We start from the raw sequence: 50287 nt of genomic DNA, 5'->3' as shown, positions 1-50287 counted from the left end.
GAACACCAGCGGCAAGGGCGGTCCTACGGATCAGATCGGTACGCATGATGGCGTGCTCCTCTGGTCGGGGGACACGCGACAACACCCGCAAGAAAGCAACGTGTGCGCCGCGAAAGGGGGGAATCAGATCAAGGGGACAACCGCGGCGGCTCGGGGGGACCTGCTCACGTTGTCCGGGGGGTGTAACCATCCCGGCCGGGCCGGCATTCCGCCGGGGGCCCAGGGTTCCGGGGGCTGCCCCGGGCCGGTCTCGCCCGGGTGAACCATGTACAACGCCCCCGACCCCCCACCGATTCCACCCCCACGGTGACCCCGACCACCGGACACCCCACCCCAAACCACCCACCATCCCGTCGGCTTGGTCAAAAGGTTCACGTCAACGGCGCGGCGAATCCCAACGCGTCCGTCTGGGCTGTGGTGGCCTTGGCCGCGACGTTTGGGCGGGTCTGGGTGGGGAGGCGGGGTGCGCCGTGGGACTCCGCCGGCCAGGGGATCTCCGGGGCGCGGTGGAAGGTGATGCCCGCGATGCTCCAGCGCGGGCCGTGGCCGGCGAGGCGGTCGCGGAAGGCGGACCAGTCGTGGGTACGCCGGGGCGACCAGGCCAGCTCCGCCACGGCGGGGAGCCGGGGCAGCAGCATGAACTCGATCTCGGCCAGCGAGGTGACGAACTCGGTCCAGAGCGGGGCCTCCACGCCGAGCACCGCCTCGGCCGGCACGCCGTCCAGGTGTGTCCCCGGGTCCCAGTCGTACGCACGGGCCACGTCGATCAGCCCGGCCCAGTCGTGTCCGATCGGGGTGTCCGGGGCGTACCTCATGTCGAGGTAGGCGTGGTTGGCGGGGGAGAGGATCAGCCGGGCGCCGCGCCGGACGGCCTCGGCGGCCACCGGGTCGTTGCCCTGCGTGCCCCACCACTGGAGGATCCGCCCCTCGGCGTGCCCGGCCGGGGCGATCTGGTGCCAGCCGACCACGATCTTCCCGGTGTCGGCGACGATGCCCTGCAACCGCTCCACGAAGTGGGCGTACACGTCGGGTGGGACCTTGAACGCCTCGTCCCCGCCGATGTGCAAGTACGGGCCGGGGGTGTGGGCGGCGACCTCGCCGAGCACGTCGGCGACGAAGGCGTACGTGCGCTCGTCGACCGGGTCGAGGTAGCTGAAGCCGACCGCGGTGCCGGTGTACGGCGGCGGCGCGACCCTCTCGGGCGCAAGCTCCGGGTACGCGGTCAGCGCCGCGTTGGTGTGGCCGGGAAGGTCGATCTCCGGGACGACCGTGACGTGGCGGCGGGCGGCGTACCGGACGATGCGCCGGTAGTCGGCCGCGGTGTAGCAGCCGCCGGGGCCGCCGCCGACCTCAGTCGCCCCACCGACGGTGGCCAGCCGGGGCCGGGCATCGACGGCGATCCGCCAGCCCTGGTCGTCGGTCAGGTGCAGGTGCAGGTGGTTGAGCTTGTACCGGGCCAGGTGGTCGATGACCCGCAGCACGTCGGCGACGGCGAAGAAGTGCCGGGCGACGTCGAGCATCGCGCCCCGGTACGGGAACCTGGGCCGGTCGACGATCGTTCCGCCGGGCAGCGTCCAGCGTTCGGTCACCGGGGTGGGACTCTCGATTGCGGCCGGCAGGAGCTGGCGCAGGGTCTGTACGCCGTGGAACAGGCCGGCCGGGGTGGCAGCGGTGAGCCGTACCCCGTCGGATCGGACGTCGAGTCGGTACCCCTCCGCGCCGAGGGCTTCGGCCCCGACAGGTCCGGCGGTGTCGGGCCTGGCGGTGTCGGGCGGGTCGGTCGGTCCCGTGGCGTAGGGCCCGGCGCCGGACAGCGTGAGGGTCAGGCAGCCGGGCGGGTCCGCGACGGTGTCGGTGACCGGGACCGGGTAGCCGGTGGCCGGGCGGAGCAGGGCGGCGAGCTGCTCCGCGACGTCCCGGGCGGCCGGGTCCGGGTCGACCCGGACGACCGCGTCGGCCGGGAGCGTGAAGTCGGCGGCCGGGTCGGGCTCGACCCGTTCCGGCGCGGGCACCACGTCGCCCAGCCGGACCGGGGCCGGCGGCGCGAGCCGGTCGCCGGCCGCCCGGGCGGCGGCCCGGGCCAGTTCGCCGGCGGCCGGCCGGTGACCGGCCAGGTCGGCCGGGGCAAGCGGGTCGGGGCCGGTCTCGGGGGCGCGGGGCGGGACGGGCGGCACGGCGTCGACTCCCGGGTGTATTTGCGAGTGATATGGCAAAGATGAGGTTCGACAGAACCAGCGTCAAGAGTACGAGAGGAGCGGGAAAATGCGTGATAGTGCGCGTGGAAGCGGTTCCAAATACCGGTACGGACACGCATAGTCGGGATAGCTGTGCCGATTGTCACCGAACGGGCCCAGGTCAGGCGATGTTCGCTTAACCTTCGCCCACCGATCGGCGACGACATCGGATTGCCGGTGGCCGGCCCCGGGGTATGGAGGATCTGAACCTTCGTTAAGTGTCAGTCCCGGCGCACGTGGGAGGCTCTGGTGGCAGCGCAAGAGATGGTCGATCGCAAGTACGTCTACGACTTCTCCGAGGGCAACAAGGAGCTCAAGGAGCTTCTCGGTGGCAAGGGGGCCAACCTCGCCGAGATGACGAACCTCGGCCTGCCCGTGCCCCCCGGCTTCACGATCAGCACCGAGGCATGCAAGGCGTACCTCGCGACCGGCCGGGAGCCGGACGGGCTGGCCGGCCAGATCGAGGCGCACCTGGAGTCGCTGGAGCGCGGGATGGGCCGGCGGCTCGGCGACCCCGACGACCCGCTGCTGGTCTCCGTCCGCTCCGGCGCGAAGTTCTCCATGCCGGGCATGATGGAGACCGTCCTCAACGTCGGCCTCAACGACCGCAGCGTCGTCGGGCTCAGCGCCCAGGCGGGCGGCGGGGCGGGCCAGACCACCTCCGGCGGCGCGAACCGGTTCGCCTGGGACTCCTACCGCCGGCTGATCCAGATGTTCGGCAAGACCGTGTGCGAGGTGCCGGGCGAGGAGTTCGAGCAGGCCCTCGACGACGTCAAGCGCGCCCGGGGCACGCAGAACGACCTCGATCTGGACGCGGACGACCTGCGCGGGCTCGTCGACGCGTACAAGAAGATCTTCGCCAAGCACACCGGGCGGGAGTTCCCGCAGGAGCCGCGCGAGCAGCTCGACCTGGCCATCCGCGCGGTCTTCGAGTCGTGGAACGCCGAGCGCGCGGTGCTCTACCGTCGCCAGGAGCGCATCCCGGCCGACCTCGGCACCGCGGTCAACGTGGTGGCCATGGTCTTCGGCAACCTCGGCCCGGACTCGGGCACCGGCGTCGCGTTCACCCGCGACCCGGCCAGCGGCGCGCAGGGCATTTACGGCGACTACCTGGCCAACGCCCAGGGCGAGGACGTGGTCGCCGGGATCCGCAACACCGTGCCGTTGCAGGAGCTCGAGCGGCTGGACAAGAAGTCCTACGACGAACTGCTCGGCATCATGGCCCGGCTGGAGGAGCACTACCGGGACCTGTGTGACATCGAGTTCACCATCGAGCGCGGCAAGCTGTGGATGCTCCAGACCCGGGTCGGCAAGCGCACCGCCGCGGCGGCGTTCGTCATCGCCGGGCAGCTCGTCGACGAAGGGCTGATCGACCTGGACGAGGCGCTGCACCGGGTCAACGGCGCGCAGCTCGCCCAGCTCATGTTTCCCCGGTTCCAGCTGGACCACGAGTTCGAGCCGGTGGCCAAGGGCATCGGCGCGTCGCCGGGCGCGGCGTCCGGCAAGGTGGTCTTCACCTCTGCCCGGGCGGTCGAGCTGGCCGGCGCGGGGGAGGCGGTGATCCTGGTCCGCCGGGAGACCAACCCCGACGACCTGAACGGCATGATCGCCTCCCAGGGCATCCTCACCTCGCGGGGCGGCAAGACCAGCCACGCCGCCGTGGTGGCCCGGGGGATGGGCAAGACCTGCGTCTCCGGCGCCGACGAGATCGACGTCAACGTGCCGGCGAAGATCTTCACCGTCGGCGGGCACACCGTCGCCGAGGGTGATGTCGTTTCCATCGACGGCACCACCGGCAAGGTGTACCTCGGCGAGGTGCCGGTCATGCCGTCCGAGGTGGTGCAGTACTTCGAGGGCAGCCTCGACCCGGAACACATCGACAACGCGTTGGTCCGGGCCGTACACCGGATCATGACGCACGCCGACGGGCGGCGGCGGCTGGCGGTGCGGACGAACGCCGACACCGCCGCGGACGCCGCCCGGGCCCGGCGCTTCGGCGCGCAGGGCATCGGGCTGTGCCGCACCGAGCACATGTTCCTCGGCGACCGGCGGGAGTTGGTCGAGCGGCTGATCCTGGCCCGCACCGACACCGAGCGGCAGGACGCGCTGGCCGCGCTGCTGCCGTTGCAGCGCGACGACTTCGTGGAGATCTTCCGCGAGATGGACGGGCTGCCGGTCACCGTGCGGCTGATCGACCCGCCGCTGCACGAGTTCCTGCCCCCGCTGGAGCAGCTCGCCGTGGACGTCGCCGTCGCCCAGGAACGCGGCGAGGACGTCGCGAAGGAGGAGGCGCTGCTCGCCGCCGTCCGGCGGATGCACGAGGAGAACCCCATGCTGGGGCTGCGTGGGGTCCGGCTCGGCCTGGTCATCCCCGGCCTGTTCGCCATGCAGGTCCGGGCGATCACGGAGGCCGCGGTCCGGGTCACCCGCGAGGGCCGGGCGGCCTGCCCGGAGATCATGGTCCCGCTGGTCGGCGCGGTCCAGGAGCTCGAGACGGTACGCGCCGAGGCCGAGAAGATCATCGCCGAGGTGGTCGGGGACAGCGGGGTCGAGGTGCTGATCGGCACGATGATCGAGGTGCCCCGGGCGGCGCTGACCGCCGGCCAGATCGCCGAGGCGGCGCAGTTCTTCTCCTTCGGCACCAACGACCTGACCCAGATGGGCTGGGGCTTCTCCCGCGACGACGTCGAGGGCGCATTCTTCTGGCGCTACCTGGAACTGGGCATCTTCGGCATCTCTCCGTTCGAGTCGATCGACCGCGACGGCGTGGGCCGGCTGGTGCGGATCGCCGCCGAGGAGGGCCGGGCCGCCCGGCCGGAGCTGAAGCTCGGGGTCTGCGGCGAGCACGGCGGCGACCCGGAGTCGGTCCACTTCTTCCACGAGGTGGGGCTGGACTACGTCTCCTGCTCGCCGTTCCGCGTCCCGGTGGCCCGGCTGGAGGCGGGTCGCGCCGTGGTGGAGAGCGACGGCTCCGACAGCCGTTGACGACCGGCGTTGACGACAGCCGTTGACGACCGGCGTCGACCGACCGGCGTCGCCGACCCGCGGCGTCGGCCGATCGGCGCCGGTCCCGGTGGGTGAGCCGCACGCACCCCCACCGGGACCGACGGGCTCAGATCGGTGGGCGCCGCCAGCCGGTGACACGGGACGCGTTGGGGGCCCGGCCGGGCAGCGTCGCCATGGGGGTCCGCATGGCCAGCGGCGCGTGCGGGTCCGGCACCGGGACCGGGCCCGGGACGACCGCCGTGCGCTGCCGGTCGAAGACGGAACCCGCCCGGTCGGCCACCTCCCGGGCCTCCGTGTGCAGCGTCTCCAGGTCGGTGCCCGCCGTGGTGACCAGGGTGAGCAGGGCGTGCCGGCCGGCCGGGTAGGTCACCACGCAACCCCGGGCGGTGCGTACCACCGATTCCTGGAACTCGCCGTGCCGCACCGTGTCGGCGACCCGATTGCCGAGGCCGAAGCTGGCCGCGGCCAGGGCCGCCAGGTGGGTTGCGTCGGTCGTCGGCAGGTCGCTGGAGATGAGCAGGCCGTCAGTGCCGGCGAGCACCGTGCCGGCGACCTCCGGCCGGCGTCGGCGCAGCCCCCACAACTCCGTTCCCAGCACCGCGTCAGCGTCCACGAGCGTCACTTCCCGTCGTGCATTCAGATGTGCGGATCTTCGGTAACGTTCTGCTCCGGAAACGCTACCCGCCGCCACGGCGGCCCGCGACCCCCGCGACGGTCGGCGATCGGTCGACAACTCTCGACTGATCGGCTGTTGCAAAACCCTCACCTTGCCCGCTGAGCCGAGCGGGCCGCTCCGGCGTAACCTGAGCGCGCGAGTGTGTCGTATCGCCGGTGGAAGGTGGACCGCATGGCCAGCGTCTGGGAAAGTCTGACCGTCGACGCGCGGGATCCGGCCCGGCTCGCCCGCTGGTGGGCCGAGGTCCTGGGCTACCAGGTGGTCAACGACCAGCCCGACGAGGTGGAGATCCGGCAGTCCGTCGACCAGCTCCCCGGCATCGTCTTCCTGCCGGTCCCCGACGACCGGCAGGTCAAGAACCGGCTGCACCTCGACCTGCGCCCGGCCGACCAGGAGGCCGAGGTCGAGCGGCTGGTCGACATGGGCGCCCGGCACGTCGACGTCGGCCAGGGCGACGTCGGCTGGACGGTGCTGGCCGACCCGGAGGGCAACGAGTTCTGCGTGCTGCGGCAGCGCGGGTAGTACAGTGAGCGATCGGCAGGAGGGCGTCCCCGGCGGCGAGCCGGCCGACTCCGCGCGCTGGGTCGCCGAGCTGCCCAAGGACGCCGCGCACGGCCGCTCACCGTACGAGCGGGACCGGGCTCGGGTGCTGCACTCGGCGGCGTTCCGCCGGCTCGCCGCGAAGACCCAGGTGCACGTCGCCGGCACTGACGACTTCCTGCGTACCCGGCTGACCCACTCGCTGGAGGTGGCGCAGATCGCCAGGGAGATGGGTGCCCGGCTCGGCTGCGACCCCGACGTGGTGGACACCGCCGGGCTGGCTCACGACCTCGGGCACCCGCCGTTCGGGCACAACGGCGAGGCCGAGCTGGACCGGCTCGCCGCGGCCTGCGGCGGCTTCGAGGGCAACGCCCAGACGCTGCGGGTGCTCACCCGGCTGGAGGCCAAGGTGCTCGGCCCTGACGGGCGGTCCGTCGGGCTCAACCTGACCCGGGCGTCGCTCGACGCCACCGGCAAGTATCCCTGGCCGCGCCGCCCGAGCGAGCGCAAGTTCGGGGTGTACGCCGACGACCGACCGGTCTTCGACTGGCTGCGCGCCGGTGCCCCGGACGGCGGGCGGCGCTGCCTGGAGGCGCAGGTGATGGACTGGGCCGACGACGTGGCGTACTCGGTGCACGACGTCGAGGACGGCATCCACGGCGGGTACGTCGCCCTGCGCTCGCTGCTGGCCGACCCCGACGAGCGGGCCGCGCTCTGCGCCGACGTGGCCGCCGCGTACTCGGGGGAGTCCCCGGCCGATCTGGGGGAGGTGCTGGTCGAGCTGCTCGCCGACCCGGTGCTCGCCCCGCTCCTCGGGTACGACGGCAGCCACCGCGCCCAGGCCGCGCTGAAGGCCACCACCAGCGTGCTGACGGGCCGCTTCGTCTCGACCGTGCTGGCCGCCACCGGCGAGCGCCGCGGCCCCGGCCCGCTGCGCCGGTATGCCGCCGACCTGGTGGTGCCGCGCCTGGTCCGGGCGCAGTGCGCGCTGCTCAAGGGGATCGCACTGCGCTATGTGATGCGCCGGCCCGGGTCCCGGTGCCGGTACGAGCGGCAGCGGCAGATCCTCGCCGAGCTGGTCTCCGCCCTGACCCAACGGGCGCCGGAGGCGCTCGACGAGGTCTTCGCCCCGCTGTGGCGGGCCGCCCCGGACGACGGCGCGCGGCTGCGCGTGGTGATCGACCAGGTCGCCTCGCTCACCGACCCGGCCGCGCTGGCCTGGCACGAGCGGCTGCTCGCCGACTGAGCCGCCGGGGCGGCCGAGCGGCGACCGGGCTGGCCGGGCCGGCCGACGGGCCCGAGCGGCCGGTAGGAAGCCGGGGCGACTTAGGCTAGCCTAAGCACATGACGGATCGCCCGAACAAGGTCACCACCGCCCGGGTCCTACGGACCGAGCGGCCCACCCCGCACCTGGTCCGGCTGGTGCTCGGCGGCGAGGAGCTGACCGGACTGCCGGTGGGCGAGTACACCGACCACTACGTCAAGCTGGTCTTCGCGCCGCCCGGGGTGACCTACCCGGAGCCGGTCGACCTCGCCGCTATCCGCCGGGACCTGCCTTCGCAGCAGTGGCCCCGGCTGCGGGCGTACACCCTGCGGGCCTGGGACCCGCTGGCCGGCGAGCTGACCATCGACATCGTGCACCACGGCGACGTGGGGGTGGGCGGTCCGTGGGCGGCCGGGCTGCGCCCCGGCGACCCGGTGTCGTTCGTCGGCCCGGGCGGGGCGTACGCGCCGAGCCCGGACGCCGACTGGCACCTGCTGGTGGGCGACGAGAGCGCCCTGCCGGCGATCGCCGCCGCCCTGGCCCGGCTGCCGCTCGACGCCCCGGCGAAGGTCTTCGTCGAGGTGGCCGACGCCGCCGACGAGCAGCCGCTGCCCAGCCCGGGCGCGGTGGAGCTGACCTGGCTGCACCGGGGCGACCGGCCGGTCGGCGAGGCGCTGGTGGCGGCCGTGACGACGCTGGACTTCCCGCCCGGCGACGTGCACGCCTTCGTACACGGCGAGGCGACCTTCGTCCGCGAGCTGCGCCGGCTGCTGCGCGTCGAGCGCGCCGTGCCCCGGGAGCGGCTGTCGATCTCCGGCTACTGGCGGCGCGGCATGGACGACGAGGGCTGGCGCTCGACGAAGGCCGACTGGAAGCGCCAGGAGGAGGCGGAGGAGGCCACCGCCGCCTGAGCGACCCTGGCGCGGGGGGACGGGTCGGCCTGGTGGTGCTGCTGGACCGGGGCCGCCCGTGGCCAGGGTCGAACCCGTTCCGGCCCCGGACGGGCGGCGGCACGCGCCACAAGTCGTCCCCCCGACGCCGGATCGCCGTCCCCGGCAGGGCAGGATGTGGGGCCGAGGGGGTGGCGGATGGCTGGGCGGATCCGGGACGAGGACATCGCGCTGGTCCGGGAACGCACCTCGATCGCGGAGGTCATCTCGGACACGGTGACCCTCAAATCGGCCGGCGGCGGCAACCTCAAGGGGCTCTGCCCGTTCCACGACGAGAAGAGCCCCTCGTTCAACGTCTCGCCCGCCCGCAACGTCTGGTACTGCTTCGGCTGCGGGGCCGGCGGCGACGCGATCAAGTTCCTGATGGACGCCGAGCATCTCAGCTTCGTCGAGTCCGTCGAGCGGCTCGGCGCCCGCGCCGGCATCCAGCTCTGCTACGTCGAGAACGACCAGACCACCCCGCGCGCCCGCCCGCAGCAGGGACAGCGGCAGCGTCTGGTGGCCGCCCACGCCGCCGCCGTCGAGTTCTATCGGGCCCAGCTCGGCACCGCCGGCGCCCGGGCGGCCCGGGAGTTCCTGGCGCAGCGCGGCTTCGACCGGGCCGCCGCCGAGCGGTACGGCTGTGGCTTCGCCCCGGACGCCTGGGACCTGCTCACCAAGCACCTGCGCCAGCAGGGCTTCAGCCATGACGAGCTGGTCACCGCCGGGCTGTCGCGTCCGTCGCGGTCCGGCACGCTGATCGACCGGTTCCGCCGGCGGCTGATGTGGCCGATCCGGGAGATCACCGGCGACGTGATCGGCTTCGGGGCCCGAAAGCTGTTCGACGACGACGACGGCCCGAAGTACCTGAACACCCCCGAGACGCCGATCTACAAGAAGTCGCACGTGCTCTACGGCATCGACCAGGCCAAGCGGGAGATCGCCAAGCAGGGCAAGGTGGTCGTCGTCGAGGGCTACACCGACGTGATGGCCTGCCACCTCGCCGGCGTGCCGACGGCCGTGGCGACCTGCGGCACCGCGTTCGGCTCCGACCACATCGGGGTGCTGCGCCGGCTGCTGCTGGACACCGACGACGTCGCCGGCGAGGTCATCTTCACCTTCGACGGGGACGCCGCCGGGCAGAAGGCCGCGCTGCGTGCCTTCGAGGACGACCAGCGCTTCGTCGGGCGTACCTTCATCGCGGTCAGCCCCGACAACATGGACCCCTGCGAGCTGCGCCTGGCCAAGGGCGACCTGGCGGTCCGCGACCTGGTCGCCCGCCGCGAGCCGCTGGTCGACTTCGCGCTCCGCCACCTGATCAACCGGTACGACCTCGACACCGTCGACGGCCGGGTCGAGGCGATGCGCCGGGCCGCCCCCCTGGTGGCGAAGCTCAAGGACCGGGAGAAGCGCCCCGAGTACGTGCGCAAGCTCGCCGGTGACCTCGGCATGGAGATCGAGCCGGTGCAGCGGGCCGTGCTCGCCGCCGCCTCGGGCCAGCCCGCCGGGCAGGCGGCGCCCCCACAGGCCCGCGGGGCCCGGGGCGTGCCCGCCGTGGACAGCCCGCTGTCGCTGGTCGAGCGGGAGGCGTTGAAGCTCGCCGTCCAGGAGCCGGTGCTGGCCGGCCCGATGTTCGACGCGGTCGAGGCGTCGGAGTACCGCCACCCGCTGCACGTGGCCGTGCGGGAGGCGGTCGCGGCGGCCGGCGGTGCCGCCGGCGCCACCGGCGGGGCCGTCTGGGTCGAGGCCGTCCGCGACGCGTGCGCCGACCTTGCCGCTCAGGCCCTCGTCGGCGAGCTGGCCGTCGAGCCGCTGCGGATCGACGGTGAGCCCGACCCGCGGTACGTCTCGGTGACCATGGCGCGTTTGCAGTGGGGCTCGGTGACCGGCCGGATCAGGGACCTCAAGTCCAAGATCCAGCGGATCAACCCGGTCAGCGACAAGGACGAGTACTTCGCGCTGTTCGGTGAGCTGCTCTCGTTGGAGCAGCACGCACGGGCGCTGCGCGAGCAGGCCGCGGGAGGACTCTGATGGGACTGTTCAACCGTAGGCCGAAGCTGCCCCCGGCGGCCCGCCCGCCGCTCGCCGACGACGAGCGGGTGCTCGCCTGGGCCGCGGTCGGCGACGGCGACGGCGACGGCGTGGTGGTCGCCAGCAACCTCGGGCTCTGGCTCCCCGGGCGGGGCCACCGGCTGGGCTGGCACGACATCCTCAAGGCCGGCTGGTCGGGCCGGGAGCTGACCGTCACGCCCGCCGAGCGGGTCGCCGAGCGGGACGGCTACCTGGTGGTGGCCGACTGCCCGGCCGAGACGTACCTGCTGCTCGACCCGGGGGAGCTGCCGCACCAGGTACGTACACGGGTGACCAACTCGGTCGCGTACACCGAGCAGCACCCGGTGCCCGGCGGCGCCGGCCGGATCGCCGCCCGCCGGGTGCCCGGCGAGGACGGCCTGACCTGGACGGTCCGCTACGACCCCGGCACGCCGGCCGACGACGAGCCGGTGGTCGCCGAGACCGACCGCCTGGTCGCCACCGCCCGCGCCGCCACCACCCCCACCAACCTCTAGCTGCCCCGCCCCGCCCGTTTCATGATCGTCTGTCGGTGAGGGAGAACTGGCACGGTGTGTCGTGTCCGTTCTCAGCAGACGATCATGACTCTGCTTGTCTGCCCGTAGTTGGGCAATCTTCATCCCGAGATTGATCGTGCGGGGGGACCTGGCCACCTTCGGCCGCTGCGTCGGCAGCCCGCGCTCGGCCTCACCCCGGTTACCGTGCCGGTGCGGAGCGGCAGCCTGAGGAGACGTCTTCCTACAGCTCACCGGCCGCACCCTCGTCGACTGGCCCCTACCGGAAGCGAACCCCCTCGTGCTTACTGTCCCCCGGCGCCAGGCCGGACTCACCGCCCTCTACCTCGGCGTCTTCGCGACGATCTGGTTCAGCGTGCCGGCAGCCGACCAGCCACTACGAACGCTGCTGATTGTCGCGAGCGTCGCGGCCCTGGGCACGGCGGTGGTCGGTGCCGTGGTCGTCGCGCGCAGCCGTCCCGGGGCGGGTGCCGTCGGGGACCGGGCGTCGGACCGCCGGTACCTGCTCATCGTGGTGGCCGAGTTCGCCGCGGCGGGGCTCGGCGCGGCGCTGCTGGCGGTGCTCGGGCGCCCGGCGTACGCCCCGGTGCTGGTCTGCGCCGTCGTCGGCGCCCATTTCTTCCCGCTCACCCCGCTGCTGCGCGACCCCCGGCTGCGGCTGCTCGGCGTCGCGATGTGCCTGGTCGCGCTCGCCGGCCTGGTCACCGGGCTCGCCTCGGCCGTGGCACCGGGCCTGGTCGTCGGCGTCGGTGCCGGGCTGCTGCTCTGGGCGTACGCGGTGTGGACGCTGGCCACCGCGCCCCCGCCGGCTGGCTGACGCCGTCCTGGCCGCTGAACGTGACGCGCCTGCTGGTGGCGACCGTGCCGGGGCTGGTGGTGGCGGCCCGCCGGATGGAACGTCTGCTCCACCGTCAGCGGTTAGTGGCCTCCTTCCCGGGGCATGTCCGAGTGGACACCGCGACCATGAGGAGGGGCGATGGCCTCCGACGAGACTTCCGTCCGCGCCGGACGCGACCGGGACGGCGCCCGCACCGCGGGCGCGGCCCGGCCGGGCGCCGACAGCCGGATCGACGCTGATCAGGCGGGGACCGGCCGCAACCAGGCCCGGCCGGACGCGGCCCGGGACCGGCAGGACGCCGGCCGGGACCGGGCCCGGCGTGATGCGGGCCGGGACCGGAGCGGCTCGGACCGGGACCGGCGGGACGCGGACAGCGACCGGCGTGGCTCGGTCCGGGACCGGCCGGTCGGTCCGGACGAGGGGCCGGACAGCCCGACGGAGCTGTCGGGCACCGGCTGGCTGGCGACGCTGAAGCGCACCGTGCGGGAGTTCCAGGACGACAGCCTGACCGACTGGGCAGCGGCGTTGACCTACTACGGGGTGCTGTCGATCTTTCCCGGCGTGCTGGTGCTCATCTCGATCCTCGGCCTGCTCGGACCGAGCGCCACCGAGGGGGTCAGGGACACCGTCAACCAGGCGGTGCCGGAGGGCAACATCCGGCAGATCATCTCGGCCGCGATCGACCAGGCGTCCGGTGCCGGCGGGCTGGCCAGCGTCGCCGCCATCATCGGTCTGCTCGCCGCGTTCTGGTCCGCCTCCGGGTACGTCGCCGCGTTCATGCGCGCCTCCAACAGCATCTACGACGTCCCGGAGGGGCGGCCGATCTGGAAGACCCTGCCGATCCGGGTCGGGGTGACCGCCGTGATCGGCGTCCTGCTGCTGGCCAGCGCGGTGATCGTGGTCTTCACCGGCCGACTCGCCGAGGAGGCGGGCAGCGCCATCGGGATCGGCTCCACCGCGGTGACGGTGTGGAACATCGCGAAGTGGCCTGTGCTGCTGGTGCTGGTCAGCCTGATGTTCGCGATCCTCTACTGGGCGTCGCCGAACGCCCGGCACGGCGGGTTCCGCTGGGTCAGCCCCGGCGGGGTGCTGGCCGTGCTGATCTGGCTGCTGGTCTCCGGGCTGTTCGCCCTGTACGTCGGCAACTTCGGCTCGTACAACAAGACGTACGGGGCGCTGGCCGGTGTGATCATCTTCCTGGTCTGGTTGTGGCTGAGCAACATCGCGATCCTGCTGGGCGCGGAGTTCGACGCGGAGTTGGAGCGCAGCCGGGCGATCGCCGCCGGGCACCCGGCCGAGGTCGAGCCGTACGTCGAGCTGCGCGACGACCGTAAGTTGAAGAAGAAGCGCAACTCCGCCGGCCGACGCTGACCTTCCCCTCCCACCAGGGCCGTCGCCTGCCGCTTCGGAGCCCGCCGCCCCGTCTCGCCCCGCGAGGCGGGGCGGCTGCGTGAACCCGTCGGCCCTTCCAGATCACCTGCCGGCTTTTGTTTGAACGGACAAAAGTTGGATCCAGGCTGTCCGAAGCTCTGGACAGGCGGTACGGAAGCCTCCTACTGTGTCGGACACAACACATCGACGTGCTTGTCGATCCGAATCGAGGCGGAGGTGAGTGCCGGTGCGGACGGTGGAGCCCCTGCACCTGCGGCTGTTGCGGTTGCTCCGCGACGAGGGGGCCGTGTCCCGGGCGGAACTCGGGGACCGGTTGCAGATGCCGCGTCCCCGGTTGCTCGCCGAGCTGGAACGGCTGGTCGGCCTCGGCTACGTCGCCGAGGCCGGTCTCGCGGCCTCCCGGGGTGGGCGCCGGTCCACGCTGGTGGAGTTGCACCCCCAGCTGCGCTTCGCGGCGGTCGACCTCGGGGCCAGCTCGATCGACGTCGAGGTGGTCAACGGCAGGCTGGAGACGGTCGCCGCGTACGCGGAGCCGGCCGACATCCGCAGCGGCCCCAAGGTGATCCTGCACCGGGTCAACGAGCTGCTGCACAAGGCGCGGGTCGACGGGGCCTACGACCGGTTGCACGCGGTCGGCGTCGGGGTGCCCGGGCCGGTGAGCTTCCGCGACGGGGTGCCGGTCTCTCCGCCGATCATGCCCGGCTGGGACCGGTTCCCGGTCCGTGAGCTGCTGACCCGCGAGCACGGCTGCCCGGCGGTGGTCGACAACGACGTCAACATCATGGCGATCGGCGAGCGGCACGGCGGGGTCGCCCACTCGGTGGACGATTTCCTGTTCATCAAGATCGGCACCGGCATAGGGTGCGGGATCTACCTCGGCGGTGGCGTCTACCGGGGCACCGACGGCTGCGCCGGCGACATCGGGCACATCCAGGTCGACCCGCACGGTCCGATGTGTTCCTGCGGCAACGCCGGCTGCCTGGAGGCGCTGTTCAGTGGCGCCGCGCTGGCCCGGGAGGCGAACGTCGCCGCCCGCAGTGGGGTGTCCCCGGCCCTGGCCGACCGGCTCGCCAACCGCGGCGTGGTCACCGCCCGGGACGTCGCCGAGGGCGCCGTCGAGGGGGACGTGACCTGCATCCAGCTCATCCGCGAAGGCGGCCGGCGGGTCGGCGGCGTGCTGGCCGGCCTGGTCAGCTTCACCAACCCGTCGATGATCGTGATCGGTGGAGGGCTGGCCCAGCTCGGCCACATCCTGCTCGCCGAGATCCGCAGCGTGGTGTACCGCCGCTCGCTGCCGCTGGCCACCGGCAACCTGCCGGTGGTCCTGTCCGAGCTGGGCCCGCGCGCCGGGGTGGCCGGCGCGGCCGTGCTCGCCAGCGACGTGGCCTTCGGAGAGGCGTCATGACCACGCCCGCCGACGCCCCCGGCCCGGACGGCCCGCTGGTCGAGGAGGCGTCCGCCGGGCCGGCGGACGGCCCGCTGGTCGAGGCTCCCGCCGACACCGTTCCCGGCGAAGTGGTGCTGCGCCTCACCGACGTGGTGAAGACCTTCCCCGGCGTACGGGCGCTGGACGGGGTGCAGCTGGAGGTGCGGGCCGGCGAGGTGCACTGCCTGCTCGGGCAGAACGGGGCTGGCAAGTCCACCCTGATCAAGGTCCTCGCCGGGGTGCACCGCCCCGACTCCGGCCGGGTCGAGTGGCGCGGGCAGCCCGCCGAGTTCGCCAACCCGCAGGCCGCCATGCGGGCCGGAATCGCCACCATCTACCAGGAGCTCGACCTCGTCGAGGACCTGTCGGTGGCGGAGAACGCCTTCCTCGGCCACGAGCCCCGCCGGGCGGGCTTCGTCCGCCGCGGCCGGATGGCCCGCCGGACCCGGGAGATCCTCGGCCGGCTCGGCCACGGCGAGATCCCGCCGGGGCGGATGGTCCGGGCGCTGCCGGCGGCCGGCAAGCAGATCGTCAGCATGGCCCGCGCGCTGTCCCACGAGGCCCGGCTGATCATCATGGACGAGCCGAGCGCGGTGCTGGCCCACGACGAGGTGGGCAACCTGTTCCGGATCATCCGGGAGCTGACCGCGCAGGGCATCGCCGTCATCTACATCTCCCACCGGTTGGAGGAGATCCGGGAGATCGGCGACCGGGTCACCGTACTCAAGGACGGCCGGACCACCGCGGCGAACCTGCCGGCGCGCGACACCCCGACCCGCGACCTGGTCGCCCGGATGACCGGCCGCACCATCGAGTACGTCTTCCCGGACCGCCCGGCAGGCTCCGGCGCGGGCGCGGAGCTGCTCCGGGTCGACGGCCTGACCCGGTCCGGCGAGTTCGCCGACATCTCGCTCAGCGTGCGGGCCGGCGAGATCGTCGGCATCGCCGGGCTGGTCGGCTCCGGCCGGTCCGAGCTGCTGGAGACCATCTACGGGGCGCGTCGCGCGCACGCCGGTACGGTCCGGATGGGCGGGCGCGAGCTGCGCCCGGGCAGCGTCGGCGCGGCGGTACGCGCCGGCATGGGAATGGCACCCGAGGAGCGCAAGAGCCAGGCGTTGCTGCTCGGCGAGCCGATCCACCGCAACGTCACCCTGGCCACCTTCGGCCGGTACGCCCGCCTCGGCTTCACGAACGAAGGGCGGGAACGGGCCGAGGCCGACCGGATCGCGGACTCCCTGGAGTTGCGCCCCCGCGACGTGCGGCGGCCGGTGCGCACCCTGTCCGGGGGCAACCAGCAGAAGGTGGTGGTCGGGCGCTGGCTGCTCGGGGACACCCGGCTGCTGCTGCTCGACGAGCCCACCCGCGGGGTGGACGTCGGTGCCCGCGCCGAGCTGTACCAGGTGATCCGAGAACTGGCCGCCCGGGGCGTCGGGGTCCTGCTGGTCTCCAGCGAGGTGCCCGAGGTGCTGGGCCTGGCCGACCGGGTGCTGGTGCTGCGGGAGGGCCGGACGGTGCGCGAGGCGCCCGCCGACGAACTGGACGAGAACACGGTGCTCGACCTCGTCATGGCGGGGTCCCTGATGGAAGGCGCACCCGCATGAGCGACAGCGCACCCACCGCCACGCCGGACCGGCCGGGGGCGCTGCCGGCCCAGTCCCCGCCGGTGGACCCGGCCGTGACCGGGGCGGTCGGCAAGGGCCCCGGCCACGGGTCCGGCGGAACCGGCCGGCTCTCCTGGTGGCGCGGCGACGGCGGCGAGGGCGCCCGACGCAACCTGGCCCTGATCGGGGTCCTGGTGGTGCTGATCCTGATCGGCATCGCCACCCGGCCCGACCTGTACGGCGACTCCGGCTGGGTGTGGAACAACATCCTCACCATCCTCAAGCTCGCCTCGGTGGTCGGCGTGGTCACCGTCGGCATGACCTTCGTGATCATCGGCGGCGGCATCGACCTGTCGGTCGGCGCGATCGTGGCGCTCGCCGGCGTCTGGTCCACCACGCTCGCCACCCAGAGCTACGGCGCGGGCGGCATGATCTTCACCGCGCTCCTCGTGGGCCTGTGCGTGGGCCTGGTCAACGGCCTGCTCATCTCGTACGGGAAGCTGGTGCCGTTCATCGCCACGCTGGCCATGATGGTGGCCGCCCGGGGGCTGGCCGCCCAGATCTCCGGCAAGCAGACCCAGGTGTCGGACAACGCGACGATCAACGGCATCGCCAGCACCGACCTCCTCGGCATCCCGCTGCTGGTCTACATCCTCGCCGCCGTGGTGGTCGCCGGCTGGGTGCTGCTGAACCGGACGACGTTCGGCCGGCGCACCGTCGCCGTCGGCGGAAACCCGGAGGCCGCCCGGCTCGCCGGCATCAACGTCCGGTGGCACACCGTGCTGCTCTACGCGCTCTCCGGCCTCTGCTGCGGCATCGCCGCGGTCATGCTGACCGCGCAGGCCACCTCCGCCCAGGCGGCGATGGCGAACCTCTACGAACTGGACGCGATCGCCGCCGCGATCATCGGCGGCACGCTGCTCAGCGGCGGGCGGGGCACGATCGTCGGCTCCCTGCTCGGGGTGATCATCTTCTCCACGATCACCAACCTGTTCGCCATCAACGGCCTCTCCACCGAGGCCCAGAACATGGTCAAGGGCGGCATCATCGTCGCCGCCGTCCTGGTCCAGCAGTTCCAGTTCCGCAGCCTCACCCAGTTCCTGAGCCGCAACCGGCTCACCACCGGCTGATCCAACGACCGGGCACCACCACCGGATTCCACCCCCGCACCACAGCGGTCGCCGTCGCACCGACGGTGGCCGGGCCCCGCACACCCTCTTCCACCCACCACCACCCCTTCCCAGGAGGTCGTCATGACCCAGCACAGTCGGGACCTGTCGCGCCGCCGGCTGCTGTTCGGCGGGGCCGCCCTCGGCACCGGCGCACTGCTCGTCGGGTGCACCAGCAACGAGGCGGCACCCACGGCGGCGCAGACCAAGGCGGCCGACAACGCCGCCGGCGGCAACAGCACCCCCGGCAAGAAGGTGACCATCGGCTTCTCCGCCCCGGCCGCCGACCACGGCTGGCTCGCCGCCATCACCGCCAACGCCAAGGCCCAGGCCGGCGCGTACTCCGACGTGGACTTCAGAACCGTCGAGGCCGGTGCGGACGCGGCGGCCCAGCGGGCGGTGCTGTCCACGCTGATCGCGCAGAAGCCGGACGTGATCGTGCTGCTGCCGCACGACGGCAAGGAACTCAACGCCGCCGGCCTGGAGGCGATGAAGGCCGGCATCCCCGTGGTCAACCTGGACCGGGCGTTTCCGGACGCGCTGGCCTACCGGCTCCAGATCATGGGTGACAACTACGGCATGGGGGTGGCCGCGGCGAACTACGTCGTCGCGCAGCTCAAGGCCAAGGGGGTCAGCACCCCGGTCATCGGCGAGATCCCCGGCATCGACTCGCTGGAGCTGACCCAGCAACGCTCCAAGGGCTTCGCCGACACTCTCGCCGCCGCCGGGTTCAAGGTGGCCAACCGCCGCCCGGCCGAGTTCACCGCCGACTCCGGCCAGCAGGCGGCCACCGGCCTGCTCCAGGCCCTGCCCAAGATCGACGCAGTGTGGAACCACGACGACGACCAGGGCATCGGCGTGCTCGCCGCGGTCAACCAGACCGGCCGCAAGGAGTTCTTCATGGTCGGCGGTGCCGGCTCGAAGAAGGCGATGGAGGACATCCAGGCCGACAACACGGTCCTGAAGGCCACCGTCACCTACAGCCCGTCCATGGCGTCCTCCGCGATCTCGCTGGCCCGGCTCATCGGCCAGGGCAGGGGGATGTCCGACCTGGTGGAGCTCCAGGTACCCAAGGAGATCGTGCTGGCCTCCGAGACGATCACCAAGGAGAACGCGAGCAGCTACCTCAAGCTCGGGTTCTGATACACGGGGGGAGACCCACCTTGTCCACTCACCACAGTCACCTGCGGGTCGGCATGGTCGGCTACGCGTTCATGGGCGCCGCGCACTCACAGGCGTGGCGCACCGTGAACCGGGTGTACGACCTGCCGGCGCGGGTCCGGATGTCGCTGGTCTGCGGCCGGGACACCGCGAAGGTGGCCGCCGCCGCCGACCGGCTCGGCTGGGAGGCGCACACCACGGACTGGCGTCGCCTCGTCGAGTCTGACGAGATCGACGTGGTCGACATCTGCACACCGGGCGACAGCCACGCCGAGATCGCGCTCGCCGCCCTGGCCGCCGGCAAGCACGTGCTCTGCGAGAAGCCGCTGGCCAACACGGTGGCCGAGGCCCGGGCGATGGCCGCCGCAGCGGAGACCGCGCGGGCGTCGGGGGTACGGTCCATGTGCGGGTTCAACTACCGCCGGGTCCCCGCCGTGGCCATGATGCGGCGGCTGATCGCCGACGGCCGGCTCGGCACCATCCGGCACGTCCGGGCGGCGTACCTCCAGGACTGGATCGTGGACCCGCAGTTCCCGCTGGTCTGGCGGTTGCAGCGGGACAGGGCGGGCTCCGGCGCGCTGGGCGACATCGGCGCGCACATCATCGACCTGACCCAGTTCGTCACCGGTCAGCGGATCACCGGGGTCAGCGCGGTCACCGAGACGTTCGTCAAGGAGCGTCCGCTGTCGGCGGCGTCGAGCGGCCTGGCCGCACAGGCCGCCAACGGCACCGGTCCCCTCGACGGCCACGGCCCGGCCACCGGCACCGTGACCGTGGACGACGCGGCGGTCTTCGTCGCCCGGCTCGACGGCGGGGCACTGGCCACGTACGAGGCGAGCCGGTTCGCCACCGGGCGCAAGAACGCGCTCCGGGTGGAGATCAACGGCTCGCTCGGCACCGTGGCCTTCGACCTGGAACGCCTCAACGAGTTGGAGTTCTACGACGCCACCCGGCCGGCCGCCGAGCAGGGCTTCACGCGCATCCTGATGACGGAGGAGGACCACCCGTACATGTCGGCGTGGTGGCCGCCCGGCCACATCATCGGCTACGAGCACTCCTTCACCCACCAGATGCGGGACTTCGTCGAGGCGATCGCCACCGGCGTCGACCCGGCGCCCTCGTTCGCCGACGGTTTGCAGGTCCAGTTGGTGCTGGACGCGGTGATCCGCTCGGCGGAGCTGGGCTCCTCGTGGACCGGCGTGGAACCGACGCTGGAGGCGGTTCCCGCCTGAACGCGCCCCGGCGGAGGCGGCCCGAAGTCGCCACCGCCGGGCACACCGGCGACGACCGTCGGCCGGTGAAGGAACCGCGGTGGCGGCGCGTGCCGTCGCCACCGCCCGAGAGGTTCTCCGGACCGACCGGCGAGGGATCCGCCGCGGTTGCGCCCCGCGGCGGGGACGAGGTCGGCTCCGGAGGGCGTGCGACGACGGGCTGCGGCCCGCGCCGTACGAGAGCAGGACGGTCGTCCGGTGCGGCCGGACCGGGATTCCCCGGCCGCACCGGGAGCCCGCGCACCACGGCACCACGCACCAGGCACAGGCACCACGCACCACGGACGCGGGGGAGGCAGGGACGGGACGCCGACCGGCCCTGCCTGCCAGCCCCGCCCGTCCCGTCCGTCCCGGGTGCCGTCCGGTGGCGTCGTCGCCGCCTTCGTCGCCGGACGCGCCCTCGGGCGGGCGGTCGGGCGGGGCGTGCCCCGCATCGAACTCGGCCTCTGGCCGGGGCATCTGGTCATCGACGGGCCGGCGGCGTGCCGGGTACGCCTGAGTCGAGAGCAGGTTCGGAACGGCGCGCGGCCTTCTCCTCCTCGAATGCCTGGGCGCTCCCTTCGCCCTGTTGATTCCGTTGTCCACTCCCGGAGCCGGGCTCTCGCTGGTGGTTGTCGGCGGTGTGGGCGACGCCGCGACCTGCCGCTCGCGGTCGCGCCCGACGCCGCGGCGAACCCCCGCGACCCAGCGACCCCCGCGACCCAGGCGAACCCACGACGAAGGCGGCGCGGGCGGCGCGGGCGGAACTTTTGCCGGCGTGAGCGAAAGTTCAGGTTGAGTGGTCAGAAGGTATGGACACAGTTCATTCGCGGACATTAATGTCTGGGGCATCGCGATGGTGTTTCGTCGAGGTGAACCGGCGGCGCGGTTACCCATCGACTGGTGACCTCCGGGCCCGCACCCGTCCCGCCCGGAGGCCGCGGCGGTCGGGCAGGCACCCGACGGCCCGAGCGCATCCCCCGCTACGGCATCCGGCGCGACGGCGCGCGCCCGCCTGGCAGTCAGACGTCAGGAAGGGACCGCACAACCATGTCCATCAAGGACGCTCTCACCCGCCACCTCCGACGGTGGCCCACCGCCGCCGCGGCGCTGCTGCTCGTCGTCGCCGCCGGCGCGGTCGGCCTCGGCGCCGGCCCGGTCGCCCTCGGCGGCCCCACCCCGGCCGCCGCGCACGTGATCAGCGGCAGCGACTTCCAACAGGTCGAGCTGGCCCGGGGTGTCGCGGAGACCGGCGAGCCGATGTCCCTGGCCGTGCTGCCGGACCGGTCGGTCCTGCACACCGCCCGCAACGGCACGCTGCGCCGCACCGACGCCGCCGGCACCACCACGGTCATCGGAACCCTGCCCGTCTACAACCACGACGAGGAGGGGTTGCAGGGCGTCGGGGTCGACCCGAACTTCGCCACCAACCGGCACATCTACCTCTACTACGCGCCGCCGCTGTCCACCCCCGCAGGGGACGCCCCCGCCACCGGCACCGACTTCTCCGCCTGGCAGGGCGTCAACCGGCTGTCCCGGTTCGTCCTGAACGCCGACTTCACCGTCAACCAGGCCAGCAAGGTCGACGTGCTGGACGTCCCGGCCGACCGGGGCATGTGCTGCCACGTCGGCGGGGACATCGACTTCGACGCCGCCGGCAACCTGTACCTGTCGACCGGCGACGACACCAACCCGTTCGACTCCGCCGGGTACGCACCGATCGACGAGCGGACCAACCGCAACCCCGCGTACGACGCGCAGCGCAGCGCCGGCAACACCAACGACCTGCGCGGCAAGATCCTGCGGATCAAGGTCAACACGGACGGGTCGTACTCGATCCCCGCCGGGAACCTGTTCGCGTCCGGCACCGCGAAGACCCGCCCCGAGATCTACGCGATGGGCTTCCGCAACCCGTTCCGGCTCAGCGTCGACAAGGCCACGGGGATCGTCCACGTCGGCGACTACGGGCCGGACGCCGGCACCACCAGCGCCACCCGGGGCCCCAGCGGGCAGGTCGAGTTCGACCGGGTCACCGGACCCGGCAACTACGGCTGGCCGTACTGCACCGGCACCAACACCGCCACCGAGACGTACAACGAGTGGGACTTCGCCGCCGGCACCGGCGGGGCCAAGTACGACTGCGCGGGCGGGCCGACCAACAACTCGTTCCGCAACACCGGCCTGAGCAAGCTGCCGGCCGCGAAGCCGGCCTGGATCCGGTACGGCGGCGACGCCGGGACCCCGCCCGAGTTCGGCGGCGGCTCCGAGTCCCCGATGGGCGGCCCGGTCTACCGGTACAACGCCGCCTCCACCTCGACGACGAAGTTCCCGCAGTCCTTCGACGGGCAGTTCTTCGCCACCGAGTTCGGCCGCGGCTGGATCAAGCCGATCCACGTCAACGCCGACGGCTCGCCCGGCACCATCGACGCCTTCCCATGGACCGGCAAGCAGGTGATCGACTCGGCCTTCGGCCCGGACGGCGCGTACTACGTGCTCGACTACGGCACCGGCTACTTCAACGGTGACGCCAACTCCGCCCTCTACCGCTTCGATCACATCGGCAGCGGCAACCGGGCCCCGACGGCCCGGGCGGCGGCGGACCGCACCTCCGGGGCGGCCCCGTTGACAGTCAACTTCTCCTCGGCCGGGTCGGCCGATCCCGACGGCGGGGCGCTTACCTACTCGTGGGCGTTCGGTGACGGCAGCACCTCCACCGCCGCCAACCCGACGAAGACGTACGCGGCGAACGGCTCCTATACCGCCACGCTTACCGTGCGGGACCCGCAGGGGGCCACCGGCAACGCCAGCGTGACCGTCACGGTGGGCAACACCGCCCCGACGGTGACCGTGAACAGCCCCGGCAACGGCAAGCTCTTCTCCTTCGGCGACACCGTGCCGTTCAGCATCACCGTCACCGACCCCGAGGACGGCACGATCGACTGCACCAAGGTCAAGATGACCTACGTGCTCGGCCACGACCAGCACGGCCACCAGATCACCTCGGCGGTCGGCTGCTCCGGCTCGATCGCCATTCCGGTCGACGGCGAGCACGACGACGCGGCGAACATCTTCGCCATCTTCGACGCCGAGTACACCGACTCGGGCGGGCTGACCACGCACACCCAGCACACCCTCCAGCCCCGGCACCGGCAGGCGGAGCACTTCAAGTCCTCGGCCGGCATCGCCGTGTTCGACAAGGGCACCGCCGAGGGCGGCAAGACCGTCGGCAACATCGAGAACGGGGACTGGATCGCCTTCCAGCCGTACCAGCTCGGCAACGTGACCTCGTTCAGCGCCCGGGTCTCCTCGGCGGGGACGGGCGGCACCCTCCAGGTGCGGGCCGGCTCGGCGACCGGGACGGTGCTCGGCTCGGCCACCGTGCCGGTCACCGGGGCGTGGGACACGTTCACCACGGTCACCGGCGCGGTCTCCGGCGCGCCAACCGGCACCACCACCCTGTACCTCACCTTCGCGGGCGGGGCCGGGGCGCTCTACGACCTGGACGCGTTCACCCTGGACACCACCACCGTCACCACCCGGACCGGCCCGGTCAGGGGCCTGGGTGGCAAGTGTCTCGACGTGCGTGGCGGCGCGTCCGCCGACGGCACCCAGGTCCAGATCTACACCTGCAACGGCAGTGCCGCGCAGGTGTGGGCGGTGTCGTCGAACAGCACCGTCAAGGCCCTGGGCAGGTGTCTGGACGTCTCCGGGGCGGGCACCGCCGACGGTACGAAGATCCAGCTCTGGACGTGCAACGGCACGGGGGCGCAGAACTGGTCGGCGCAGGCCGACGGCACGCTGCGCAACGCCGGGTCGGGCAAGTGCCTGGACGTCTCCGGCAACACCTCCACCGACAGCACCCCCGTGCACCTGTGGACCTGCCACACCAACGCGAACCAGAAGTGGACCCTGCCCTAGCCGGGTGCGAGGAAGGGTCCCCTGCCGAGAAATCCCGTCGCGCAGAGGGCCCGGTCGACCCCACCCTCCCGCAGCGCGAAGCCCCAGGAGAGCGACATGCGCAGACTCCTCCGTCCCGTCCTCGGCGCGGCCAGCACGGCCCTCGCCGTCCTCGCCTGCACCACTCCCGCCACCCCGGCCTCGGCCGCCGACGCCCCCTACGACGTGCTGGTCTTCTCCAAGACCGCAGGCTTCCGGCACGACTCCATCGCGGTCGGCACCCAGGCCGTCCGCGACCTCGGCGCGGCCAACAGCTTCACCGTCACCGCCACCGAGGACGCCGCCGCGTTCAGCACCGCCAACCTGGCGAGGTACGAGGCGGTGCTCTTCCTCAACACCACCGGCGACGTGCTCGACGCGAACCAGCAGGCCGCCTTCGAGTCGTACATCGGCGCCGGCGGCGGCTACGTCGGCGTGCACGCCGCCGCCGACACCGAGTACGACTGGCCGTTCTACGGCAACCTCGTCGGCGCCTGGTTCGCCTCCCACCCGGCCATCCAGCAGGCCACCGTCAAGGTGGAGGACCGGGCGCACGCCGCCACCGCCGCGCTGGCGCAGTCCTGGCCGCGCACCGACGAGTGGTACAACTACCGCACCAACGCCCGCTCCACCGCGCACGTGCTGGCGACCCTCGACGAGTCGACGTACTCCGGCGGGTCGATGGGCGGCGACCACCCGCACGCCTGGTGCAAGACGTACAACGGTGGCCGGTCCTTCTACACCGGCGGCGGGCACACCCAGGCGTCGTACGCCGAGCCGGCCTTCCGCTCCCACCTGCTCGGCGGCATCCGGTACGCGGCCGGCCGGGCGAAGGCCGACTGCCGGCCCGAGACCGGCTACACCCCCCTCTACAACGGCGCCACCGCCGGCTGGTCCCAGGCCGGGCCGGGGAGCTTCACCAACGCCGACGCCACCCTCACCTCCGTCGGCGGGATGGGCCTGTACTGGTACAGCGCCAAGCAGTTCACCAACTACTCGCTCAAGCTGGACTGGAAGCTGGCCGGGGACGACAACTCCGGCGTGTTCGTCGGATTCCCGCCGTCGACCGACCCGAACTCCGCCGTGAACAACGGCTACGAGGTACAGATCGACGCCACCGACGCCGCCGACCGCACCACCGGGGCGGTCTACACCTTCAAGTCCGCCGACCTGGCCGCCCGGGACGCGGCGCTCAACCCGCCGGGGGAGTGGAACACCTACGAGCTGCTGGTCGAGGGGGAGCGGCTCCAGGTCCTCCTCAACGGGGTGAGGATCAACGACTTCACCAACACCGACCCGGCCCGCTCGCTCGCCGGCCACATCGGCATCCAGAACCACGGCACCGGCGACGACGCCGCGTTCCGCAACATCCGGATCAGGGAGCTGGGCGGCCCGCCGGCCGGGAACACCACCTTCCAGGCCGAGACGTACAGCGCCGCCAGCGGCGTCAGCGCGTACCCCAAGGCCGGGGCCAACGGCGGCCAGACCCTGGGGTACGTCGACCCGGGCGACTGGGCCGGCTACCACGGCCTGGACCTGACCGGGGTGACCTCGGTGCGGGCCCGGGTGGTCTCCGGCGGCCCCGGCGGGACCATCCAGTTCCGCGCCGGATCGGCCACCGGCGCCGTGCTCGGCCAGGTGGCGGTGCCCAACACCGGGAGCTGGACGACGTACGCCGACGTCAGCGCCCCGCTGACCGGGGTGCCGGCCGGCACCCAGAACCTGTACCTCACCTTCGCCGGCACCGGGGCGGGCCTGTTCGACGTCGACGACGTGACCCTGGTCCGGTCGGCGGCCCCCACGAACGGCACCGGCCCGGTCAGGGGTCTGGGTGGCAAGTGTCTCGACGTGCGCGGTGGCGCGTCCGCCGACGGCACCCAGGTCCAGATCTACACCTGCAACGGCAGTGCCGCGCAGGTGTGGGCGGTGTCGTCGAACAGCACCGTCAAGGCCCTGGGCAAGTGTCTGGACGTCTCCGGGGCGGGCACCGCCGACGGTACGAAGATCCAGCTCTGGACGTGCAACGGCACCGGGGCGCAGAACTGGTCGGCGCAGGCCGACGGCACGCTGCGCAACGCCGGGTCGGGCAAGTGCCTGGACGTCTCCGGCAACACCTCCACCGACAGCACCCCCGTGCACCTGTGGACCTGCCACACCAACGCGAACCAGAAGTGGACCCTGCCCTAGCCGGAGTGAGCTGGTAGGAGGGGCCCCGGCCGTCGGCTGAGGCCCCTCCCCGTGCCGGGAGCGCCGCCGGCCCCGCCCCGGCGGGGATTCGCGGTCCGCGCCGAGTTGCCCACCCCCTGAGGAGGAGGGCGGATGACGGCAGGTGGTCCCTTCCTAACCGGTCGGGGCCGTCCTAGAGTGGGAGCGGCGACCGTGCGCGGTGGCCGGTGACCCGGCGGGAGGCGCAACCCGCTGGGCCCAGGCGCTCCTTCACGCGCCCACCGGCGCCCCGCCACGTCCGCCACGCACCGGCCCGGCCGGTCACCCTCGCCCCGGTCCGCACGCGGAATCCCCCATCACCTCAAGGGGAGTAGGACAATGGCGCGACCCATCACGCTCTTCACCGGCCAGTGGGCCGATCTTCCGTTCGACGAGGTCTGCCGGCTCGCCTCCGAGTGGGGCTACGACGGGCTGGAGATCGCCTGCTGGGGCGACCACTTCGAGGTCGACAGGGCGCTCGCCGACGACTCGTACGTCGACCGGAAGCGGGAGACCCTGGCGAAGCACAACCTGAAGGTCTTCGCCATCTCCAACCACCTGGTCGGCCAGGCCGTCTGCGACCACCCGATCGACGAGCGGCACCAGGGCATCCTGCCCGCCCGGATCTGGGGCGACGGCGAACCAGAGGGGGTCCGCCGGCGGGCCGCCGAGGAGATCAAGGACACCGCCCGGGCGGCGGCGAGGCTGGGCGTGGACACGGTCGTCGGGTTCACCGGCTCGTCCATCTGGCACACCCTGGCGATGTTCCCGCCGGTGCCCCCGGCCATGATCGAGCGTGGTTACCAGGACTTCGCCGACCGGTGGAACCCGATCCTCGACGTCTTCGACGAGATGGGGGTCCGGTTCGCCCACGAGGTCCACCCCAGCGAGATCGCGTACGACTACTGGACGACCAAGCGGGCCCTGGAGGCGATCGGGCACCGGCCCGCGTTCGGGCTGAACTGGGACCCGTCGCACTTCGTCTGGCAGGAACTGGACCCGGTGAACTTCATCCTCGAGTTCGCCGACCGGATCTACCACGTCGACTGCAAGGACGCGAAGGTGCGTACCGGTGACGGCCGGCGCGGCCGGCTCGCCTCCCACCTGCCCTGGGCGGACCTGCGCCGGGGTTGGGACTTCGTCTCCACCGGCCACGGCGACGTGCCGTGGGAGGACTGCTTCCGCGCGCTGAACGCCATCGGGTACGCCGGCCCCATCTCCATCGAGTGGGAGGACGCCGGGATGGACCGTCTCGTCGGGGCGCCCGAGGCGCTCCAGTTCGTCCGCCGGCTGGCCTTCGACGCCCCGGCCGCCGCGTTCGACGCGGCGTTCAGCAGCAGCCGGGACTGAGCCGTCCACCCGTCATCCGGGCCGCGCCCGGCTGACGGGGCGGGGCGTCACGGGGCGGGGTGGACGGCGTCGCTCATCAGCCGGGCCGAGCCCACCACGCCGGCGGCCCCTGAGCCGGCGGCCCCTGAGCCGGCGGACAGCAGACGGGCCGGTCGCCCGAAGGCGGCCGGCCCGTCTGTCGTCGTACGGTCGGTCAGAGCGTGCTGCCGTTGGTCCCCGTGCCGGACGGCTTGGGGCGGGCGGCGGTGCTCGGGGTCGGCCCCGTCGAGGTGGTGCCGGACGAGTTGTTGCCCGCCTTGGCACCGACTGCGGCCGGCGTGCCGGCGAACGGCTTGTCGGCGGCGGTCAGATCCTGCGTGCCGTTACCGTTGCCGCTGGTGCTCAGCTTCTCACCCAGCCTGGACTGGCTGATCTTGTCCTTGCCCTCGCTGTAGAGCCGGTTGGCCTGGGCCTGCGCGACCCCGGCCGCCTCCTGGACGGTCGGGTGGTCGAGCACCTTGCGGCCCCGGACGACGAGCTCCTCGTACTTTTCCCGACCGGCACGGGCGCCCAGGACGAATCCCGCAGCCAGCCCGCCAAGAAACATGATCTTTCCGCGCATGGCGGCTCCTTCCGTACCTGACGCGCCATCGTCTCCCCGGGGCGGACCCCGTGGCGATCATCTCGCGCCTATCTTCTCTGTCGACAGCTAACTACCCATCCTCCTCCGTGCTCATACCTGGTTGTGCCAGGATGACGAATTGTCTGGTTTCCTGTTGCCGCCGCAGGCCCCCGCCCGGTCGGGCCGGGTCGGTAACCCCCTGGACCAAACCCCCCGGCAGTCCTGTATTCTTGTGCCGTCACCGGGCACCGGAGGATTCCGGTCCAGGCGACAGCGGTCCCCCGTAGCTCAATTGGCAGAGCAGCCGGCTGTTAACCGGCAGGTTTTTGGTTCGAGTCCAAACGGGGGAGCCAAGCTCCACACCAACGCCCGCCGCCCCCGGCGGGCGTTCCTTTTCCCCCACCTGCCCACCGTTCAGCGCGGTGATCAAGAGGTTTGCGTCGGCTTCGTAGACCGTCGGACCATTCCCGGCGTTGATCGGCTGCGGCGCGTATGCGCCCTCACCGACGTACGTGCCGGACGGGCGGCACCTGGTAGCCACCTCGGTGGTCGGCCCGACGGCCACGGTCGAGCCGGCGGCCCGCCGAGCCTTCATCCAGGGTGCGCCGGCCAACGGGTGGCGTACCGCCGGGTCGGTCCTCGCCGAGCTGCGCGCCCCGGGCCGAGCCCTTCATCGACGGCTTCGTGCTGTTATCCTCGCGTAGCCCATCGTGCTGGATCACCGATGAGCCGTCCGGTGAGCGGATGGATGGGGCTGTTTCGCGGTGGTCAGTGATCCGCCACGCGGGTTACGATCCGGCGCGGTAGCGGGGCGGTAGCTCAGCGGGTTAGAGCAGGGGACTCATAATCCCTCGGTCGCGGGTTCGAGCCCCGCCCGCCCCACCAGGCGAAAACACTAGATCAGTGGCCTTCCCGTGGTGCTGCTCGTGGTGCGAGGCGAGTTGCGGCCTGTCCTCATGGGGACAGCGAACGGGCGCGAAGCGTCAGCGCGGCGAGATCGCGGAACTGCCCAGCGGCTCACTCAGGGTGAAGGTCAACGCGGGCATCGACCCCATCACCAAGGAAGCGGCACTACCTGACCGAGGCGATCCCGCCCGGCCCGGCGGCCCGGAAGGAAGCTGAGAAGGCGCGTACGCGCTTGGTCCTTGCACACCGGGCAGTCCGGCTGTGGGGCGCCCGCGTACCTGTCCTCCAGCAGTCGCTCCACCCCCTGCGCCACCTCCAACACGTCACCCACCTTGAGGTCGTAGTTGGCGAGGGTGACCGTGGTGGCCTCCCCCCACGCCAGAATCCAGCATGGACGACAGGTCGACGCAATAGTTCACCATGAGCGCGTGACCGAGCCGCAACCCGCAGCAGCCGCCCGACGAAAGTTAGCCCGGGACGTCGGAGTCAACGTGTTGGCGAACCTCATCGCGGCGGCGATCATCTTCCTGCTGGCTGTCGCCGGTGACTTCCTCGCAGCCAACCCGCTCATCGTGGTGGGTGTCGCCGTCCTGCTGCTGGCAACCGCAGGAGTCGGACTTTACGTATGGTTCGACCAGCGCGATCTTCAGGCGGTTTTGGGCGGGATGACACTCTATTTGATGCTTGTTGGTCTCGTGGTGCTGGTTGGTGGGCTTGTCACAGTCGTTGGGCTCCTGGGGAGGCAATCACCATGACCAGCTCGATCAGAGGCGGGGCCATCATGTTCCACCAGCGCACGTAGGCCGGTTTCGTCGACCCGGTTGACGGCCGCGGCGGCAGCCTCACGCTGTCGGTCGATCATGCAGAGGGGTGAGGGTCTTCCAGGTGCCGTACTTCCAGGCGATCAGCATGGCGGCGTCGAGGTCGCGGGTGTCGGTCATCGGGTCACCAACTTCACCAGCCGGCCCGGCGGGTGGGCGCGGCACGCCGGCGACGACGCTGGAGCCGAGGATGGACAGGGCGATGGTGGGGGCGGGCGTCTGCCCGGGTGTCAAGTCCGTACTGCTCGGTGTGTCACGGCATCGGACGTCGCTTCGCCACACTCAACGGTCGCTGACCGGCAACCATCCGGGCACACCCGCAGTCACCTATCCGACAGCGGGCAAGACCAAAGCCGCCCCAACCACCACCATCGACCAAGCCGTACCCGAACGAGGAGCTTCCTTGACCCACCCTCCCCAGCAGCCCGACCATATCCCGGCCATCCCGGCACCTCAGCCGCAGCCGTGGGTTGACCCCGCCGGACAGCCGTACCCGCCCGCACAGCAGCCCGCCGCCTTTCCCACGCCGCCAGCGAAACCCAGCCGCAGGCCGCTCATCGTCGTCGCCGCAGCAACCATCGGTGTCCTCGCCGTCGGCACCATCGGCTACGTCGTGTGGGACGGCTACATCAAGGAGGACTCCGGGGTCGCCGCTTGCAAAGCCATGCGCGACGGAAAGAGCCCCGACGGCAGCGAAGACGTCGGCGACGACGAGAAGATCACCGAAGCGCAGTATCGGGAGGCGCGGGAGGTGTTCGAAGACTCCCGCCACGAGAAGATCCGCGAACACGGAACCGCGCTCATGGATGTCGCCTGGCAGGTCAATCAGCTTCCCAAGGGGCAGGAGATGGGTGCGCTGGCGTACATGGGGCCGTTGACCACTCACATGTCGGGGTTGCAGACTGCCTGCGCCGACCAGGGCGTGATCGTCGATCTGAACAAGGACTAGCCCGAGGCAGGAAGGACACCCCCATGGCCACCCCGAAACTCTCCGCCGGATTGATCAGTGACCTCCGTCAGCTTGCCGAACAGTACGGGCAAGCCCATGAGGTCGGCGGGTATGAGCCGCGCTCGAAAGAGCTCCGCGAGTTCCACCTCGACCGGTTCCTGTTGTGGCTGGAGGGCCGCTACGACCCGGCCACAGACAAGGGAAAGCGCATCACTCCCTAATCAGCTTTGAACGTTTAGAAGCTGGCCGACCCCACCGGTGGCCGGCTTCTGGATACCGGGTTACCCGCACCTGTCCTCGGCGCCGCGCCCGTACCGCTCGCAGCAGTCCGACCGGTGCTGGTACAGGCGATTACCGCCCGGCTGCGTGGACGGTGAGGCGGGAGACCGCGACAACGGCGGCGCCGGCGGTTGCCTCGGCCACCAACTGGCGGTGGCCGGCATCGTCGGGGTCGCCGATCGTCGCGGTGACGGTGAGCGTGGCACCCCCGTCGTCGGGCACCAGCAGCGGCAGCATGAACCGGGTCTCGTGGTCGAGCACTCCGGCCGGGCCCCCGATCCACCCGGTGACTGCCCGCGCGGTCAGCGCCATGGTGAGCATCCCGTGCCCGATGACGCCGGGCAGTCCCGACCGGGTGGCGGCGTGGTCGCTGTAGTGGATCGGGTTGAAGTCACCCGACGCGCCCGCGTAGCGCACCAGGTCCTGTCGGGTGACCGTGAACTCGCGGCCCGGCAGCTTCTGGCCGGGCACGGTCCAGGGCTGTCGCGGTTCCGCGCTGCGCTTGGCACCCTGGGGCCGGGTGCCCCGCTCCACCAGCGTCGAGTACGCCGTACAGACCGGCTCGCCGGCCGTGGTGGCGATCTCGCTGCGGGTGGTGACGATCTGGTGTACCCCGCCGGACTGGATCCGTTCGATGTGAACGGTCACCGTCAGCTCGTCGCCGGGCTGGATGCCTCGCGTGTGCCGGAATCGCTGGCTCCCGTGCACCACCCGGCTGTAGTCCAGACCGAGCGTCGGGTCGGACAGCGTGTTCCGGGTGGCGGGCAGGCTCAGCACGATGGGGAAGGTGGGTGGGACCACCGGCCGGCCGTCCGGGGGCGGGGCGGCTCCGGTGGCCAGGATGAACTCCTGGATCTTCTCCTGGCTGACCCGGTACGGCGCGGTGGGCGCGAACACCCGGCCGATGAATGCCTCGTTGAGCGGCATGTCTCTCTCCTGATCGGGTCTTCTAGAGTGCGGCGGCCAGCCACGCGACCAGGTCGACGTCGGTGGTCTTGAGGGTCATGACGTCGACCCCGGCATCCGCCCAGGCCGCCAGCCGGTCCCGGATCCGTTCGCGGGGTCCCACCAGGGCAAGCTGGTCGATGAGCGCGTCCGGTACCGCGCCGGCGGCCTGGTCGCGGTGGCCGCCCAGGTACAACTCCTGGATCTGGTGGGTGGCCGCCTCGTAGCCCAGCCGGGATGCCAGGTCGGCGTAGAAGTTGCGGCCGCGTCCGCCCATGCCGCCCAGGTACAGGGCGAACGCCGGGCGCAGCGCGTCCCGGCAGGCCGCGAGGTCGGCTCCGGGCGCCATGTGCACCGTGGCCACGATCCGCAGCGGGCCGAGGTCCGCAGGGCGGCGGGCCAGCCCGGGGGCGAGCATGTCCCGGTACAGCTCGGGCCGGTCCGGGCAGTAGAAGGCGGGCAGCCAGCCCTCGGCGAGCTGTCCGGCGAGCGCCACGTTGCGTGGGCCGTTGGCCGCCAACAGAATCGGTATCCGCGGGCGTACCGGATGCAGGGTGGCCTTCAGCGGGCGCGGCGGTTCCCGGTCGGGGCGCGGATACGGCAGCGGGTAGTGGACGCCCGGGTAGGTCAGCGGCTCCTGCCGGGCCACCGCAGCGCGCACGATGTCGACGTACTCGCGGGTTCGGGCCAGCGGGGAGTCGAAGGCGACGCCGTGCCAGCCCTCCACCACCTGCGGGCCGGAGGTGCCCAGGCCCAACAGGAGCCGGCCGTCGCTGAGCTGGTCGAGGGTGAGCGCGGTCATCGCGGTGGCGGCCGGGGTGCGGGCCGGCATCTGGAGCACCGCCGTGCCCAGGCCGATGCGGCTGGTCACCGCCGACAGGTGGCCCAGCACGCTGACCGCGTCGGAGCCGTACGCCTCCGAGACCCACAGCGAGTCCAGGCCGGCGGCGTCGGCGCGGTGGGCCACGGCGCCGAGGTCCCGCAGGCCGGTTGAGTGTCCGAGGCTGAGTCCGAGTTCCATGAGGCCCGTTCTGTATATAGAACGATCGTCGTCTTGATTTCGAGAACAGTAGGGACGCTGGGGGATGGGCGTCAAGGGCCGGGATTCTCGACTGATGCCGAGGTGGAGGCCAGAAGAGGGTTGACAACCCCCATGGCCCATTCGATGATGTTCGCCACACAGGCTTTGAACGTGGTTCTGCTGACAGACCGTCGGCGTTCGTTCCCGTCCGCTACTCGGACGCCGAGAGCCGGAGCCTCCGGCTCATCTCCTCCACACCCCCCGGCCCGGCGTCGCATGTCGTTCGTCAGGGCTCTCCGGCCGCAATGCCCCACCCGCAGGAGCGACCATGTCCCGTACCCACGCGGCGCGATGCCTGAGCATCGTGGCCACCTCACTCACGCTCGCCGTATCGATCACCGCCTGCGGCGACGGCAAGGACTCCGGCGACTCGTCGTCCGGAGACATCGTCATCGGCATGGTCGAGGACACCTCGGGTGGCACCGCGGCCACATCGGCCGAAGCGAGCACCGGGATCTCGCTGGCCATCGACGAGATCAACAAGGCAGGCGGCGTCGGCGGGCGGTCGATCAAGCTGATCCGCCAGAGCGACGGCAGTCAGCCCAGCCAGACCCCGGCCGTGGTACGCAAACTCGTCAGCGACGGCGCCCGCGTCATCATCATGAACTCGTCGTCGGCTTCGGCCCAGCAGGTAAAGCCGATCGTCGAGCAGGAGAAGATCGTGGCCGTCTCGGCGACGAACATCGCCTCCGCCATCGCGGAACCGCCGAACAACACGTTCTCGTTCATCCTGGCCAACCCGATCACCGACATCGGCACCGTGTATGCGGCGGCGTTCGAGAAGATCGGCGTCAAGCGGCTGGCCGTCATCACCGACGACTCGCCCACCATGGCCGGGCTCAACAAGGGGCTGCTGCCCATCTTCGAGAAGTCCGGCGTCACCATCGTCGCCAACGAGAAGGCGCCGCTCAACAGCACCGACGTAGCGTCGCAGCTGAGCCGCATCGACGCCGCCAAGCCCGATGCGCTGTTCGTCTCCTCGCTGGGCGGGCAGCTGGAGGTGCTGTTCCACAACACCGCGAACCAGATCATGCCGGACCTGCCGCGGATCTCCCTGGCGTCGATCGGTAACCAGCCGGACACCTGGAAGCTGGCCAAGCCCGGCGCGTTCCGGCAGCTCGTCTACGCCAGCGCCATCTCCGCCGACAACACCCGCTCCAACGAGCTGGGCGAGAAGCTCAAGGCCAAACTGGGTGCCAAGTACCTGGGGCTGACCGCGTTCGCCGCGCAGGGCTACGACACCGTGCACCTGCTGAAGCAGGCGATCGAGAAGGCCGGCGTGGACAGCAGCCCGGCGCAGGTGCGGGGCGGGCTCGAGCAGATCAGCGCGTTCCCGGCGAGTTGGGGACGGCAGGGCTTCACGATGAGCTTCACGTCCACCAAGCACGTCGGCAGCGACGGGCTGTGCGGCATCGTGCTGCGCCGCTTCACCGACCAGAACCAGCCCGGCGACAACTGGGCCGACTACCAGCCGCAGTGCTCATGACCGACACGACAGCTCAGCCGCGTACCGCGTTCATCACCGGTGGCGCCCGGGGCATCGGGCGGGCGTTCGCAGAGGCGCTCGTCGCCGACGGCACCCGGGTGGTCCTGGCCGACATCGACGAGACGGCGGCGGCGCAGGCCGCCGCTGATCTCGGGCCCGCCGTGGCGCTCGGGGTCGCCTGCGACATCGCCGACGAGACGTCGGTGCAACGCGCGGTCGACGAGGCGGTGGCCCACTTCGGCGGCCTCGACATCCTGATCAACAACGCCGGCAAGCACCTGATGGCCTGGAGCCGACCGGTCACCGAGATCTCCACGGCCGGCTGGCGGGAGATCCTCGACGTGAACGTGCTGGGCGTCGTCAACTGCGCCCGGGCCTGCCGGCCGCACCTGAGCCGCAGCGGCGCGGGTGCGGTGCTCAACATCTCGTCGGTGTCCGGGTTCGCAGCCACCGACGTGTACGGCATCACCAAGCTCGCCGTGCGTGGCCTGACCGCCGCGCTGGCGAAGGAGTTCGCGCCCGACGGGACACGGGTGAACTGCCTGGCCCCCGGGCCGATGGACTCCGAGTCGGCCATGGCCGACCTGCCCGAGGAACTGCTTCGCGACTTCATCGCCAACAAGCAGCTCATCCAGCGTCAGGGCCGGATGGCCGACCTCGTGGGCGCCATGCGGTTCCTCTGCGGCGCGGACAGCGCCTTCATCACCGGCGAGACCCTGATCGTCGGCGGCGGTCACCCACTTCGGGTCTGACCCGCATCACCACCATCCGCACCACCACCACCCCAAGGAGTGAGTTCTATGTCGTGGAGCCTGCATCACGTCAACCTGCCCGCCTCGGACGTCCGGGCGATGGCCGCCTTCTACTCGAAGGTGTTCGGCATGCAGGAGAAGAAGTTCCCGTTCGTCGAGGACGGGCGGGGCGCTCTGCAGACGGGCAACGACTTCGTCGCCCTGTTCGAGGACACCAACCAACGGCAGATCCACATCTGTAAGCCGACCCCGACGCTGCCGTGGGACAACGACCTGCGGCTGCACCCGGTCATCAACGGACACATCGCCATCGAGGTCGACGACATCGACGGCGTGATGCGCCGGCTGGGCGAGATGGGCATGCCCTACAACGACGCCGGCACGTGGGCGTTCAAGGGGTACCGGCAGGTCTACTGCTACGACCCGTCGATGAACGTCGTCGAAATCAACCAGAAGCACCCTTGATCCAATGATCCCCCTACAGGTCATCGTCTCGATCATCGAGACGGGATGCTTCTTCGGTCTGCTGGCCGCGGCGATGTTCGTGGTGCGGGAGAGTTCCGGGTTCTTCAACTTCGCAATCGGCGGGTACGCGGTGTTCGCCGGGCTTGCCTCGGCGTACTTCACCAGCGTGCGGGGACTGCCCGCCGCCGCCGGAATTGTCATCGGGGTGATCGGCGCGGTGGCGCTGGCGCTGCTGACCGAGGTGCTCGTGGTGCGTCCGATGTGGAAGCCCGGCGCCAACGAGGAACTGCCGATGGTGATCGCGCTGGTGGCCACGCTGTTCGCCCTCGAACAGATCTCCGGGGTGCTGTTCGGCCGTGCCGCGCTGCCCGGGCCACAACTGGTCGGGGACGGCGCGGTACGGGTGGGCAGCGCCACGGTGACCGCGCAGGCCGCGCTGGAGGTCGGGCTGACCGCGCTGGCGTTCGGGTTGCTGCTGCTGTTCATCTACCGCACCCGGATGGGTCGGGGACTACGCGCGATCGGCGAGAACACCCCGGCCGCCATCGTCCTCGGGCTGCCGGTGCGGGCGGTACGCATCGCCTCGTTCACCCTCGCCGGGGCGCTGGCCGGCCTCGCCGGCAGCGTCTTCGCGGCGCGGTCCGGGATCATCTTCGAAAGCGCGATGGACTACACCCTCTTCGCGTTCCTGGCGCTGGTGATCGGCGGTACCGCGTCGGTGTGGGGGCCGCTGGCCGGCGGACTGATCCTGGCCACCATCCAGTCGGCCGCCATCTTCTACTTCGGCGCAGCCGCCCTGCACTACGCGACGCTCGCCGCCGCCGTGCTGTTCTTCGCCTTCCGTCCGCAGGGCATCTTCATGAAACGGGTACGGGTATGAGCGCCACTCGCCTGCGGCCCCTCGCCGAACCGGTCATCTCCGGCGTGCTGCTGATCCTCGCCGTCACCTGGGTCGGCACCGACGGGTACCGGCAGGACCTCGCCGTGCTCACCGTCACGTACGGGCTGATCGGGCTCGGCCTGTACAGCCACTTCATCATGGGCGATTCGCTGTCCATCGCGTACAACGCGTACGCGGCGATCGGCGGCTACGCGCTGGGCCTGGTCGCCACCCGGACCGGCTGGCCGCTGCTGGTGTCGCTGCCACTGGGCATCGTCGCCGCCGTACTCATCTCCGTGCTCCTGGGCCTGGCCACCCGCCGGCTCAACGGCTTCTACCTGGCTGCCGTGACGCTGCTGTTCAGCGAGGCGTTCCAGGCGTGGCTCGTCGACGCGGACGGCGTCACCGGCGGCGCCGAGGGCGTGATCCTCACCCGGTCGCTCAGCGTCTTCGGCGCGGAGCTCGGCAGGGATGAGATCGTGGTCATCGCGCTGGTGCTGATGTGGCTCGTCGCGCTGCTGCTGTCCCGGCTGCGCCGCTCGCCGTTCGGCGTCGCGCTGCGGGCCAAGGGACAGGCCGCGGTCGCCGTCGAGGCGGCCGGGGTGCCGGTGACCGCGCTGACCCTCATCTCGCTGAGCATCGGCGCCGCGATCGGATCGCTGGCCGGCGCCGTGTTCACCTCGGCGAACCTGTCGATCCTGCCGGAGTCGATCCCGGTGTCGGTGGCGTTCCTCGCGGTGTTCATCCCGTTCCTGGGCGGGCGGTCCAGCCCGTGGGGTGTGGTCATCGGTGCGCTGCTGGTCACCCAGCTCACCTTCAACCTCAACTTCTTCCAGGGTTCCGGGACGCTGCTGTTCGCCGTCGCCGTGGTGGCGGTGCTCATCTTCGCCCCGGAGGGCCTGATCGGCCTGGCCCGCGACCTGACCGGCCGGCTCGTCGGCGCTGTCAACAGAGGCGGACGCGATGAACGCTGACATCCTTTCCTGTCAAGAGCTGACCAAGTCGTACGGTGGAGTCAAGGCGGTCACCGGCGCCTCGTTCACGGTCGGTGCCGGTGAGATCGTCGGGCTGGTCGGCCCCAACGGCGCGGGCAAGAGCACGATGGTCGACCTGATCGGCGGCGAGCAGCAGCCCGACAGCGGCCGGGTGCTCGCCGGCGGGGTGCCGCTGGCCGGATCGCCGTCTCGCCGCGCCCGTCGCGCCGGACTGGCCCGTACCTATCAGTATCCGCAGGTCGCCGGCGCGCTCACGGCCCGCGACAACATCATCGTCGGTGGCCTCGCCCGGGGCATGTCCTCCGGCCTCGCACTGCTGGGAGCTGCGGCGCGAGGCGTGGTCGCCCCGGGCGGCCGGGCACTGCGCGAGGAGGCCGGCCAGATCGCCGCCCGCCTCGGGCTGCAACGGATCGACCGGTTGGCCGCCGACCTGACCCTCGGCGAGCTGCGGCTGCTGGAGGTGGCCCGCGCGCTGTTGCAGCATCCGCGCATCGCGCTGCTCGACGAGCCCTTCGCCGGGCTGGCCTCCGACGGCATCGCCGGCTTGTCCGAGTCCATCCGCACGGTCGCCGCCGACGGCACCGCCGTGCTGCTGGTCGACCACAACGTCGACATCGTGGCCTCGATGGCCGACCGGATGGTGCTGATGGCCGGCGGCACGGTCGTCTTCGACGGCGCACCCCGCGACTGCCTCGCCAGCACCGAGATGCAGGCAGTCTACTTCGGCACCGGGCAGGTGGATCGATGAGCGAGACGGGACTACGGGCCACCGAGCTGACCGTCCGGTACGGACGGGCCAGCGCGCTGAACCTCACCGGTACCGAACTGCGGGTACCGGCGGGGCGGGTGACCCTCGTGGTCGGCCCCAACGGCGCCGGCAAGAGCAGTCTGGCCCTGGCACTGTACGGCTCGGTGCCGGCGGGCGGGCAGGTGTACCTCGGCGGCCGGGACGTCTCCGCGCTGCCCACCCGGGTCCGGGCCCGGTCCGGGCTCGCCCTGGTGCCACAGGGCCGGCAGCTCTTCGCCCGGATGAGCGTCCGGGAGAACCTGATGGTCAGCGCCGAGCTGCTCCGCCTTGGCCCGGAGCGGGTGGAGCAGGCACTGGACCGCTTCCCGATCCTGCGCACCCGCGCGAACCGGCCGGCGGGCGTGCTCTCCGGCGGTGAGCAGCAGATGATGGTGGTGGCCCGGGCGCTGATGACCGACCCCAGCGTGCTGCTGCTCGACGAGATGTCCACCGGGCTGGCCCCGCTGATCGTGGACGACCTGCTGCGCACCGTGCGGGAGCTGGCCCGGTCGGGCACCGCCGTACTGCTGGCCGCACCGACCATCGGCGTGCTCGGCCAGGTCGCCGACGGCGGCGTCGTGCTGATGCGCGGCCGCGTCGTCGCCGAACACGATGACGTCGCCGAACTGGACGCCGCCTACCAGGCCGCCATGGGCGCCATCGTGGAGGGCTGAGCCGTGGCTGACGGTGCCGTGGTGGTGGGTTTCGTGGGGCTGGGCAACATCGGCCGGCCGATGGCCGGCACCCTGGCGGGCACGTTCCCGGTGGTCGTGTACGACGTGGACGCGTCGGCCGCGGCCGACGTGCCCGGTGCCCGGGTCGCGGCCTCGCTGGCCGACGTGGGCGCCGCCGCGACCGTGGTGGGCGTCGCCGTCTACGACGATGCCCAGGTCCGCGACGTGGTGACCGGGCTGCTGGCCGGGATGCGCCCGGGCGGCACGATCCTGGTGCACAGCACGATCTCGCCGGGCACCGTGCGGGACGTCGCGACCCAGGCGGGCGCGGCCGGGGTGGCGCTGCTGGACGTGGCGGTGGCCGGCGGCGACGCCCGGGCACGAAGCGGCGAACTCACCCTGATGGTCGGCGGCGACCCGGACGAGCTGGCCCGCGTCCGCCCGGTCCTCGACGCCCTGGGCAGCCAGATCCACCACGTGGGTCCGGTCGGCGCGGGACTGGCCGCCAAGCTGGCCAACAACCTGGCGCTGCACGTCGGGTTCCAGGTGCTGGAGGAGGCCCTGGCGCTGGGCGGCGACGCGGGCGTCGGCGAGGCGGCGCTGCTGGAGGTGCTGAACTCCGGCACCGGGCAGTCCTGGCTGACCGGCAACTTCGCCTACTACCGCCGGCAGATCCGCGAGGTGCTGCCGCCCGGCATGGTCGCCAAGGACCTGCACGCCGCCGTCGCGCTGGCCGGCGACGGCGCGGACATCCCGCTGACCCGGCTGGCCGCCGGCACCCCCTCGCGGGAGGCGGTGGTGGTGGCGGCGCTGCGGACCCCGCTGGGCCGCCGCCGGGGCAAGCTGAGCGGGGTACGCCCGGACGAGCTGCTGGCCTACACCCTGCGCCGGCTCGTGCAGCGGGCCGGCATCGCGCCGGACACGGTGGACGACGTGATCGCCGGTTGCGTCAACGCGGTCGGTGAGCAGGGGCGCAACATCGCCCGGGTGGCCGCGCTGGCCGCCGGCCTGCCGGTCACGGTGCCCGGCGTGACGGTCAACCGGATGTGCGGTTCCAGCCAGCAGGCGCTGCACTTCGCGGCGCACGCGGTGCTGAGTGGCCAGCAGCGGATGGTGATCGCCGCCGGCGTCGAGTCGATGTCCCGGGTACCGCTGGGCGCCGACGCGGCGGGCGTCACCCCACCGGGCGCGGTGACCGGCCGGTACGCGCTGGTGGACCAGGGCGTGGCGGCGGACCGGATCGCCGCGCGCTGGCACCTGGACCGGGCCGAGCTGGACGCCTTCGCCCTGGCCAGCCACCGCAACGCCGAGGCGGCCTGGCGGGACGGCCGGTTCGCCGACGAGTGCGTGCCGGTGCCCGCCGACCTCACCGCGGCGCTGCTCTCCGGCGGGCAGCCCGACGCCGGCTGGCTCATCGAGCGTGACGAGGGCATCCGGCCCGACACCTCGCTGGCGGCCCTGGCCGCGCTGGAGCCCGCCTTCGGCACGGACGGCGTACACCACGCCGGCAACTCCAGCCAGCTCACCGACGGCGCGGCGGCCGTGCTGGTCTGCGACGGCGCCGAGGCGCGACGGCTCGGCCTGGCACCGCTGGCCCGGATCGTGGCCACCGAGGTCGTCGGCGTGGACACCGATCTGATGCTGCACGGCGTCATTCCGGTGACCCGGCGCATCCTGGAGCGCACCGGACTGACCCTTGCCGACATCGACCTGTACGAGGTCAACGAGGCGTTCGCCAGCGTCCCCCTGGCCTGGCTGCGGGAGACCGGCGCCGATCCCGGGCGACTCAACGTCAACGGTGGCGCCATCGCGCTGGGCCACCCCACCGGGTGCTCGGGCGCCCGGCTGGCCACCACCCTGCTGTACGAGCTGCGCCGCCGGGGTGGCCGGTACGGGTTGCAGGTCATGTGCGTCGGATACGGGATGGCCACCGCGACGCTCTACGAACGGATTGGTGAGGCATGAGCGAGCTGCTGTCGGCGCAGAACCGGGAGATCCTGGACGGGCTGCGCGACTTCCTGAACGCGGAGGTCCTCGCCCGCCACCGCGAGGCCGGTGCGCTGCTGTCCGACCCGCGCCAGCGGTACGGGCCGGACGGCCGGCACGTCGCCGCCGTCGAGGAGCACCGCCGCGCGGTCCGGATGGCCTCGGCCCGCGCCGGGTACTACACGATGTGCGTTCCCGAGGACCTGGGCGGCGGTGGGCAGGGCGCGGTCACCATGTACGCGGCGTGGGAGCTCATCAACCGGCTCTGCGGCAGCGGCGGCTGGCTGGGCAGCGAGGTGGTGGCGCACTGGGCCACCGGACCGAGCGTGGTGTTCGGCCGCGCCGGGCAGCGGCTGCGGGACGCCTTCCTGGGCTCCCTGCTCTCCGGCGAGCAGACCATGTGCTTCGCGATGTCCGAGCCCGGCGCCGGCTCGGACGTGTGGCAGATGTCGACCCGGGCGGTACCGGAGGCCGGCGGCTGGCGGCTCACCGGCGTCAAGCAGTGGATCTCCAACGGGCCGCATGCCGACCTGGCCATCGTCTTCGCGGTCACCGATCCCGAGAGGGCGCGGGCCAGGGCGGGCGGCATCTCGGCGTTCCTGGTACCGACCGACGCGCCGGGATTCCAGGTGGACAGCGTCATCGGACTGTATGGCCAGATGGGCGGCGAGCATGCCATCCTGTCGATGAACGAGGTGCGCGTCGAGGACTGGCAGCTGTTCGGCGAGCCGGGCGGCGGGCTGTCGCTCGGGCTGGACGGCATCGCCACCGGCCGGCTGTACAACACGGCGAAGGGCGTCGGGCTGGCCCGTTGGGCGCTGGGCCTGGCGGTCGACTTCGCCACCGAGCGGGAGACGTTCGGCACCCGGCTGTTCGACAACCAGGGCATCTCGTTCCCGCTGGCCGATGCCGCCACCCGGATCCACGCGGCACACCTCATGGGACTGCACGCCGCCGAACTGGTCGACGCCGGGCGTCCCGCCCTGACCGAGGTGGCGATGGCCAAGTTGTTCGCCACGGAGATGGCCACCGATGTCATCGACCGGGCCATGCAGACGCTGGGCGGAATGGGCATCACCACCGAGGTGGGGCTCGCAAAGGCGTGGCAGAGCATGCGGACGGTTCAGATCGCGGACGGCTCTTCGGAGATACTCAAGCGGCTCATCTCACGGCGCCTGGCCAATGGAGAGATGAGCAGATGAGTCGAGGTGACGCTGCCATGACCGAGGAATATCGGGTTCCCGCCATCGAACGGGCCGTACGGGTGCTGCGGCTGCTTGCGGCGCAGGATTCAATGTCGCTGGCGAAAACGGTGGAAGCCACCGGCATGAACAAGAGCACCACCTATTACATCCTGCGCACCCTGCTGGCCGAGAATCTCGTCCAGTACGACGACACCGGTCAGGGCTACCAACTCGGCCCCGCGCTGGTCGAACTCGGTGCCGCCGCGGCCAACCAGATGAACGACGTCAGCATCGCCAAGCGCAGCCTGGCCAAACTGCTGGACCAGATGAACGCCACGATCGTGCTGTACCGGCGGATCAGCCTGACGGAGATCATCCTGGTCGACAAGCTGGAGCGCCCGCACCGGGTACGCATCACCCTGCAGGTCGGCACGCCGGTGCCGATCCAGGGCGGCTCGTTCGGCCGGGTCTTCCTCGCCTACGACCAGCCCTCGCAGGTCAATGCCGCGCTGGCCACCGGGCTCCAACTGTTCACCAGCAAGAGCGTCGCCCGCAAGGAGATCTTCCTGCGCGACCTGGAACGGGTGCGCGAGCAGGGCTTCGCGGTCGACCACGAGGGCTACGCGCTGGGCGTCAGCACCGTCGCTGCGCCGATATTCGGGCCGGACGGGCAGATTCGGCTGGTCGCCGCCGCCGTGGCTTTCACCAGTGAGATGGACGAACAACAATCCGCCTTGTACGGGCGTCTGCTGCGCGAATGCTGCGAGCGGATCACGAAAATGCTCGCCGGTCGCACCGAACTCGTCGGTCAGGACGAGTCCTGGGCCGACCACCAACCTCCGAAGGACAGGGAGTACCGCACATGACGGCTACGGCCTCGGTTTCAACACAGACGCTCCGCGGTCAGGTAGCCGTGGTCACCGGTGGGGCGGGCGGGCTGGGCCTGGCCATCAGCCGGGAACTCGGGATGGCCGGCGCCATTGTGATCGTCGCCGACATCGCCGCCGAACCCGCCGCCCGCAGTGCCGAACAGCTCGCCGCGGATGGCGTCGACGCACATCCGCACGTGCTGGACGTGACGTCCCGGCAGAGCATCGACGCGATGGCCGCCGAGGTGAATGCCCGCCACGGCCGCATCGACATCCTGGTCAACAACGCCGGCTTCCCGGTGGACCGGCCGCTGGTGTCCATGAGTGACGAGGACTGGCACCAGGTGCTCAACGTATGCCTGTACGGCACCTTCGCGTGCAGCCGGGCGGTGGCGCCAGGCATGATCGAGCGCGGCTACGGACGGCTCATCAACATCAGCTCCCGCGCGTACCTGGGCAACCCGGGGCAGGCGAACTACGCGGCGGCCAAGGCCGGCATCGTCGGCCTGACCCGTACGCTGGCCAAGGAGCTCGGCAAGCACAACATCACGGTCAACGCGATCGCCCCCGGCCTGATCGCCACCGAGACCGTCCGCCGGCACCCGAAGTTCGACGCCATCGCGGAACGGGCGCAGCGCGCCAACTCGATCCGCCGCCTCGGCACCCCCGAGGACATCTCCGCCGCCGCGCTGTACCTCGCCTCGCCGGCCGCCTCGTTCGTCACCGGGGACGTGCTGCACGTCACCGGCGGCCGGTTCAGCTGAGGCGGCGGCGATGGACGTCATGCTGAGTGAGGACGAGCGGCTGCTGCGCGACAGCGTGCGCTCGTACCTCGACGCGAAGATCGCACCGATCGTGACCGAACACGAACGCGCGCGCACCTTCCCCTGGCATCGGTTGGCCGAGCTGTACGAGTTCGGGTACGTACGCGGCGTGGTGCCGGAGGCGGACGGCGGCGACGGCGCCAGCCACATGGTGCAGGCCCTGCTGATGCAGGAGGCCGGCCGCTGCTGGGGTTCGCTGCGCACCACCCTCAACGTGCAGAGCATGGTGGCCCGGGTACTGAGCACGGCCGGCACGCCCGAGCAGAAGGAGCGGTTCCTTCGGCCGCTGCTGGCCGGGCAACGGTTCGGCTGGTTCGCGCTCACCGAACCCGACGCGGGTTCCGACGCCGGCGCGCTGCGCACCACCGCCCGGCGCGACGGGGACGACTACGTCATCAACGGGCAGAAGCTCTACATCACCAACGCCCTGGCCGGCGACTTCGGGGTCGTGCTGGCCCGGGTGCCGGACACCGGCGAGGTCAGCGCGTTCCTGGTCGACCGGACGGAGTCGGAGTACCAGGCCCACGACATCCCGCACATGCCGCTGCGGGCCACGACCAGCTGCGAACTGGTCTTCGACCAGACCCGGATTCCGGCGACCAACCTGCTCGGCGAGCTGGGCCGGGGGCTGTCCCTGGCGATGTCCGGCGTCAACCTGGGCCGGTTGAACATGGCCATGGGCGCGGTCGGGCTGGCCCAGGCGTGCCTGGAGTCCTGCGTGGACTTCGCCCGTACCCGGGAACAGTTCGGCCGCCCGATCGCCGGTTTCCAGCTGGTGCAGGAGATGGTGGTGCAGGTCGCCACGCTCACCGAGACCGCCCGGCTGCTGGGCTACCAGGCGGCCCGCACGCTCGACGCCGGGCTGCCGGGCCGGTACGAGTGCTCGATGGCCAAGTACTACTGCGGCGAGGCGGCCGGTCAGGCGGCGACGCTCGCGTTGCAGGTGCACGGCGGGGCCGGGTTGATGGAGGAGTCCCCGGTGGAGCGCTACTTCCGTGACGCACGGGAGGCGACCATCCCCGAGGGCACCAGCCAGATCCAGATCCTGCACCTGGGCAAGCACCTGCTCGGGGTGTCGGCACTGCGATGAACTCAGCACACATCGGAGGAGATGTCATGTCCGGGCCGCTGCAGGGGGTACGGGTCATCGAGGTGGCGGCGCTGGGCCCGGTGCCGTTCGCCGGGATGCTGCTGGCCGACATGGGCGCCGAGGTGATCCGGGTCGACCGGGTGGGCGCCCCCGCGCCGGGTGCGGGAGCGAGCGTCGAGACGGATCCGCGGCACCGGCACCGGCGCACCGTGGCACTGGACCTCAAGCGGTCCGAGGGCGTGGACCTGTTGCTGCGCCTCGTGGAGGGCGCCGACGTGCTGATGGAGGGAATGCGGCCCGGCGTGATGGAGCGGCTGGGCGCCGGCCCGCAACTCTGCCAGGAACGCAGTCCGGGGCTGATCTACGCGCGGATGACCGGCTGGGGGCAGGACGGGCCGCTGGCCCAGCGGGCCGGGCACGACATCAACTACATCGGGATCGCCGGAGCGCTGCACCCGATGGGGCCGGCCGAGCTGCCACCGCCGGTGCCGTTGAACCTGGTCGGCGACTTCGGCGGCGGCGCGATGTACCTGGCCTTCGGCATCGCCTGCGCGCTGCGGGAACGGGAGCGCTCAGGGGTCGGGCAGGTCATCGATGCGGCCATGGTGGACGGTGCGGTCTCGCTGACCGCGATGTTCCACGGGATGCTGGCCGCCGGCACCTGGTCGGACCGGCGGGAGAGCAACGTGCTCGACGGCTCGGCGCACTTCTACCGCACGTACCGCACCGGCGACGGTGGCTTCATGGCGGTCGGCGCGATCGAGCCGCAGTTCTACGCCCAGCTGCTGTCCGGGCTCGGGGTGGCCGCCGCGGACTTCCCGCAGCACGACCGGGAGCGCTGGCCCACGCTGGCCGCCGCGTTCGCCCGGATCTTCGCCACCCGCACCCGGGACGAGTGGACCATGGTGTTCGACGGTACCGACGCCTGTGTCACACCGGTGCTGTCGATGGCCGAGGCCGCCGCTCACCCGCATCTGGCCGCCCGGGGCACGCTGGTGCCGGTCGCGGGTACGCCCCAGCCGGCACCCGCGCCGCGGTTCTCCCGGACCGCGGCGGTGCCGCCGGGCCCGCCGGTCGGGTACGGCCGGCACACCGACGAGCTGCTCACCGGCCTCGGACTGTCCGTGGCAGACATCGAACGGCTGCGCGCCGAGCGGATCGTGGGTTAGCGACATGACGAACGAGGACATCGAGTACGACGAGCGCGACGGCATCGCCACCATCCGGCTCAACCGCCCGGAGGTGGGCAACGCGCTGTCCCGGCGGATGCGGCCCCGGCTGCGCGAGTTGTGGGCGAAGGTACGCGACGACCCATCGGTACGGGTGGTGATCGTCACCGGCACCGGGGACCGGCACTTCTGCACCGGCGCCGACGTCCGCGAGGTTGCCGACGCCGGTACGACCTCGTCCGGGCACGGCACGGTGGCCGAGGACATCGTCTGGTCGCCGTTGCAGAACCAGGTGTGGAAGCCCGTCATCTGCGCCGTGAACGGGTTGGCCGCCGGAGGTGGGCTGCACTTCGTCGCGGACGCCGACGTCGTCGTGGCCGCCGAGCATGCCCAGTTCATGGACACCCATGTCAGCGTCGGGCAGGTCGGTGCGGTGGAGAACATCGGGCTGGCCCGCCGCCTGCCGCTGGGCACGGTGCTGCGGATGACGCTGGCGGGCAGGGGCTTCCGGCTCGACGCGACCCGCGCGTACCAGCTCGGTCTGGTCGACGAACTGGTGCCGGCGGCCGGCCTGATGGACGCCGCGCGGGAGCTGGCCGCGGCCATCGCCGCCAACTCCCCGAGTGCCGTGTCGCGCTCGAAGCAGGCCATCTGGGGTGCCGCCGAGCGGCCACACCAGGAGGCCCTGGAGTACGGCTGGGAACTGGCCCGCCGGCAGTGGACCCACCCCGACTTCATCGAGGGTGCGCGCGCCTTCGTGCAGAAGCGCCCCCCACAGTGGGATGTCGAGGTGCCGGCATGAGGTGGGCCTTCACCGCCGATCAGGAACGCCTGCGCGACGAGGTGCGGGTCTTCCTGGCCGAACACGCGCACAGGCGCGACCCGATGCAGTACTTCCACGGCCGTGGCGGCGCCAGCCGCGAGCTGTACCGCGAGCTCGGCCGGCGCGGCTGGCTACGGCTGGCCTGGCCGCGTGAGTGGGGCGGGCAGGGCGCGCGGCCCTCCACCGAGTTCATCGTCTGGGACGAGCTGGCCTACGCCCGCGCGGTCCGCCCCGACCTGGCCGCCGGGATCGTCGCGAAGACCATCATCGGGCACGGCACCGACGAGCAACGGGCCCGCTTCCTGCCCGGCATCGGCCTCGGCGAGATCAGCTTCGCGTTGGGATACTCGGAGCCGGAAGCCGGATCGGACCTGGCCGGGGTGCGCACCCGGGCGGTACCCGACGGCGACGGGTACCGGGTCACCGGCGAGAAGCGGTGGACCTCCGACGCGCACAACTCCGACTACCTGTGGCTGCTGTGCCGCACCCAGGAAAACGGTCACACCCTGCTGATGCTCGACCTCACCGCGCCCGGGGTGCAGATCCGGCCGATCGACACCATCGACGGGCACCGGCTCAACGAGGTGAGCCTCGACGACGTGTACGTGCCGCAGGAGAACCGGATCGGCGCCGAAGGCGAGGCGTGGCGGCTGATCCGGGCCGCGCTGGCCGTCGAGCGGCATCTGATGGTGCTGCCCGGACGGGTCCGGCGCGACTTCGAGGATCTGCTGCGCTTCTCGGCCGAGCGGGGCTGGTCGGCCGATGCCCGGACCCGCGCCGACATCGCCGACATCGCGCTCGACGTGGCCGAGGTGGAGGTTACGGCCATGAGCACCCTCGCGGCCCTGGAGGCAGGCCACGACGGCGCCGCGCAGGCGGCGAGGGCGAAGCTGCTGGGCAGCAGGACCCTGCAACGCATCGCGCGGCTGCCGTTCGACGTCGGCGATGCCGGGGCCGCCCGCACCGGCACGCCGAGTTTCCTGTGGCACGAGACCTTCATGGAGACCATCGCCGGAGGCACCTCGGAAATCATGCTGGGCGTGCTGGCCCGCGAGGCGCTCGGGCTGGGAGGACGTCGATGACCGGGTACCTGGACGTGCTCGCCGACCACGCGCGGCACGCGCCGAACGCGCCGGCGCTGATCGACCCGGTCGGCGAGTACACCTACGCGGAGCTGTGGACCGCGATCGAGGAGCACGCCGCCGCGCTGCGTGCCCTCGGCGTCGTACCCGGCGACCGGGTGGTCACCGCACTGACGCCCGGCGCCCCGCATCTGGCCGCGTTGTTCGGGGTGATGGCCGCCGGGGCGGTCGCGGTGCCGCTGAACATCCGGCTCGCCCCGCCCGAGGCGTACGCCTTCCTGGCCCCGCTCCGCCCGGCCCAGTTGCTGGCCGCCGAACCCGACGCCGAGCTGGCGGCCCGGCTGGGCTGCGGCCTGGCCACGCTGCCCTCGGCCGGCGCTCCCGGGTCGTTGACCGACCGGATGTCGCTGACCGTCGTGACGCCGGCCCCGTCGTCGCCCGCGTTCCGCGACGAGACGGCCGCGATGATCATCGGTACCGGCGGCACCACCGGCGAACCGAAGGGCGCCACCTGGACCCATGCGGCGCTGTACCAGTACGCCGCGTCCTGCCAGGCGCAGATGGACATCCGGCGCACCGACGTGGAGCTGTACTTCTCCCCGTTCTTTCACATCGCGGTCGCCACGATCGTGTTCTCGACCCTGTTCGCGGGCGGCACCGCCTGGCTGCTGCCGCGCTTCGACGAGGCCGCTGTCCTCGACGCGCTCGCCACCGGCCGGCCCACCCGGCTGTTCGGCGCACCCACCGCACTGCTGCGGCTGCTGGAGCACCCCGGCTTCGGCGCGGAGCACGGTGCCTCGATCCGCCGGGTGCTGTTCGGCTCCACCGCCAGCGTGCCCGCCTTCCCCGGTCGGCTGCGCGCCGCGTTCCCGCGGGCCCAGCTGATCACCGGGTACGGCGCCACCGAGTTCGGCGCGGTGGCCCGGATCCGCTCCTGGGAACAGGAGGACGGCGTCGACCGGGGGCTGGGCCGCCCGGTGCCGGGCGCGTCGATCCGCATCGTCGACGACGCCGGCCACGACGTGCCCCGGGGCAGCGTCGGTGAGGTGCTGGTCCGCGCGCCGTGGCAGATGTCTGGGTACTGGGCGCGGCCGGAACAGACCCGGGCCACGGCGGTCGACGGTGCGATCCGCTCCGGCGACCTCGGCCGGCTCGACGGGGACGGCTTCCTCCACCTGGCCGGCCGCGCCAAAGACATGATCATCTCTGGGGGTGAGAACGTCTTTCCGATCGAGGTGGAGAACGTGATCGCCCGGCATCCGCAGGTGCACCAGGCTGCGGTGTTCGGCGTGGACGACCCGCTGTGGGGCGAACGGGTGGAGGCCGCCGTCGTGCCACACCCCGGCGGCGGCGTGGATCCCGAAGGGCTGCGTGAGCACTGCCGCGCCGAACTGGCCGGGTACAAGGTGCCCCGCCGGTTCCACGTGCTCGACGAGCTGCCGGTGACCCCGGCGATGAAGGTGGACAAACGTGCCCTACGGGAGGTCACCCGTGACGCTTGAGGTGGACTACGGCCAGCAGCCGCGCGAGTTCGCGGAGGCGGTACGCGCGCTGTGCCGGCGCCATGAGGAAGGTTGGCGCCACCTGCCCGGCGACGGGTTTCCCGAGCAGACCTGGCAGGACCTCGCCGACATCGGGTTCCTCGGTCTCGCAGCCGAGGGCACCGAAGTGGCCGGCGAGATCGCCGCCGTCATGGAGGAGCTGGGTGGACTCGGCTGCCCCGGCCCGCTCTGGGAAACCGTCCTGGCGACCCGTGCCGCCGCCGAACCGCCGGCGGACGGCATCGCCACCGTGGGTACCGGCGGCCCGCTGCCCTGGGGACACCGGGCCACCGTGTTCTTCGCACTCACCGACGACGGCCTCTGGGAGTGTGAGCCGGTCGGCGAGGCGGTGCCGACACCGATGCTCACCGGTGAGCTGTGGGCCGAGGTGCCGCTGGCACCCCGCCGGCGCGTCCCCGACGAGTGCGGCGCGCTCGCCCTGGGCGACCTGGCGCTCGCCGCGCAACTCGTCGGAGCCGGTGCCCGGCTGGTTCGGGACGCCGCCGAGTACGTGGCCGGCCGCCACCAGTTCCGCC

General features: G+C 72.0%; 42 protein-coding genes, 2 tRNA genes and 3 pseudogenes (1 of these 47 only partly in view). 40 read left to right on the top strand and 7 right to left on the bottom strand.

From position 1 onward, the window contains the following. Positions 1–371: 371 nt before the first annotated feature. Positions 372–2174, bottom strand: coding sequence for a beta-N-acetylhexosaminidase (locus ACH4T9_RS13855; RefSeq protein ID WP_396671402.1), 1803 nt, complete (start codon positions 2172–2174; stop codon positions 372–374). 309 nt (positions 2175–2483) lie between these two features. On the opposite strand from ACH4T9_RS13855, the gene ppdK reads away from it, so the two are divergent. Further along, positions 2484–5219, top strand: coding sequence for a pyruvate, phosphate dikinase (gene ppdK, locus ACH4T9_RS13850; protein ID WP_396671401.1), 2736 nt, complete (start codon positions 2484–2486; stop codon positions 5217–5219). Positions 5220–5346: 127 nt separating this feature from the next. On the opposite strand, the gene ACH4T9_RS13845 is transcribed toward ppdK, so the two are convergent. Further along, positions 5347–5853, bottom strand: a complete 507-nt coding sequence (locus ACH4T9_RS13845; RefSeq protein ID WP_396671400.1) for a roadblock/LC7 domain-containing protein — start codon at positions 5851–5853, stop codon at positions 5347–5349. 234 nt (positions 5854–6087) lie between these two features. Here ACH4T9_RS13845 and ACH4T9_RS13840 point away from each other — a divergent pair, with 234 nt between their 5' ends. The 15 genes from ACH4T9_RS13840 (at position 6088) to ACH4T9_RS13770 (ending at position 27562) form a co-directional block, all read left to right on the top strand. Beyond that, positions 6088–6438: a VOC family protein gene (locus ACH4T9_RS13840; RefSeq protein ID WP_396671399.1), complete on the top strand. Its 351-nt coding sequence runs from the start codon at positions 6088–6090 to the stop codon at positions 6436–6438. A gap of 4 nt (positions 6439–6442) precedes the next feature. Beyond that, positions 6443–7702, top strand: coding sequence for a deoxyguanosinetriphosphate triphosphohydrolase (locus ACH4T9_RS13835; RefSeq protein WP_396671398.1), 1260 nt, complete (start codon positions 6443–6445; stop codon positions 7700–7702). Between the two features lie 98 nt (positions 7703–7800). Further along, entirely contained in the window at positions 7801–8631 is an 831-nt protein-coding gene (locus ACH4T9_RS13830) for a siderophore-interacting protein (RefSeq protein WP_396671397.1), read from the top strand. A 177-nt stretch (positions 8632–8808) separates the two neighbouring features. After that, entirely contained in the window at positions 8809–10680 is a 1872-nt protein-coding gene (dnaG, locus tag ACH4T9_RS13825; RefSeq protein ID WP_396671396.1) for a DNA primase, read from the top strand. Beyond that, positions 10680–11216 (top strand): hypothetical protein, encoded by a 537-nt coding sequence (locus ACH4T9_RS13820; RefSeq protein WP_396671395.1) that lies wholly within the window; start codon positions 10680–10682, stop codon positions 11214–11216. The genes dnaG and ACH4T9_RS13820 overlap by 1 nt, the downstream gene beginning before the upstream one ends. Before the next feature lie 298 nt (positions 11217–11514). Beyond that, complete coding sequence (locus ACH4T9_RS13815; RefSeq protein ID WP_396671394.1) at positions 11515–12051, top strand: hypothetical protein; 537 nt, start codon at positions 11515–11517, stop codon at positions 12049–12051. Between the two features lie 159 nt (positions 12052–12210). Continuing rightward, positions 12211–13443, top strand: coding sequence for a YihY/virulence factor BrkB family protein (locus tag ACH4T9_RS13810; protein WP_396671393.1), 1233 nt, complete (start codon positions 12211–12213; stop codon positions 13441–13443). Positions 13444–13690: 247 nt separating this feature from the next. After that, positions 13691–14869 carry an ROK family protein gene (locus ACH4T9_RS13805; RefSeq protein WP_396671392.1) on the top strand — a complete coding sequence of 393 codons (1179 nt, stop codon included), beginning with the start codon at positions 13691–13693 and terminating at the stop codon, positions 14867–14869. 110 nt (positions 14870–14979) lie between these two features. Further along, positions 14980–16491 (top strand): sugar ABC transporter ATP-binding protein, encoded by a 1512-nt coding sequence (locus tag ACH4T9_RS13800; protein ID WP_396671482.1) that lies wholly within the window; start codon positions 14980–14982, stop codon positions 16489–16491. After that, positions 16488–17621, top strand: coding sequence for an ABC transporter permease (locus ACH4T9_RS13795; protein ID WP_396671391.1), 1134 nt, complete (start codon positions 16488–16490; stop codon positions 17619–17621). The genes ACH4T9_RS13800 and ACH4T9_RS13795 overlap by 4 nt, the downstream gene beginning before the upstream one ends. A 123-nt stretch (positions 17622–17744) precedes the next feature. Further along, on the top strand, positions 17745–18803 hold the full coding sequence (locus tag ACH4T9_RS13790) for a substrate-binding domain-containing protein (RefSeq protein WP_396671390.1): 1059 nt from the start codon (positions 17745–17747) through the stop codon (positions 18801–18803). Positions 18804–18856: 53 nt separating this feature from the next. Continuing rightward, the gene (locus tag ACH4T9_RS13785) at positions 18857–20053 is read left to right on the top strand and encodes a Gfo/Idh/MocA family protein (protein ID WP_396671481.1); all 1197 of its coding nucleotides are present in this window, start codon (positions 18857–18859) and stop codon (positions 20051–20053) included. 1068 nt (positions 20054–21121) lie between these two features. Continuing rightward, positions 21122–23989 (top strand): PQQ-dependent sugar dehydrogenase, encoded by a 2868-nt coding sequence (locus ACH4T9_RS13780; RefSeq protein WP_396671389.1) that lies wholly within the window; start codon positions 21122–21124, stop codon positions 23987–23989. 96 nt (positions 23990–24085) lie between these two features. Continuing rightward, complete coding sequence (locus ACH4T9_RS13775) at positions 24086–26194, top strand: ThuA domain-containing protein (RefSeq protein WP_396671388.1); 2109 nt, start codon at positions 24086–24088, stop codon at positions 26192–26194. Positions 26195–26551: 357 nt separating this feature from the next. Then, positions 26552–27562: a sugar phosphate isomerase/epimerase family protein gene (locus ACH4T9_RS13770; RefSeq protein WP_396671387.1), complete on the top strand. Its 1011-nt coding sequence runs from the start codon at positions 26552–26554 to the stop codon at positions 27560–27562. A 193-nt stretch (positions 27563–27755) separates the two neighbouring features. Here the strand turns inward: ACH4T9_RS13770 and ACH4T9_RS13765 are convergent, their stop codons facing one another. Next, positions 27756–28163 carry a hypothetical protein gene (locus ACH4T9_RS13765; protein WP_396671386.1) on the bottom strand — a complete coding sequence of 136 codons (408 nt, stop codon included), beginning with the start codon at positions 28161–28163 and terminating at the stop codon, positions 27756–27758. 277 nt (positions 28164–28440) lie between these two features. Between ACH4T9_RS13765 and ACH4T9_RS13760 the strand changes: the two genes are divergently transcribed. The 4 genes and pseudogenes from ACH4T9_RS13760 to ACH4T9_RS13745 all read left to right on the top strand — a co-directional run bounded on the left by ACH4T9_RS13760 (position 28441) and on the right by ACH4T9_RS13745 (position 29824). Beyond that, positions 28441–28516, top strand: a tRNA-Asn gene (locus tag ACH4T9_RS13760). Between the two features lie 147 nt (positions 28517–28663). Next, positions 28664–28867, top strand: a pseudogene (locus ACH4T9_RS13755) (hypothetical protein); the annotation flags it as partial. Positions 28868–28971: 104 nt separating this feature from the next. Beyond that, a tRNA-Ile gene (locus ACH4T9_RS13750) sits at positions 28972–29048 on the top strand. A gap of 449 nt (positions 29049–29497) precedes the next feature. Beyond that, on the top strand, positions 29498–29824 hold the full coding sequence (locus tag ACH4T9_RS13745; RefSeq protein WP_396671385.1) for a hypothetical protein: 327 nt from the start codon (positions 29498–29500) through the stop codon (positions 29822–29824). 87 nt (positions 29825–29911) lie between these two features. Here ACH4T9_RS13745 and ACH4T9_RS13740 read toward each other — a convergent pair whose 3' ends face one another. Then, the gene (locus ACH4T9_RS13740) at positions 29912–30124 is read right to left on the bottom strand and encodes a hypothetical protein (RefSeq protein WP_396671384.1); all 213 of its coding nucleotides are present in this window, start codon (positions 30122–30124) and stop codon (positions 29912–29914) included. Positions 30125–30293: 169 nt separating this feature from the next. On the opposite strand from ACH4T9_RS13740, the gene ACH4T9_RS13735 reads away from it, so the two are divergent. Beyond that, a complete protein-coding gene (locus ACH4T9_RS13735) occupies positions 30294–30839 on the top strand; it encodes a hypothetical protein (RefSeq protein WP_396671383.1) in 546 nt (181 codons plus the stop codon). A 23-nt stretch (positions 30840–30862) separates the two neighbouring features. Then, complete coding sequence (locus ACH4T9_RS13730; RefSeq protein ID WP_396671382.1) at positions 30863–31060, top strand: hypothetical protein; 198 nt, start codon at positions 30863–30865, stop codon at positions 31058–31060. A gap of 130 nt (positions 31061–31190) precedes the next feature. Here the strand turns inward: ACH4T9_RS13730 and ACH4T9_RS13725 are convergent, their stop codons facing one another. The 3 genes and pseudogenes from ACH4T9_RS13725 to ACH4T9_RS13715 all read right to left on the bottom strand — a co-directional run bounded on the left by ACH4T9_RS13725 (position 31191) and on the right by ACH4T9_RS13715 (position 33084). Further along, complete coding sequence (locus ACH4T9_RS13725) at positions 31191–31589, bottom strand: MaoC/PaaZ C-terminal domain-containing protein (protein WP_396671480.1); 399 nt, start codon at positions 31587–31589, stop codon at positions 31191–31193. Positions 31590–31679: 90 nt separating this feature from the next. Continuing rightward, positions 31680–32045: pseudogene (locus tag ACH4T9_RS13720) on the bottom strand (MaoC family dehydratase N-terminal domain-containing protein); the annotation flags it as partial. Between the two features lie 22 nt (positions 32046–32067). After that, positions 32068–33084 (bottom strand): LLM class F420-dependent oxidoreductase, encoded by a 1017-nt coding sequence (locus ACH4T9_RS13715; protein ID WP_396671381.1) that lies wholly within the window; start codon positions 33082–33084, stop codon positions 32068–32070. A gap of 328 nt (positions 33085–33412) precedes the next feature. Here ACH4T9_RS13715 and ACH4T9_RS13710 point away from each other — a divergent pair, with 328 nt between their 5' ends. From ACH4T9_RS13710 to ACH4T9_RS13625, 18 genes and pseudogenes are all read left to right on the top strand, one after another. Next, complete coding sequence (locus tag ACH4T9_RS13710) at positions 33413–34630, top strand: ABC transporter substrate-binding protein (protein ID WP_396671380.1); 1218 nt, start codon at positions 33413–33415, stop codon at positions 34628–34630. Next, entirely contained in the window at positions 34627–35382 is a 756-nt protein-coding gene (locus tag ACH4T9_RS13705; protein WP_396671379.1) for an SDR family NAD(P)-dependent oxidoreductase, read from the top strand. The genes ACH4T9_RS13710 and ACH4T9_RS13705 overlap by 4 nt, the downstream gene beginning before the upstream one ends. A 48-nt stretch (positions 35383–35430) precedes the next feature. Then, positions 35431–35847 carry a VOC family protein gene (locus ACH4T9_RS13700; protein WP_387024770.1) on the top strand — a complete coding sequence of 139 codons (417 nt, stop codon included), beginning with the start codon at positions 35431–35433 and terminating at the stop codon, positions 35845–35847. A gap of 4 nt (positions 35848–35851) precedes the next feature. Continuing rightward, the gene (locus ACH4T9_RS13695) at positions 35852–36727 is read left to right on the top strand and encodes a branched-chain amino acid ABC transporter permease (RefSeq protein WP_396671378.1); all 876 of its coding nucleotides are present in this window, start codon (positions 35852–35854) and stop codon (positions 36725–36727) included. Beyond that, positions 36724–37701: a branched-chain amino acid ABC transporter permease gene (locus ACH4T9_RS13690; RefSeq protein WP_396671377.1), complete on the top strand. Its 978-nt coding sequence runs from the start codon at positions 36724–36726 to the stop codon at positions 37699–37701. Before ACH4T9_RS13695 ends, ACH4T9_RS13690 begins: the two co-directional genes overlap by 4 nt. Beyond that, positions 37691–38470, top strand: coding sequence for an ABC transporter ATP-binding protein (locus ACH4T9_RS13685; protein WP_396671376.1), 780 nt, complete (start codon positions 37691–37693; stop codon positions 38468–38470). The genes ACH4T9_RS13690 and ACH4T9_RS13685 overlap by 11 nt, the downstream gene beginning before the upstream one ends. Next, positions 38467–39183: an ABC transporter ATP-binding protein gene (locus tag ACH4T9_RS13680; protein WP_396671375.1), complete on the top strand. Its 717-nt coding sequence runs from the start codon at positions 38467–38469 to the stop codon at positions 39181–39183. The genes ACH4T9_RS13685 and ACH4T9_RS13680 overlap by 4 nt, the downstream gene beginning before the upstream one ends. A gap of 60 nt (positions 39184–39243) precedes the next feature. Then, positions 39244–39897: pseudogene (locus ACH4T9_RS13675) on the top strand (NAD(P)-dependent oxidoreductase); the annotation flags it as partial. Positions 39898–39948: 51 nt separating this feature from the next. After that, positions 39949–41148 carry a thiolase family protein gene (locus ACH4T9_RS13670; protein ID WP_396671479.1) on the top strand — a complete coding sequence of 400 codons (1200 nt, stop codon included), beginning with the start codon at positions 39949–39951 and terminating at the stop codon, positions 41146–41148. Next, a complete protein-coding gene (locus ACH4T9_RS13665; protein ID WP_396671374.1) occupies positions 41145–42371 on the top strand; it encodes an acyl-CoA dehydrogenase family protein in 1227 nt (408 codons plus the stop codon). The genes ACH4T9_RS13670 and ACH4T9_RS13665 overlap by 4 nt, the downstream gene beginning before the upstream one ends. 17 nt (positions 42372–42388) lie before the next feature. Then, positions 42389–43219, top strand: a complete 831-nt coding sequence (locus ACH4T9_RS13660; protein ID WP_396686829.1) for an IclR family transcriptional regulator — start codon at positions 42389–42391, stop codon at positions 43217–43219. Then, positions 43216–43986: an SDR family NAD(P)-dependent oxidoreductase gene (locus tag ACH4T9_RS13655; protein WP_396671372.1), complete on the top strand. Its 771-nt coding sequence runs from the start codon at positions 43216–43218 to the stop codon at positions 43984–43986. Before ACH4T9_RS13660 ends, ACH4T9_RS13655 begins: the two co-directional genes overlap by 4 nt. A 10-nt stretch (positions 43987–43996) precedes the next feature. After that, positions 43997–45136 (top strand): acyl-CoA dehydrogenase family protein, encoded by a 1140-nt coding sequence (locus ACH4T9_RS13650; RefSeq protein ID WP_396671371.1) that lies wholly within the window; start codon positions 43997–43999, stop codon positions 45134–45136. An 11-nt stretch (positions 45137–45147) separates the two neighbouring features. After that, positions 45148–46305 (top strand): CaiB/BaiF CoA transferase family protein, encoded by a 1158-nt coding sequence (locus ACH4T9_RS13645; RefSeq protein ID WP_396671478.1) that lies wholly within the window; start codon positions 45148–45150, stop codon positions 46303–46305. Between the two features lie 4 nt (positions 46306–46309). After that, entirely contained in the window at positions 46310–47107 is a 798-nt protein-coding gene (locus ACH4T9_RS13640) for an enoyl-CoA hydratase/isomerase family protein (protein WP_396671370.1), read from the top strand. Next, positions 47104–48210: an acyl-CoA dehydrogenase family protein gene (locus tag ACH4T9_RS13635; protein WP_396671369.1), complete on the top strand. Its 1107-nt coding sequence runs from the start codon at positions 47104–47106 to the stop codon at positions 48208–48210. Before ACH4T9_RS13640 ends, ACH4T9_RS13635 begins: the two co-directional genes overlap by 4 nt. Beyond that, complete coding sequence (locus tag ACH4T9_RS13630; protein ID WP_396671368.1) at positions 48207–49712, top strand: class I adenylate-forming enzyme family protein; 1506 nt, start codon at positions 48207–48209, stop codon at positions 49710–49712. The genes ACH4T9_RS13635 and ACH4T9_RS13630 overlap by 4 nt, the downstream gene beginning before the upstream one ends. After that, positions 49702–50287: the 5' portion of an acyl-CoA dehydrogenase family protein gene (locus tag ACH4T9_RS13625; RefSeq protein ID WP_396671367.1), read on the top strand. 335 nt of this gene lie beyond the right edge of the window; the window shows 586 of its 921 coding nt (coding positions 1–586); the start codon lies at positions 49702–49704; its stop codon lies beyond the right edge, outside the window. Before ACH4T9_RS13630 ends, ACH4T9_RS13625 begins: the two co-directional genes overlap by 11 nt.

Origin of the sequence: Micromonospora sp. NPDC020750, from assembly GCF_044334565.1 — a bacterium.
In the GTDB taxonomy this organism is placed as follows: domain Bacteria; phylum Actinomycetota; class Actinomycetes; order Mycobacteriales; family Micromonosporaceae; genus Micromonospora.
This window is presented reverse-complemented; position numbering and strand designations above follow the sequence as displayed.

Excerpts from the sequence above, each read along its gene's own strand:
- ACH4T9_RS13685 (WP_396671376.1), top strand. The coding sequence starts at position 37,691 with ATGAACGCTGACATCCTTTCCTGTCAAGAGCTGACCAAGTCGTACGGT.
- ACH4T9_RS13635 (WP_396671369.1), top strand. The coding sequence starts at position 47,104 with ATGAGGTGGGCCTTCACCGCCGATCAGGAACGCCTGCGCGACGAGGTG.
- ACH4T9_RS13665 (WP_396671374.1), top strand. The coding sequence starts at position 41,145 with ATGAGCGAGCTGCTGTCGGCGCAGAACCGGGAGATCCTGGACGGGCTG.
- ACH4T9_RS13700 (WP_387024770.1), top strand. The coding sequence starts at position 35,431 with ATGTCGTGGAGCCTGCATCACGTCAACCTGCCCGCCTCGGACGTCCGG.
- ACH4T9_RS13770 (WP_396671387.1), top strand. The coding sequence starts at position 26,552 with ATGGCGCGACCCATCACGCTCTTCACCGGCCAGTGGGCCGATCTTCCG.
- ACH4T9_RS13795 (WP_396671391.1), top strand. The coding sequence starts at position 16,488 with ATGAGCGACAGCGCACCCACCGCCACGCCGGACCGGCCGGGGGCGCTG.
- dnaG (WP_396671396.1), top strand. The coding sequence starts at position 8,809 with ATGGCTGGGCGGATCCGGGACGAGGACATCGCGCTGGTCCGGGAACGC.
- ACH4T9_RS13690 (WP_396671377.1), top strand. The coding sequence starts at position 36,724 with ATGAGCGCCACTCGCCTGCGGCCCCTCGCCGAACCGGTCATCTCCGGC.
- ACH4T9_RS13715 (WP_396671381.1), bottom strand. The coding sequence starts at position 33,084 with ATGGAACTCGGACTCAGCCTCGGACACTCAACCGGCCTGCGGGACCTC.
- ACH4T9_RS13640 (WP_396671370.1), top strand. The coding sequence starts at position 46,310 with ATGACGAACGAGGACATCGAGTACGACGAGCGCGACGGCATCGCCACC.
- ACH4T9_RS13705 (WP_396671379.1), top strand. The coding sequence starts at position 34,627 with ATGACCGACACGACAGCTCAGCCGCGTACCGCGTTCATCACCGGTGGC.
- ACH4T9_RS13680 (WP_396671375.1), top strand. The coding sequence starts at position 38,467 with ATGAGCGAGACGGGACTACGGGCCACCGAGCTGACCGTCCGGTACGGA.
- ACH4T9_RS13765 (WP_396671386.1), bottom strand. The coding sequence starts at position 28,163 with ATGCGCGGAAAGATCATGTTTCTTGGCGGGCTGGCTGCGGGATTCGTC.
- ACH4T9_RS13655 (WP_396671372.1), top strand. The coding sequence starts at position 43,216 with ATGACGGCTACGGCCTCGGTTTCAACACAGACGCTCCGCGGTCAGGTA.
- ACH4T9_RS13710 (WP_396671380.1), top strand. The coding sequence starts at position 33,413 with ATGTCCCGTACCCACGCGGCGCGATGCCTGAGCATCGTGGCCACCTCA.
- ACH4T9_RS13840 (WP_396671399.1), top strand. The coding sequence starts at position 6,088 with ATGGCCAGCGTCTGGGAAAGTCTGACCGTCGACGCGCGGGATCCGGCC.
- ACH4T9_RS13790 (WP_396671390.1), top strand. The coding sequence starts at position 17,745 with ATGACCCAGCACAGTCGGGACCTGTCGCGCCGCCGGCTGCTGTTCGGC.
- ACH4T9_RS13730 (WP_396671382.1), top strand. The coding sequence starts at position 30,863 with ATGGCCACCCCGAAACTCTCCGCCGGATTGATCAGTGACCTCCGTCAG.
- ACH4T9_RS13820 (WP_396671395.1), top strand. The coding sequence starts at position 10,680 with ATGGGACTGTTCAACCGTAGGCCGAAGCTGCCCCCGGCGGCCCGCCCG.
- ACH4T9_RS13695 (WP_396671378.1), top strand. The coding sequence starts at position 35,852 with ATGATCCCCCTACAGGTCATCGTCTCGATCATCGAGACGGGATGCTTC.
- ACH4T9_RS13785 (WP_396671481.1), top strand. The coding sequence starts at position 18,857 with ATGGTCGGCTACGCGTTCATGGGCGCCGCGCACTCACAGGCGTGGCGC.
- ACH4T9_RS13650 (WP_396671371.1), top strand. The coding sequence starts at position 43,997 with ATGGACGTCATGCTGAGTGAGGACGAGCGGCTGCTGCGCGACAGCGTG.
- ACH4T9_RS13780 (WP_396671389.1), top strand. The coding sequence starts at position 21,122 with ATGTCCATCAAGGACGCTCTCACCCGCCACCTCCGACGGTGGCCCACC.
- ACH4T9_RS13660 (WP_396686829.1), top strand. The coding sequence starts at position 42,389 with ATGACCGAGGAATATCGGGTTCCCGCCATCGAACGGGCCGTACGGGTG.
- ACH4T9_RS13830 (WP_396671397.1), top strand. The coding sequence starts at position 7,801 with ATGACGGATCGCCCGAACAAGGTCACCACCGCCCGGGTCCTACGGACC.
- ACH4T9_RS13810 (WP_396671393.1), top strand. The coding sequence starts at position 12,211 with ATGGCCTCCGACGAGACTTCCGTCCGCGCCGGACGCGACCGGGACGGC.
- ACH4T9_RS13630 (WP_396671368.1), top strand. The coding sequence starts at position 48,207 with ATGACCGGGTACCTGGACGTGCTCGCCGACCACGCGCGGCACGCGCCG.
- ACH4T9_RS13775 (WP_396671388.1), top strand. The coding sequence starts at position 24,086 with ATGCGCAGACTCCTCCGTCCCGTCCTCGGCGCGGCCAGCACGGCCCTC.